This window comes from Cellulomonas sp., from assembly GCF_015234515.1.
Lineage (GTDB): Bacteria > Actinomycetota > Actinomycetes > Actinomycetales > Cellulomonadaceae > Cellulomonas.
The window spans coordinates 57,672-105,988 of record NZ_JADGMY010000031.1 but is presented as its reverse complement, the minus strand read 5'-3'; the positions used below and the strand labels follow the sequence as shown (position 1 = coordinate 105,988).

Sequence of the window (48,317 nt, the reverse complement as noted above, 5' to 3'; positions counted from 1 at the left end):
AATCCAGTCACCCCTGTGAGGCGTGAGAGTGCAATCCAGTCACCTCTGTGAGGCGTGAGAGCGCGATCCGGTCACCGCCGCGGAGACTGGATTGCTCTCTCACGCCCTGGGGAGGTGACTGGATCGCGCTCTCGCGCGCGGGGGGGGCCTGGATTGCTCTCTCACGCCCTGCGGGGGGGTGACTGGATCGCGCTCTCGCGCGCGCGGGGGGTGGCCGGATTGCTCTCTCACGCCCTGGGGGGGTGGCTGGATTGCGCTCTCGCGCGCGAGGGGTGGCTGGATTGCGCTCTCGCGCCCTGGGGGCTGGGCCGCCCTCTCTCCAGTCGGTGAGAGGGCGATCCAGTGACGCGTCAGCGGAGGTGCGGGGCGACCTCGCGGGCGAAGAGCTCGATGCCCGTGCGGTCGTAGGCGGCCTCGGCGAAGTACGTGATCGCGTACGTCATGCCCAGCGCCTGCAGCTCGCGCAGCTTCTCGACGATCTGCTCGGGCGTGCCGACCAGCGGCCCGCGGCGGAACTCCTCGGCGACGCCCGGCGCCTTGTCCGGCACCGTGTTCGCGTAGTGCTCCTCGACCCAGGCGATGCGGTCGTCGACCTCGTCCTGCGTCGCACCGATGACCACGTTGTAGTTGGCGGAACGCGTGATCTCGTCGAAGTTGCGTCCGATCGCCTCGCAGTGCCCGCGCAGGATCTCCGACTTGTGCGCGAAGCCCTCGGGGGAGCCGTCGAAGTTGGTGTACTGCGCGTGCTCGGCGGCGATGCGCAGCGTCTTCTTCTCGCCGCCGCCCGCGATCCACAGCGGCGGGCCGTCGACCTGCAGCGGCAGCGGGGAGAGCTGTGCGCCGTCGACCTGGTAGTGCTTGCCCTGCAGCGTCGCGGTGCCGTTGGTCCACATCTGCTTGAAGATCTGCACGCCCTCGTCGAGCATGGCGATGCGCTCGCCGGCGCGGGGGAAGCCGTAGCCGTAGGCGAGCCACTCGTGCTCGTACCAGCCGGCACCGATGCCCATCTCGACCCGGCCGCCGGAGATCACGTCGGCCGTCGTGGCGACCTTCGCGAGGTAGGCGGGGTTGCGGTACGCCATGCAGGTGCACATCTGACCGAGGCGCACGCGCGACGTCGAGGCGGCGAAGGCGTTGATGAGGCTCCACGCCTCGTGCGTCGCCTCGCCGTTGGGCTCGGGCACGGCGTGGAAGTGGTCGTACACCCAGATGGACTCGAAGACGTCGCCGTCGTCGGCCCATCGCGCGAGGCCGTGCATGACCTTCCAGTGGTCCCGGGCATCGATGCCCGTGAGGTCCTGCCGCCAGCCCTGGGGGATGAAGAGTCCGAATCGCATGCGCGTAACGCTACCGGCGCTCGCCCTCCGGCGGCGCGCGGGCGAGGATGGGCGCGTGCTGCACTCCTGGGACGCCGCCGCCGTGCGAGAGGCAGAGGAGCCCCTGCTGGCCGCGGGGGCGCCGCTCATGGCGCGCGCCTCGTTCGGGCTGGCCGCGCACGTCGCCCGGGCGCTGCGTGACCTGCGGGGCCGCGTCGGCGGTGCGCGGGCGGTGCTGCTCGTCGGGTCGGGCAACAACGGTGGTGACACCCTGCACGCCGGTGCCCTGCTGGCGCGCAGGGGGGTCGCGGTGACGGCGGTGCTGACGTCGGTGCGCGTGCACGCCGGTGGGCTGGAGGCCCTGCGGCAGGCGCACGGACGGGTGCTGGCGCTCGACGACGAGGTCGGCCCGCTGCCGGGCCTCGTCGTGGACGCGGTCGCGACGGCCGACGTCGTGCTCGACGGGTTGCTCGGCATCGGTGGCCGCGGCGGAGTGCGGGGCTCCGGGGCGCGGCTGGTCGAGCTCGTCGCGGCGCTCGACCCGCGCCCGCTGGTCGTGGCCGTCGACGTGCCGTCGGGCGTCGGCGTCGACGACGGGACCCGCTCCGGCGCGGTGCTGGACGCGGACCGCACCGTGACGTTCGGCGCGTACAAGCCTGCGCTGCTGCTGCCGCCCGCGGCGGGCGCCGCGGGTCACGTCGAGCTGGTCGACATCGGTCTGCGGCTGCACGGCCCGCCGACGGCCGTCCGGCTCGAGGAGCGCGACGTGGGCGCGCTGTGGCCCGTGCCCGGTGCGGACGCGCACAAGTACCAGCGCGGCGTCCTCGGCGTCGTCGCGGGCTCCGCCCGGTACCCCGGTGCGGCGGTCCTGGCGGTCGCCGGGGCGGTGCGGGCGGGCGTCGGCATGGTCCGCTACCTCGGGGCCGCGGGTCCGCAGGTGCTCGCGGCGCATCCCGAGGTCGTCGTGGGCGAGGGGCGCGTGCAGGCGTGGGTGGTCGGGTCGGGTGTGACTCCCGACGACCGGGCCCAGGGTGCGCGGGCCCGCGCCGCCCTCGCGCGCGCGGTGCGGCACGACGAGCCGGTCGTCGTCGACGCCGGAGCGCTGGACCTGCTGCCGGACCGGGTGCCGCCGCACGTGGTCCTCACGCCGCACGCGGGTGAGCTCGCGACGCTGCTCGCCGCCCGCGGTGAGCCCGTCGAGCGCGCCGACGTCGAGGCGGCGCCTCTCGCGCACGCCCGGCGCGCGCACGAGCTCACGGGGGCGACGGTGCTGCTCAAGGGCGGGACGACCGTGGTGGTCGGGCCGCACGGCGCTGCCTACGCGCAGGCCGACGGGCCTGCGTGGCTCGCCACGGCAGGGGCCGGGGACGTGCTGGGGGGCGTCCTGGGCGCGCTGCTGGCGGGCTGGGCGGCCGACGCCGTGGCCGACCCGACGCTGCCCGCGGCCCTCGCGGCTGCTGCGGCGCTGGTGCACGGGCGGGCTGCGCACCGGGCCAACCCGGGCGGGCCCGTCGTGGCGACGGCCGTCGCCGACGCGGTGCCGGCCGTGGTCGGCGGGCTGGTGCGCGGGTGAGCGGGCGTCCCGTCGAGCCGGCCCCGACGGCGTCCGTGGTGCCGCACGTGCGCGCGACGACCCTCGCACCCGCGCTCGCCGAGCGCGTGCGCGCCCTGCTGGCGGGCGGCCGGCGCCGGGTCCTCGGCATCGCCGGTGCTCCCGGCGCGGGCAAGTCGACGCTCGCCGCCCAGGTCGTGGCCACATTCGGCGAGGCGTGCGTCGTGGTCCCCATGGACGGGTTCCACCTCGCGCAGTCCGAGCTCGAGCGCATCGGCCGCGCCGACCGCAAGGGAGCCCCCGACACGTTCGACGCCGACGGGTACGTCGCGCTGCTGCGCCGGCTGCGCGAGCCGCGCCCCGGGCACGTCGTGTACGCGCCCGAGTACCGCCGCGACCTGCGGAACCCCGTCGCCGGAGCCGTCGCCGTGCCGCCCGACGTGCCGCTGGTCGTCACCGAGGGCAACTACCTGCTGCTCGACGAGCACGGCTTCGGCCCCGTCGCCGACCTGCTCGACGAGGCGTGGTACGTCGCGCCCGACGACGACGTGCGGCTCGCCCGCCTGGTGGCCCGGCACGAGCAGTTCGGCAAGCCGCCCGCGGCGGCGCTCGCGTGGTCGACCGGCCCGGACGCCGCCAACGCGCGGCTCGTCGCGCCGACCGCCCGGCGCGCGGACGTCGTCGTCGGCCCCGGGCTGCTGGGGTGACGCCCGACCGACCGTGCTGGGCACGGACGCCGACGACCGCGGCGCGCGCGGGCGCAGGCGCCCGGTGGTGAGAGACTGGCGGGCGTGAACGACTTCCCGGCGCGCGCGGTGGTCGACCTCGCTGCCGTGCGCGGCAACGTCCGCACGCTCGCCGCCCACGCACCCACCGCGCAGGTCATGGCCGTCGTCAAGGCTGACGCGTACGGTCACGGCCTCGTGCCCAGCGCGCTCGCGGCGCTCGAGGGCGGCGCCGCGTGGCTCGGCACGGCCCAGGTGGGCGAGGCCCTGCACCTGCGCCGCGCAGGCGTCACGGGTGCCCGGATCCTGACGTGGCTGTACGCGCCCGGGGCGCCGCTGCGCGAGGCCGTCGAGGCGGACGTGGACCTGTCGGTCGCGTCCCGCTGGGCGCTCGACGACGTGGTCGCGGCCGCGCGCCAGGCCGGCCTCACGGCCCGCGTGCACCTCAAGGTCGACACGGGCCTGGGCCGCAACGGCCTCGTCCCCGAGCAGCTGCCCGACGTCCTCGCGGCCGCGCTCGCGGCCGAGGCCGAGGGCCTGGTGCGTGTCGTCGGCGTGTGGTCGCACCTGGCCTTCGCGGACGCGCCCGACCACCCCGTCGTCGCGCGGCAGGCTGCGGTGTTCGCCGACGCGGTCGCCGTCGTGGAGGCCGCGGGTGCCCGCCTCGAGGTGCGGCACCTCGCCAACTCGGCCGCGACGCTGACGTCGCCCGCGCTGCACTGGGACCTGGTGCGGCCGGGCATCGCGGTGTACGGCCTGACGCCTGTGCCGCAGCTCGGCGGTCCCGAGCGGTTCGGCCTGGTGCCCGCGATGACGTTCGAGGCGCAGCTCGCCACGGTCAAGCGCGTGCCCGCCGGGTCCGGCGTGTCGTACGGGCACGAGTACGTCGTGCCGCAGGACACCGTCCTCGGCGTCGTGCCGCTCGGCTACGCCGACGGCATCCCGCGGCACGCGTCGGGGACGGCCGACCGGTGGGGCGGTCCCGTGCAGGTCGGCGGACGCCGTCTCGGCATCGCGGGACGGGTCTGCATGGACCAGGTCGTGCTCGACCTCGGGCCGGGCGCGACGGAGGTCGCCGGGGACCGGGTCGTGCTGTGGGGCGACGGCAGCGACGGCGTGCCGACCGCCCAGGACTGGGCCGACGTGGCCGGCACCATCTCCTACGAGCTGGTGGCCCGGCTGGGTGCGCGCGTGCCCCGCACGTACGTCGACAGCGAGCGGGGCGAAGCCGGTGCGGGACAGGACGCCACCGCTGCCACGGCAGCCGTGACCGGAGGCGTCCGGTGACCGCGCAGGTACGGCTGCCCGACGCCGCCGCGACCCGGGCCTGGGGGCGGGCGCTCGCGTCGCTGCTGCGGGCCGGCGACCTCGTCGTCCTCACCGGCGACCTCGGTGCGGGCAAGACGACGCTCACGCAGGGCATCGGCGACGGGCTCGACGTCCGCGGGCAGGTCGCGTCGCCGACGTTCGTCATCGCACGCGAGCACCCGCCGTTGCCGCGCGCCGACGGGACGCGCGGACCCGCCCTCGTGCACGTCGACGCGTACCGGTTGGGCTCGCTCGACGAGGTCGAGGCCCTCGACCTGGAGTCGGCACTCGACGAGGCGGTCACGGTCGTGGAGTGGGGCGCGGGCTGGGTCGAGGGACTGACCGACGACCGGCTCGAGCTGCGGCTCGAGCGCCCGCACGGCGGCGTCGGCGACGACGTCGAGGACGCCGCGGCGGGTGAGCGCGTGCTGACTGCGCGCGGTGTGGGGGAGCGCTGGCAGGGAGTCGCGCTGCCGGACCCGACCGACGCCGTGCCGGTCGCGACGCCCGCGGAGAACCACGAGGAGGCGGGGACCTGATGCACCTGGGGATCGACACGTCGGGCGCGGTCGCCGCGTCCCTGGTGCTCGACGCGGACACGGCCGACACCCTCGTCGACGACGAGCCGCGCCGGCACGCCGAGATGCTGACGCCGCTGGTGACCGAGCTGCTCGCGCGGCGCGGGCGCAGCGTGCGTGACGTCGAGAGCGTCGTGGTCGGCACCGGGCCGGCGCCGTTCACCGGCCTGCGCGTCGGGCTCGTGACGGCGCGCGTCCTGGGCCTGGCGCTCGGGGTGCCCGTCCACGGCGTGCCGAGCCTGGACGCCCTGGCCGAGGCCGCGGCGCGGTTCGCCGGTCTCGACGAGGGGACGCCGCTGCTCGTCGTGACGGACGCACGGCGGCGCGAGGTCTACTGGTCACGCTACGAGGTCCGCGACGGCGTGGCGCTGCCCACGGGGGGACCGGACGTCGCCGCGCCCGCGGACGTGCCCCGGACCCCCGAGGACGTCGTGCTGGGCGCGGGCCGCGACCTGTACCCCCAGGTCTTCGGCGACGCCGACCCCCGGCTCCCGCAGGGCACGCCGGCGCTGCGGAGCCCGGACCCCTCGCTCCTCGTGCGCATCGCGCAGCGGCGGCTCGCGGCCGGCCAGGAGCTGCCCGCCGACCCGCTGTACCTGCGTCGCCCGGACGCCGTGCCGCCCGCGGGTGCCAAGCGGGTCCTGGCGTGAGCGCTGCGGCACCCGACGTCGTCGTCCGCCCGCTGGTCGCCGGCGACCTCGCGGCGCTCGACCGGATGGAGCGCACGCTGTTCGGCGTCAGCGCGTGGTCGCGGCAGATGCTCGCCGACGAGCTCGTCGGGCCCGGGCGTACCTACGTCGGGGCGGAGCTTCCGGGCGGGTCGCTCGTGGGGTACGCCGGGATCTGGTTCGACGGTCGGGACGTGCAGGTGATGACGGTGGCGACGGATCCCGGCTACCAGGGGCGCGGCATCGCGCGTCGGATGCTGGTCACGCTGCTGGAGCGGGCGCGCGCGCTCGGGGCGGAGTCCGTGCTCCTGGAGGTGCGTGTCGACAACGCGCCGGCGATCCACCTGTACGAGAGCCTGGGGTTCACCCAGCTGGGGCGTCGCCGCGGCTACTACCAGCCGGAGAACGTCGACGCCTGGACCATGCAGCTGCTGCTGCCACGTGCGGCCGAGGTGCGGCAGGAGGCACGGTGAACAGCCGTGACGAGACGCGCCGACGGGTCCTCGTCGACGCGGACGAGCTCGCACGGCTGCTCGCCGAGGACGAGACGCCCGTGCTCCTCGACGTGCGCTGGGCGCTGGGTCGGACCGACGGCCACGAGCGCTACCTCGCGGCGCACCTGCCGGGTGCGGTGTACGTCGACCTCGACACCGAGCTCGCCGCACCCCCGTCCCCGCGCGCCGGACGGCACCCCCTGCCGACGGTCGCGGACCTCGAGCACGCCGCGCGGCGCTGGGGCGTGCGCGAGGGCGGCGCGGTGGTCGCGTACGACGACTCCGGGGGCATGTCCGCCGCCCGGGCGTGGTGGCTGCTGCGGTGGGCGGGCGTGCGCGACGTGCGGCTGCTCGACGGCGGTCTGGACGCGTGGGTCGCCGCCGGGTACGGCGTCGAGGCGGGTGACGTGGCGCCCGAGCCCGGGGACGTCGTGCTGGTGCCGGGCGCGCTGCCGACGGTCGACGCCGACGGTGCCGCCGCGCTCGCGCACGACGGCGTCCTGCTCGACGCGCGCGCCGCCGAGCGGTACGCGGGGCGCGTCGAGCCGGTCGACCCGCGTGCCGGGCACGTCCCGGGAGCCCGTAGCGCACCGACGACCGAGAACGTCGGGCCGGACGGGCGCTTCCGGGACGCCGGCGCGCTGGCCGACCGGTTCGCGGCCCTCGGCGTGCCGGTGGACGGCGGCGACGTGCCGGTCGGCGTGTACTGCGGGTCGGGCGTCACTGCGGCGCACGAGATCGCCGCGCTCGCCTCGATCGGCGTCGACGCCGCGCTGTACCCCGGCTCGTGGTCGCAGTGGTCCAACGACCCGGCCCGGCCCGCCGCCACCGGCTGAGTCAGACGTCGCGCGCGACCTCGTCCCACGCCAGCCGCGGCGCGCGGGGCCGGTCGGTGCCCTCGCCGTCGGGCCACCCGACGTTGAGGACGGCCAGCGACCGCCAGCCCGTGCCGGCGAAGAACTCGGCGTCGACACCGGCGGCGTCCATGCCCGTCATCGGGCCGACGCCCAGGCCGACGGCGCGCAGCCCCACCACGAGGTACCCGGTCTGCAGCCACGCGTTGTCGCGGGCCATGGCGGCACGCACCTCCGGGACGGCTGCGAGGCGGTCGCCCATGGTCGGTGCGTGCGGAGCGAGCGTCGGCAGGTGCAGGTGGAAGTCGGTGTCGGCGGCGACGACCAGGGTCACGGGGGCCGCGAGGACGCGCTCGCGGTTGTTCTCGTCCATGTGCGCGGCGAGGCGCTCGCGGGCCTCGCGGGTGCGGACGACGAGCAGACGCAGCGGCCCGGAGTTGGCGGCGGTGGGCCCCCAGCGCACCGTGTCGTGCACGGCGCGGAGCAGGGCGTCCGGCACGGAGTCGTCGACGAACCGCCCCACGGTGCGCGCGCCCTGGAACACCGTGTCCGCGAGGGGGGCGTCGCCGGTCGGCAGCGGCGTGGCGATGTCGTCGATCAGGTCGGAGAGGGTCACCTCCGGTACAACATCGTTGCGTTCGCATCGATACCCTCAGGCAACCGTGAGGCCGGTCACGGCGGTCGCCACGCCTATCCTGAGGGGCGTGAGCGAACCACTGGTCCTCGGGATCGAGACCTCCTGCGACGAGACCGGCGTCGGCATCGTGCGGGGGTACGACCTGCTGGTCGACGCCGTCGCCAGCTCGGTGGACGAGCACGCGCGGTTCGGCGGGATCATCCCCGAGATCGCGGCGCGCGCCCACCTCGAGGCCATGGTGCCGACGATCGAGCGCGCGCTCGCGACCGCCGAGGTGACGCTCGACCAGGTAGACGCGATCGCCGTGACCGCCGGGCCAGGGCTCGTCGGGCCGCTGACGATCGGGGCCGCCGCCGCCAAGGCGCTCGCGGTCGGCCTGGGCAAGCCGCTGTACGGCGTCAACCACGTCATCGGGCACGCGGTCGTCGACGAGCTCGTCGACGGACCGTTCCCCGAGCGGGTCATGGCGCTCGTCGTGTCGGGCGGGCACTCCTCGCTGCTGCGGATCGACGACACGGTGAACGTCACCGAGCTCGGCTCGACGCTCGACGACGCGGCGGGGGAGGCGTTCGACAAGGTCGGCCGGCTGCTCGGCCTGCCGTACCCCGGTGGTCCCCACATCGACCGGCTCGCGCGCGACGGCGACCCCGCGGCGATCCGGTTCCCCCGCGGCCTGACCGCGCCCAAGGACCAGGCCGAGCACGCGACGGACTTCTCGTTCTCGGGCCTGAAGACCGCCGTGGCGCGGTGGGTCGAGTCGCGGCAGGACGCCGGCGAGCCCATCCCGCTGGCGGACGTGTCCGCGTCGTTCGCCGCCGCCGTCGCGGACGTGCTGACCGCCAAGACGATCGCGGCCTGCCGCCGCGAGGGCATCTCCACGCTCGTCGTCGGCGGAGGCTTCTCCGCCAACTCCCAGCTGCGGGACATGGCCGCCGCCCGCTGCGCCGAGGCGGGCATCGACCTGCGCATCCCCCCGATCCGCTACTGCACGGACAACGGCGCGATGATCGCGGCGCTCGGTGCGGCCGTGGTGCGACGCGGCCTGCCGCCGTCGCCGCTCGACCTGCCCGTGGACTCGACGATGCCGCTCACGCAGGTCCTCGTCTGAGCCGTTCGCGCGCCCGGCGGGACCGGTGGGTGCCGGCGTCCGTCAGCTGACCGGCGCCCGCCGCCACAGCCGCCAGGTGCGCGCGCCGAGCGCGAAGCCGAGCGCGCCCAGGCCGAGCGAGACCGCGACGGGCTGCCAGCCCAGCATGAACTGGATCCCGACCATCGCGTCGCTGTTCTCGGCCGTCATGGGGACGCCCAGCCAGGACAGCTCCGCGCGGCCGCCGCCCATGGCTCCCACGGCGTCGACCGCTCCCGCCGCCCAGGCGGCCCACATGTACAGCGGCAGGCCGAACCCGAGGAGGGCGGCCACCACCGCGCCGTCGTTCCAGCGCGGTCCGGCGCCCCCGAGCGCGTCGAGGTGGTCGGCGGCGACGCGCCACGGGCTGCCGATCTCGCGCAGCGCGTCGTCGACGCCGATCCGGGCGGCGTCGTCGAGGAGCGCGGCACGCAGGTCCCGGCGGATGCGCCGCGCCTCGCGCGACGGGTGGTAGTCCTGCATGGCGAGCGCGAACCGCCACATCCAGCGGCGCACGCGGGTGCGGTCACGGAACCCGAGGGCGGCGCGAGCGGTGGTGCCGGGCGTCGTGGTCATCGTGCCTCCTGGGTCCGTCGAGCGGTCGGGGAACGGTCCGTGGCAGTCACGCGGCACCGCCCCACAGCCGCCAGCTGCGCGACCCGAGGGCGAACGCCACGAGGCACAGCGCACCGGACAGCGCGACCGGACCCCAGCCCGCGGTCGTGTGCATCGAGATCGTGTCGTCGGTGCGCGTCAACGTCGCGGGGACGCCCAGCCGGCTGAGGTCGACGGTCCCGCCGCCCATCTCGGCGACGGCGCTGAAGGCCCCCATCTGCCAGGCGATCCACATGTACCCGGGCGGCAGGATGGCGATGAGGCCCGCGAGCACCGCGCCGCCGGTCCACCGGGGGCGGCGGGACACCCGCGCGGGGTGGTCCTGCATCGCGACGTCGAACCGCAGCAGCCACCAGGTCAGGCGGACCCGGTCGCGCAGCCGCGGGCGGTCAGCGGTGGCGGGGTCGTGCGTCGTGGTCATCGTGGGCTCCCCGTGGGGGCGGGCACGGGCGCGGCTGCGTCCGGCGGGTCGGTCGGGGGCCCGGCTGCGCCGAGCACGCGCTCGGCGGTCGCGACCAGGTCCACCCAGGCGTCGCGCTGGGCCGCGAGGGCGGCGAGGCCAGGCGCGCTGAGCCGGTAGTACTTGCGCGCCGGCCCGGAGGCGGATGCGACGAGCCGGGAGATCAGCAGGCCGTCCCGCTCGAGGCGGGTGAGGACCGGGTAGAGCGTCCCGGTGGAGAGGTCGTCGAGGCCGGCCCCCCGCAGGACCGTGACCAGCTCGTACCCGTAGGTCTCCTCGCGGGTCAGCGCCGCGAGCGTGAGCATCGGCAGCACGCCCTTGAGGAGCTGGGAGTCGCGGGAGTCGGCCACGACACAAAGGTAACGCCAACTACCTGGTATTGCCTAGTAGCAGACGGCGGACGGTCCACGGACGACCGTGCCTGGCTCGGGTGGCCCTGCCTAGAGCGGGCGGCCCGCGGCGAGCTCGGCCACCAGCGCACGCACCACGGGCTCCAGCTCACCCGCGTTGCGTCGCGCGACCGCGCGCTGCCGCTGGTACGACGCCCCTCGCCGCAGGATCGTGCGGACCTGGTCCAGCTCGGCCTCGCAGCCCAGGCGCTCGGCCACCGGGGCGAGCACGCCGAGCCACCGGCTCACGGAGTCGGTGACGAGCTCCTCGTCACCTGCGTCGTTCGTGATGACGATCGCGTCCATGCCGTAGCGCGCCGAGCGCCACTTGTTCTCCTGGACGAACCACGGAGGCATCGTCGGCAGCGGTTCGTCCGCGTCGATCATGGAGGAGAAGTGCTCGACGAGACAGTGCGTGAACGCGCTGATGGCGGTGACCTCGAGCAGGTTCGCCGCGCCGTCCGCGATGCGCATCTCGAGGGTGCCGAAGCGCGGCGACGGCCGGATGTCCCAGCGGACCTCGTTGACCTGGTCGATCACCCCGGTGTGCATCATGTCGCCCACGTACTGCTCGAGCTCCTCCCACCGCTCGAACTGGGGGGGCAGGCCTGCGGTCGGCAGCTGCTGGAACAGCAGCGCGCGGTTCGACGCGTAGCCGGTGTCCTTGCCGCCCCAGAACGGTGACGACGCCGACAGGGACTGGATGTGCGGGAAGACCGTGAGCATCGCGCGGCTCAGCGGCAGCACCTTGTCCCGGTCCTCGACGCCCACGTGGACGTGCACGCCGTAGATGAGCATCTGACGCCCCCACCACTGGGTGCGGTCGATCAGCGTCGCGTAGCGCTGCTTGTCGGTGACGCGCTGCGTCGCCCAGTTGGCGAACGGGTGCGTGCCCGCGCCCATGAGCTCGATGCGCAGCGGTCGGGCCGCGGCCGCGACCTCGTCGAGCGCGCGCTGCAGGTCGGCACCGGCCTCGCCGACCGTCCGGCACTTGCCGGAGGAGAGCTCGACCGTGTTGAGCAGCAGCTCGGGGGTGATGTGGGGGTGGTCGGTGCCGTCGGCGGGCTGCACGGCCTCGAAGATCGCCTGCGCCGCCTGCCGCAGGTCGCCGGAGTCGGCGTCGACGAGCGCCACCTCCCACTCGATGCCCACGGTCGAGCGCTCGGAGCGGGCGAAGGGCAGCGCGACGGGGGCTGCCATCAGACGGGCTCCACGACGAGCACCCGCTGCTGCCCGGCGACACGCGTGAGCACGACCGTGCCCTCGGCGCTGCCGCGCAGGTCGAGCTGCCGGCGCAGCGTCTCCGGCACGACCGCCGTGCCGCGCTTCTTGATGGTGAGCCGCCCGACGTCCCGCTCGCGCAGGTACGTGCGCAGCCGCTTGAGCCCGAACGGCAGGTCGTCCAGGACGCGGTACGCGGTCGCGAGCGGCTGCCAGGCGGCGCGGTCGGCCAGGGCGTCGGAGGTCACGTAGGCGATCGTGGGGTCGATGAGCCGGCCGCGCACGCGGTACGCGATCGTCCCGACGAGACCGGCGCGGATGACGGCCCCGTCGGGCTCGTACAGGTACCCGCCGACGGGGCCGACGGGCGGCGCGTCGTCGTCACCGTCGGGGTCGGCGCGCAGGGCGTGCGCACGGCCGTCACGCAGGACCAGGGCCGAGCGGCCGGGCCCGTCGGGTGCCAGCGGCCCGAACCACAGGCCGAGCTCCACGACCTCGCCCGCGGACGACACCCACTGCGCCTCGGCGTCGTGCGGCAGGTCGCGGTGCGCGATGCCGGGTCCCAGCTTCAGCCCGAGGGCGGGGACCGTCCCGCGCACGGCGAGGACCGCGTCGAGCGGCGGGGAGTAGGCCCGGGGGTCGAACACGCGTCGGCCGGTGCCCGTGCGGCGCGCCGGGTCGGCGTACACGCCGTCGACGCCCTCGGCCGCCAGGTCGAGCGCGAGCCCGTCTCCCATGCGGACCTCGACCTCGGGGAACGCGCGCAGGTTGACCGTCGCCAGCGCGGCGGTCGTCTCGTCGACGTCGGTGGCGAGCACGCGGATGCCGATGCCGGCCATCGCGAGCGCGTCGGCTCCCAGCCCGCACGTCAGGTCGGCCACGTAGGTGCACCCGGCGTCGCGGTAGCGCCGTGCGTGGTGCGCGGCGACCTCGAGGCGCGTCGCCTGCTCGAGGCCCGCGACCGTGAACAGCATGCCCTCGGCGAAGTCACCGAGCTTGCCGCGCGCCTTGGCGCGCAACCGGGACTGGGTGAGCGCGGCGGACACCAGGGCAGGGTCGAGCCCGTCCTTCTGCAGCCGTTCGGCGAGCGGCAGCGCGAGCCGCTCGTCGTACGGAGGTAGTGCCTGGAGCAGTGCCCAGCCGTCGGGACTGAGCAGCTTGACCAGTGCGGCGTCGTCCACACGCCAACCTTCGCACGTCACCGGCCGTCGGTCCCACCCGCGGCGTCCAGGAGGTGGGCGCTCATGAGGGCGGATTCTGGCACTCGGGTTGACCGAGTGCTAACGCCTTCCTAGAGTGAGGAACTGGCACTCTCCTGGTGAGGGTGCCAACCGCTCCCGTGGCCCCGGCTCCCGCGACGACGGTGCGACGGTGCGGCGCAGACTCCTGAACTACTCACACATGCGAAGGGGAGGTCCGCTGTGTCGGTCTCCATCAAGCCCCTCGAGGACCGCATCGTCGTCAAGGCCCTCGAGGCCGAGACGACGACCGCGTCGGGTCTCGTCATCCCGGACAGCGCCAAGGAGAAGCCCCAGGAGGGCGAGGTCCTGGCGGTGGGCCCGGGTCGGATCGACGACAAGGGCAACCGCGTGCCGCTGGACGTGGCCGTGGGCGACAAGGTCATCTACTCGAAGTACGGCGGCACCGAGGTGAAGTACGCGGGTGAGGAGTACCTCATCCTCTCGGCCCGCGACATCCTCGCGGTCGTCGCCTGACGACAGCTCGACCGACCGGGGACCCGTCCCCGGCACGACGAAGGCCCCCTCCCGCGGGAGGGGGCCTTCGTCGTTGCCGTCCAGGATCAGGCGGTGACGCGGCGGCCGGCGCGCTCGGCGAGGACCGCGGCGCGCTCCTCCTCCGACAACCCGCCCCACACGCCGTACGGCTCGCGCACGGCCAGCGACTGCTCGCGGCACTCCTTGAGCACCGGGCACGTCGCGCAGATGGCCTTCGCCGCCTCCGCGCGCCGGCGCCGGGCCGAGCCGCGCTCCCCCTCGGGGTGGAAGAAGAGGTCCTGGTCCGCATCGCGGCAGGCGCCGTCGAACTGCCACTCCCACAGGTCCATCACCGGTCCGGGGAGACGCGAGATCTCGGCCATGTGTTCCTCCTTGGCTCCTGCGCGGTCGTCCTGCGGCGCGGGGCCGGGACGAAAGTCGGTGGCCGACGCGGTTCCCCGTGTCGACGTGACGCCACGCTACAACCGCGTCAGAAGTTGTTCAAGGCCCACCTTGTGGCGCGATCGAGTGAAACGGTGCGTGGCGCGATTTGGACGCAGGTGCAGGACGCCCGTCCGCCTTGCAGGTCCCGGTCCGGCGCGGGCTCGGGGGATCGCGCCACGCGGCTGGCACAATCGCTTCATGGTCCCCGCAGCAGACGAGCCCCCGGCTGGTCCCGCGCTGACCGTCGCCGCCGTCGCGCGCCGCCTCGGTGTCGCGCCGGCGACGCTGCGGACCTGGGACCGGCGCTACGGGCTGGGGCCCTCCGAGCACTCCGCCGGTGCGCACCGTCGCTACACGGCCCAGGACGTCGAGCGGCTCATGGTGATGCGCCGGCTCACCATCGACGGTGTCGCGCCCGCCGAGGCCGCGCGGCTCGCGCTGTCCTCCGACGTGCACGGTGTCGCCACGCCGCCCGCGCCCACCGCCGGCAGCGACGACCTCACCGGCAGGCTCCCCGTCCCGGGCGGGGGCGCAGCGTCGCCGGGCGCGTCCGGCCCGTCCCTCCCGGGTGGTCCGGCCGGAGCCGCCGCCCGCGTCGCCGCGCTCGTCGACGCCGCGCTCACCGGCCGTGCCGACCGCTGCGCCGCGCTGCTCGACCCCGCGGGGCTCGACCTCACGCGGTGGTGGGTCGACCGCGTGCAGCCGGCGCTGGCGGCGCTCGCGCGGCGGACCGTCGTCGAGCGCCCGGGTGTCGACGCTCGCGAGACGCTCGTCGGCGCGGTGCTCGGTGCGCTGCGGGCGCGCACCGCGGCGCCCCCGCCCACCGGCGCTCCCGTGGTCCTGCTCCTGCCGGTGCCGGGGGAGCCGCGGTCCGTCGTCGCGCACGTGCTGGCGGCCGCGCTGGTGGACGGCGGCGTCGACGCGCGGCTCGTCGCCGGCCCCGTCTCCACGCGGCACGCGGGCGAGCTGGCGCTCATGACGCGCGCCCGGGCCGTCGTGACCCTGTCGGAGTCCGCGACCCCGGACCTGTCGGTCGTGGCGCGCCTCGCGCAGGAACGCACCGACCTCCCGCAGTTCGTCATGGTGCCCGATGCCGCCGAGGAGCGTGTCCCCCTCGACCGCTCGGTGCACCGGTCCCGCACGATCCCGGGGCTCGTCCACGAGGCGCTGGCGGCCGTCACGCAGTCTGCATCCCTGTGACCGCTGTCATCCCCTCACGGTTGCGTGACCCGTTCGCGTGACGCCATTGCACGCGCCAGCCCGCAACCGTGAGGAAACGGCGCGTTCGACACTCGACCGTCGGTGCGGAGGGCTAACGTGACGCACCGGTAACGCCGATGCAGGCATGGACCGTGCACGCATGTGGTGACGGGATCGGCGCGAGGAGGAACCCCATGGCTGGAGTCGTGGTTTGCCACGGCTCGGCGACCGTTCGTGAGCGGCTCGTCGTGACATCGATCGGTGTGCCGTCGCTGGCGCCCGTCCGCGCTGCAGCGACGGCCGACGAGCTGCTGGCGCTCGCGCGCCGCATCGCGCCCACCGTCGTCCTGCTCGACGCCCACCTACCGGGTGCGGGCCCCGCCGAGGCGATCCGACGGCTGCGTTCCGTCGCGCCGTCTGCCGCGATCGTGCTGCTCGCCGGTCCCGACGACGGGGAGGCCCTCGATCGCGCGCTCGCGCTCGGTGCGCGTGGCTTCCTGGCCCCCGACGTGGGCCGCGCCGAGCTCGCCGCCGTGGCCGCGCACGTGCAGGCCAGTCCCGTCTCGTCCGGGCCGCCGGGGGTGCCGGCGGTGCCGCACCCGGCCTCGCCGCTGCAGGAGACGCACGTGTCGCGCGCCGACGCCGGTGTCGCACCGCGCCAGGGCGAGCCCAACCCCGTGCTGACCAAGCGCGAGATCGAGGTGCTCGTCGGCATGAGCCACGGGCGCTCCAACGCGCAGATCGGGCAGGAGCTGTTCCTCTCGGAGGACACGGTCAAGACGCACGCCCGCCGCCTGTTCCGCAAGCTCGGGGCGTCGGACCGGGCCCAGGCCGTCGCCATCGGGCTGCGGCGCGGGATCATCGACTGAGCGGGAGTCCCGGCGCCGCCGTCCGCCCCGTATCCTGAGGTGATGACGGCGCCCGATTCCTCCACGTCACCCGCGGACCCGTTCGCCCGGGTCGGTCTCACCTACGACGACGTCCTGCTGCTGCCGGGCGAGACGGACGTGATCCCGTCCGAGGTCGACACGACCTCGCAGCTGACGCGCGAGATCACCGTGCGCGTCCCCCTGGTCTCGGCGGCCATGGACACGGTCACCGAGTCCCGCATGGCCGTCGCCATGGCGCGTCAGGGCGGCGTCGGCATCCTGCACCGCAACCTGTCGATCGCCGACCAGGCGCACCAGGTCGACGTGGTCAAGCGCTCCGAGTCCGGCATGGTCTCCGACCCCGTGACCGTCGGACCCGACGCGACGCTGGCGGAGCTCGACGCGCTGTGCGGCACGTACCGCGTGTCGGGCCTGCCCGTCGTCGACGACGACCGCCGGCTCGTGGGCATCATCACCAACCGCGACCTGCGCTTCGTGCCCGCCGCGGAGTTCGCCACGCGGCGCGTGCGCGACGAGATGACCTCGATGCCGCTCATCACCGCTCCGGTCGGCATCGCACGCGCCGACGCGGCGGCGCTGCTCGCCAAGCACAAGGTCGAGAAGCTCCCGCTCGTCGACGACCAGGGCAGGCTCGCCGGCCTCATCACCGTCAAGGACTTCGTCAAGACCGAGCAGTACCCGCAGTCCACCAAGGACGCCGACGGGCGCCTGGTCGTCGGTGCCGCGATCGGGTTCTTCGGCGACGCGTGGGAGCGTGCGACCGCGCTCGTCGAGGCGGGTGTCGACGTGCTCGTCGTCGACACCGCCAACGGGCACGCCCGCCTCATGCTGGACATGGTCCGGCGCCTGAAGTCGGACCCGGCGACGCGTCACGTCCAGGTCATCGGCGGGAACGTCGCGACGCGCGCCGGCGCCCAGGCGCTGGTCGACTCCGGCGTCGACGCCGTCAAGGTCGGGGTCGGGCCCGGGTCGATCTGCACGACGCGGGTCGTGGCCGGCGTCGGTGTGCCGCAGGTGACCGCGATCCACGACGCGTCGCAGGTGTGCCGCCCGGCCGGTGTGCCGGTCATCGGTGACGGCGGCCTGCAGTACTCGGGCGACATCGCCAAGGCGCTCGTCGCGGGTGCCGACACCGTCATGCTGGGGTCGCTGCTCGCGGGCTGCGACGAGTCGCCCGGCGACCTGGTGTTCGTCAACGGCAAGCAGTTCAAGCACTACCGCGGCATGGGCTCCCTCGGGGCGATGGCGTCGCGCGGGCGGGTGTCGTACTCCAAGGACCGGTACTTCCAGGCCGACGTGACGACCGACGAGAAGATCGTCCCCGAGGGCATCGAGGGGCAGGTGCCGTACCGCGGGCCGTTGTCGGCAGTGGCGCACCAGCTGGTCGGCGGGCTGCACCAGTCGATGTTCTACGTCGGCGCGCACACGATCCCCCAGCTGCAGGAGCGCGGCCAGTTCATCCGGATCACGCCGGCGGGCCTCAAGGAGTCCCACCCGCACGACATCCAGATGACGGTCGAGGCGCCCAACTACACGGGCCGCTGAGACGCGCGGCACACGGCGCGCGCAGGGCCACCCTGCGCACGCCGGTAGGCTCGTCGGGTGACCAGCGACATCGAGATCGGTAGGGGCAAGCGAGGACGCCGGGCGTACTCCTTCGACGACATCGCGGTGGTGCCGTCGCGCCGCACGCGTGACCCGGAGGAGGTCTCGGTCGGCTGGCAGATCGACGCCTACCACTTCGACCTGCCCGTGCTCGCGGCACCCATGGACTCGGTGATGAGCCCCGCGTCCGCCGTCGCGCTGGGACGCGCCGGTGGTCTCGGTGTCCTCGACCTCGAGGGTCTGTGGACGCGCTACGACGACCCCACCGGGCTGCTCGAGGAGATCGCCGCGCTCGACGCGCCGCGCGCGACCGCCCGCATGCAGGAGATCTACGCCGCCCCGATCCGCCCCGAGCTGATCCGTGCCCGGCTGCAGGAGATCCGCGACGCGGGGGTCGTCGTCGCGGGGGCCCTGAGCCCGCAGCGCACGCAGGAGCACTGGCGCACGGTCGTCGACGCGGGCGTCGACGTGTTCCTCATCCGCGGCACCACCGTGTCGGCCGAGCACGTGTCCGGGCGCGCCGAGCCGCTGAACCTCAAGCGCTTCATCTACGAGCTCGACGTCCCCGTGATCGTCGGCGGCGCGTCGACGTACACCGCGGCGCTGCACCTCATGCGCACGGGTGCAGCCGGCGTCCTCGTCGGGTTCGGCGGGGGAGCGGCGCACACCACGCGCGTGTCCCTCGGCATCCACGCGCCCATGGCGACGGCCGTCGCCGACGTGGCCGCAGCCCGCCGCGACTACCTCGACGAGTCGGGCGGCCGGTACGTGCACGTCATCGCCGACGGCGGCGTCGGGCGCTCGGGCGACCTGGTCAAGGCGGTCGCGTGCGGCGCGGACGCGGTCATGCTGGGTGCGGCGCTGGCGCGCGCGACCGACGCCCCGGGCCGGGGGTTCCACTGGGGCCCCGAGGCGCACCACCCCCAGCTGCCGCGCGGTGAGCGCGTCGAGGTGGGCACGGTCGGCACCCTCGAGCAGATCCTGTTCGGGCCGGGTCACACGGCCGACGGCACGCTCAACCTCATCGGTGCGCTGCGCCGGGCGATGGCCACCACGGGGTACTCGGACCTCAAGGAGTTCCAGCGGATCGAGGTCGTCGTCTCGCCGTACCAGCCGCACTGACGGCGAGGGTCGACGCCCGCGCCGTGGTGGTCACGGTGCGGGCACGGCCACCGGCAGCTCGGTGGGCGCGGCCGACGGGCCGTGCCCGAACCTGCGGACGGTCGCCGCAGACGCGTGGTGCCGGCCCAGGGGCAGCACCAGCGGAGAGCCCGTGACGGGGTCCGGCACGACGCGCGAGGCCATGCCGAAGACGTCCTGCACCATCTGCTCGGTCACGATGTCCGAGGGGTCACCCTGCGCGTAGAGCCGTCCGTCGGTGAGTGCGACGAGGTGGTCGGCGTACCGCGCGGCGAGGTTGAGGTCGTGCAGGACCATGACGATCGTCGTGCCGCGGTCGCGGTTGAGGTCGACGAGGAGGTCGAGCACGTCGACCTGGTGGGCGACGTCGAGGAACGTCGTCGGCTCGTCGAGGAGCAGCACGTCGGTCTGCTGCGCGAGGGCCATCGCGATCCACACGCGCTGGCGCTGACCGCCGGACAGCTCGTCGACCGACCGGTCCGCGAGGTCGAGGATGTCCGTGGCGACGAGCGCCTGCTCGACGACCTCGTCGTCCTGCGTCGTCCAGCGCCGGAACCAGCCCTGGTGCGGGTACCGGCCGCGCCCGACGAGGTCGGCCACGGCGATGCCCTCGGGACACACGGGCGCCTGCGGCAGCAGCCCGAGCACCGTCGCGACGTCGCGCGACCTCATGGTGTCGATCGGTGTGCCGTCGAGCAGGACGGCACCGGTGCGCGCGGGCAGCAGGCGCGCCATCGCCCGCAGCAGCGTGGACTTGCCGCAGCCGTTGGCGCCGACGATCGCGGTGACCGCGCCGGGCTCGATCTCGAGGGTCATGTCGTGCACGACCACCCGGTCGTCGTACCCGACGGTGATTCCCTCGACCGCGAGGGTGTGCACGGGGTCCGTCACAGGGAGCCTCCGGATCGGTTGGTCCTGGCCAGCAGCCAGAGCAGGTAGGGCGCGCCCAGGACGCCGGTGACGACGCCGACGGGGAAGCGGTGCACGAGCAGGTGCTGCCCGACGAGGTCGGCCACCAGGACGAGGAGGGCGCCGACCAGCGCGGCGGGCACGAGGAGGGCACCCGTGCCACGCACCAGGCGGTGGGCGATCGGCCCCGACAGGAAGGCGACGAAGGCGATGGGCCCGGTCGCCGCGGTCGCGACGGCGATCACGGCGACGGCGACGAGCAGCAGCGCGAGCCGTGAGCGGTCCGGTGACACCCCGAGCCCGGCGGCGGCGTCGTCGCCGAGCTCCAGCGCGGGCAGCCGCCGTGCCAGGACCAGCAGGACCGGGACCAGGATCGCGAGGGCGACGGCGAGGGGGCCGACCCCGGGCCAGAACGCGGAGTTGAGGGAGCCGGTCAGCCACCGCAGCGCCTCGTTCGCGTCGTAGATGCCCGCCCGGGTCATCGCGTAGCCGATGACGGAGTCGAGCATCGCGCCGACGGCGATGCCGATGAGGACGAGCCGGGCCCCCTGCACGCCGCTGCGCCACGACAGCGCGTAGATCGTGGCGGCGACGGCGAGCCCGGCGACGACGGCCACGACGGACAGGGCCGCGCCGGACAGGCCGAACATCGTGATCGCCACGACGGCGGCCGCGCTGGACCCGGCGCTCACGCCGATGATGTCGGGGCTCGCCAGGGGGTTGCGCAGCATCGTCTGGAACACGACGCCGCCCATGCCGAACGCGACGCCGACGAGGATCCCGGTCAGCACGCGCGGTGCACGCAGCACCCCGACGTTGAACGACGCGCCGGGCACCTGCTCGCCGAGCAGCACGCGCAGCACCTCGGACGGTGCGTACGACCGCTGGCCGACGCACAGCGCGACGACGGCGACGGCGACGACCGCCAGGACGAGCACGACCAGCACGGTGCGGTGCCGGCGCGCACGGACGCGGCGACCGTGGGCGACGACGCTGCCGGCGGGGCGGTCCGCCGCCAGGACGGCGGTCACAGCGCCGCCACCTTGTGCCGTCGGATGATGGCGATGAAGACGGGGGCGCCGAGCACGGCGGTGACGATGCCGACCTCGATCTCCTGCGGTCGGGCCACGACGCGCCCGACGACGTCGGCGGCCAGCAGGAGCGCCGCACCGAGCGCGGCGGAGGCGGGCAGCAGCCAGCGGTGGCTCGGGCCGGTGAACGTGCGGGCCAGGTGCGGGATGACCAGGCCGACGAACCCGATGGGTCCGGCGACGGCCACCGCGGTGCCGCACAGCAGCACGGCGGCGGCACCACCGACGGCGCGGATCGCGCCCACGCGCTGACCCAGCCCGACGGCGACGTCGTCGCCCAGCGCGATGGCGTCCATGCCGCGCGCGCACCCCACGGCGAGGACGGCACCCACGGCGAGGAACGGCAGGACCTGCGCGATCTCGGCGAACGAGGCCCGCCCCAGGGAACCGACCTGCCAGAAGCGGAAGGTGTCGAGCACGTCGGTGCGCGAGAGCAGCACCATGGACACGCCCGAGCCGAGCGCGGCCGTCGTCGCGGCCCCGGCGAGCGCGAGCTTGAGCGGGGTCGCGCCCTCACGTCCGAGGGACCCGATCGCGTACACGACGACGGAGGCGAGCGCGGCCCCGAGGAACGCCATCCACACGTACTGCGTGAGCGTGGACATGCCCAGCAGCATGATCCCCAGGACCACGGCGAGCGACGCCCCGGAGCTGATGCCCAGGAGTGCGGGGTCGGCCAGCGGGTTGCGCGTCAGCCCCTGCAGCACCGCACCGCCGACGCCGAGCGCGGCACCGACGAGCAGCCCGAGGAGCGTGCGGGCGACGCGGGACCGCACGGCGGCCTGCGCGATGTCGTTGGTGTCGGGGTGCAGCACGCCGGCGAGGACGTCGGACCAGCCCACGACGCGGGCCCCGAACGCGAGGGACGCCACGGCGGCCAGCAGGACCGCGAGGCCGCACGCGGCCATGCCCAGCACGCGCCGACGGCGCAGGGACGCCGGGCGCACCGCGAGGGGTGTGCCCGGCGTCCCTGCCGTGGCGGTGAGTGTCATCCGACCTGGGCGGCCGCGGCCTGGAACAGGTCGAGGTACGCGTCGAGCGCCCACGGCACCGACAGGATGGTCGGGCCGGACGTGGCCGAGGCCAGCGGGTCGGCGTCCGGGACCACGACGACCGAGCCGCGCGCGACGGCCGGGATCTTGTTGAGCAGCGGGTCGGCCTGCATCGTCGCCAGGGTGGTGTCGTCGCCGTAGGTGACGAGCACGTCGGCGTCCGCGAGGGTGTCGGCCTGCTCGGCGGCCAGGTTCACGAAGAACTGGTCCGTGTCGCCGGCGAGCTCGACCACCGAGGGCGCGGTCGTCATGCCCAGGTCGTCGAGGAGCTGCACGCGCGCGTCGAGCGGCGTGTACACCCCGATCGTGCTCGGGTCGGCCGGGTCGACCCACGTGTACGCGACGGTCTTGCCCTCGATGTCGGGGCGCTCCGCGAGCGCGTCGTCGATCTGTGCCAGGACGTCGTCGACGAGCTGCTGCGCCTCGGCCTTGCGCCCGAGCGCCTCGCCGTTGATGAGCGCCATGTCCTTCCAGTTGGTGCCCCAGGCGTACTCGGGGAACGACACGGTCGGCGCGATCTGCGACAGCGTCGAGAAGTCGTCCTCGGTGAGCCCGGAGTACGCCGCGAGCACCACGTCGGGCGCCGTGTTGTTGACGTCCTCGAACGGGATCCCGTCGGTCTCGTCGAACAGCACCGGCAGGTCGTCACCCGTCGCGTCGAGCGCCTCGAGCGCCTCGTACGTCCAGGGGTGCACGCCGTCGTCGTCGTTGTCGCCGTAGGTCGCCTTCGGGAACCCGACCGGCACGATGCCCAGCGCGAGCGGCACGTCGTGGTTGCCCCAGTTGACGGTGGCGACCGCCGTGGGCTCCTCGTCGATCGTGGTCTCGCCGAACGTGCTCGTGATCGTCACGGGGAAGGCGGCCGAGGCGGTGTCGGACGTCGCGTCGTCGGTCGGCTCGGTGCCACCGTCGGCGGCGCAGGCGGCGAGCAGGAGCGAGGCGGCCGTCGCGGCGACCAGCGGTCGCCAGACACGGCGGGAGGGCGCAGTGCGCATGATGTCCTTCGCAGAGGTTCGCTGTCGTCGTGGGGCGAGACGGCCCCGACGGGCCCGCGGATGCAGGCTCTGTAGGCAAGGCTTACCTTACGGCATCGTCGCACGGCGGTCGGAGTGACGTGGGCAACATCCGTCAGCGGCGCTCCCGGCGGTAGAGGACGTGGGACCACGCGTACCCGACGGCGGCGATCGCGACGCACCAGCCGACGGAGAGGAGCGTCGTCGAGACCTCGGGAGCGGTGCCCGCGAGCAGGGAGCGCACCGTCTCGACGACGGGCGTGAACGGCTGGTGCTCGGCGAAGGCGCGCACCGGCGTCGGCAGCGTCTCCAGGGGGACGAACCCGGTGCCGAGGAACGGCAGCGCGGTCAGCAGCATCGGCGTGTTGGACGCGGTCTCCACCGACGGCGCGGCGAGCCCCATCGCGACGCACAGCCAGCTCGTCGCGAACGTGGCCAGCGCGACGAGGCCGAGGAGCGCGAGCCAGTCCAGCGCACCGGCTCCCGGGCGGAACCCGAGCGCGACGGCCAGCGCCAGCACGACGGCCACGGCGAGCACGCCCTGGACCACGGTGCCGAGGACCGGTCCGCCCAGCACCGAGCCCGGTGCGATCGCCATGGTCCGGAACCGCGCCATGATCCCGCTGTGCGCGTCCATCGCGGCGGTGATCGCGACGCTCTGCGCCGCGCCGAGGACCGCGAACAGCAGGATCGCCGGCGTGATGTAGTCGAGGTACACCGCCCGTCCGGCGGCGCCCGCCGTGACCCCCGGAGCGACGCCCGCGCCGATCGCGCCGCCGAAGACGAACACGAACAGCAGGAGCAGCAGGACGGGGATCATCACGGTGAAGCTGGTCAGGCCGGGGTAGCGCACCGCGCGCAGCAGGTTGCGTCGCAGCATCGTCAGCATGTCCGTCAGCGGGCGGGCGCCGCTGGTGGGGACGAGCGTCGCGGTGGTCATCAGGCCACCTCCTTCGAGGTCGGGGGAGCGGGGGGAGGCTCGGTCAGGCGCAGGAAGACGTCGTCGAGCGACCCGGCGTCGTGCGCCGACTTCAGCTCGTCAGGCGTGCCCTCGGCGACGATGCGGCCGCGGTCGAGCACGGCGACGCGGTCGGCCAGGTGGTCGGCCTCCTCGAGATATTGCGTGGTGAGCAGCACCGTGGTGCCGCCCGCCACCAGCGCGCGCACCTCGTCCCACAGCGTCCGTCGGCTGCGCGGGTCGAGACCCGTGGTCGGCTCGTCGAGGAACACGACCGAGGGGGACCCCACGAGCGTCATCGCGAGGTCGAGCTTGCGCCGCATGCCGCCCGACCACGTGGACACGGGCTTGCGCGCGGCATCGGTGAGGCCGAACTGCGCGAGCAGCTCGGCGACCCGCTCGCGTCCGGCGCGGCGGCCGAGGTGGTGCAGCGAGGTCATCAGCCGCAGGTTCTCGACCCCGGTGAGCAGGTCGTCGACGGCCGACACCTGCCCTGTGACGCCGATCCTGGCGCGGACCGCGTCCGCCTGGGTCACCACGTCGGCGCCGGCGACCCGGGCGGTGCCGCCGTCGAGCGCGAGCAGCGTGGACAGGATGCCCACGACCGTGGTCTTGCCGGCGCCGTTGGGGCCGAGGAGGGCCGTCACGGTGCCGGGAGCGACCGTCAGGTCGACGCCGTCGAGGACCGTCAGGTCGCCGTACGACTTGCGCAGGCCGCGGACGTCCACGGCAGGTTCGCTGGTCATGAGGTCCTCCGGGCGGGTCGGGTGCGGGCGGGACGGTGTGGCTCAGGGGCGGCGGACGAGCACGTCGCCGTACCCGGTGCCGGCGTGGACCTCGACGGTGGCGTCGCCGTCGGCCGGGCGGTCGCTCGCGGTCAGGTCGTTGCGGACGGTGCCGTGCTTCGAGGCCACGTCGAGCCAGGCGGCCGTGCCCTGCGGGACGCCGACCTCGATCGAGCCGTACGACGTCGTGAGGGTGAGCGCGCCCGACTCCACGCGCTCGATGCGGATGCCGCCGGCGGCCGCCTTGGCGGTGACGGTGCCGCGTACCGTGCCGACGACGACGTCGCCGTGCACGCCGGCGACCTGCAGCGACCCGGTGACCGCGCCGACGGAGGTGCCGCCGTTGCGGGCGTGGACCTCGCCGTCGCCCGTCAGCGCGGCGATGCGGACGCTCCCGGCGCCGGCCCGCACCCTGGCGCGGTCGGTCACGTGCCCCACGACGACCGAGCCCGCGCTCACGTCGAGGTCCAGGCGAGCGACGTCGTCGAGCCGGGCGTCGCCGCCGTTGAGCCGCAGGTCGACGGTGCCGAGCCGGCCCTCGGCGTACAGCGAGCCGGCCTTGCCGCTGAGGTCCGACCCGGTGGGGACCTCGATGGTCACGCGGGCGCCACCGGCGCTGAACGGCATCACGTACTGCCGCCACGCGGCCGGGTAGACGATCGCCACCGCGTCGCCCTGGCGCTCGACGCGCGTCTCCTCGGCGGCGCGCACGGATCCGGCCTTGGTGGCGTCGGCGGGCAGGACGGTCACGACGACGTCGTCACGGTCGCTCGCGACGACGTGCAGGTTGCCGAACGGCACGTCGACGACGACCGGGACGGGCGCGGTGGCGGGGAACGTGGGCATGCGGGGCTCCAGGAGGTCGCGGGCGGTGGTGTCGGGCGGCGGGGTGTCGGACGCTGCTCAGCGCACCCAGCCGGTGAGTCGGTTCGCGGCGCGCGGGTCGGTGCGCGGCTGCGGGGACGCGCGTCCTGCGGGGTGGTCGAGCGCGCACGCGACCGCGCGGACGAGCCAGGAGTTCACGGAGAGGCCCTCGCGCGAGGCGGCGACCTCGACCTGGGCCTTGAGGTGGTCCGGCAGGCGCAGCGTCGTGCGCGTCGTGGTGCCCTCGTCGGTCTCGGGGGCGGCGGCGTCGGCCGGTGCGGGCGCGGTGGGCGCCGGGGTCCCGGTCCGGTCCGTCGGGGTGCCGGCGTCGACCACGAACTCCGGGGCGCCGGCGCGCAGCCGCACGTCGACGGACCCGGGTGCCAGCTCGGCGGAGATCTCCCCGGCGGCAGCGGTCAGGGCGTCGAGCAGGACGAGCCGCACCGCCGCGTCCAGCGGGGCGGTGAGGCGCTGGGCGAGCCGCCGCGCGTCGTCGCCGCCGATGTCGGCCGCCGTGGCGAGCCGGTCCTGCAGGTCGTCGACATAGCGGGTCAGGTCCATGACGTCAGCATGACACCATTGTGACGTCACCACAATGTCAACGTGGCGTCAATCTCGTCGCCCGATGGTCCCGGGTCTGCCCGGCCCGGGCACCCCACGCGGCGCGCCGGGCGCCCGCCTCGCAGGCCCGGCGTAGCCTGACGCGATGGCGCACGAGCATGCCGACCTGCAGGACCCGGAGACCGACCCGCTCGCCACGTACGTGCTGGAGCCGGACGACATCCGCCCGCTCCTGGCCCGCGTCGTCGCGAGCCCTGGGCACGCGACGTCCGCGTCCATCGCCCCGTTCACCGGCGCGCCCATCGCGGCCGTCCCCCTGACCGGCGTCGACGACCTGCCGGACGCGGCCCGCCGGGCCCGCGCCGCGCAGCGTCTGTGGGCCGCGCGCCCCGTCGCCGAGCGCGCCGCGGTGCTGCTGCGGGTGCACGACCTGCTCCTCGAGCGCCAGTCCGACGTCCTCGACCTGCTGCAGGTCGAGACCGGCAAGGCGCGCACCCACGCGTGGGAGGAGCTCGGCGAGGCCGCGAACACGGCGCGCTACTACGCGCTGCGCGCGCGCCGGCTCCTGGCGCCGCGCAGCGTGCGCGCGCTGACCGGCCCGTTCGCGTCGGCGCGCGTCCTGCGTCACCCCGTCGGCGTCGTCGGCATCGTCACCCCCTGGAACTACCCGCTCTCGCTCGGGCTGGGGGACTCGCTGACCGCGCTCGTCGCCGGCAACGCGGTGCTGCTGCGTGCGGACCCGCAGACCGCCCTCACGCTCCTGTGGTGCGCCGAGCTGCTCGAGGACGCCGGCCTGCCGGAGGACCTCCTGCAGGTCGTGGTCGGCGGACCGGACGTCGGGATGGCCCTGCTGGAGCACGTCGCCCACGCCGGGTTCACCGGTTCGACCCGGTCGGGCCGGGTGTTCGCGGGGCGCGCGGGTGAGCTCGGGGTCCCGGTCACCCTCGAGCTCGGCGGCAAGAACGCGATGTACGTCGCGGCGGACGTCGACGTCGAGGCCGCCGCCGAGGGCGCGGTGCGCGCCTGCTTCGGGTCGGCGGGCCAGCTGTGCGCGAGCATCGAGCGGATCTACGTGCACGAGCAGGTGCGGGAGGCCTTCCTGGCCGCGCTCGTGCGCCGCACGGCCGCGCTGCGCCTGGGCCCGGGCCTCGACTACCGCTCCGACATGGGCTCGCTCGTCGGTCCCGCGCAGCTCGCGCGCGTCGTCGAGCACGTGGAGGACGCCGTGGGGCACGGCGCGACCGTCCTCGTGGGTGGCGAGCAGCGGCCCGACCTGGGCCCGTACTTCTACGAGCCGACGGTGCTGGCCGACGTGCCGCCACCGGCCCGGGCCTACCGCGAGGAGACGTTCGGGCCCGTCGTCGCCGTGTACCCGGTGGCGTCCGACGACGAGGCGGTCGCCGCCATGAACGACTCCGAGCTGGGCCTCGTGGCCGGCGTGTGGACGCGCTCGTCGGCGCGGGGGGCGGTGCTCGCGGCGCGGGTGCGGGCCGGTGCGGTGGTCGTCAACGACACGCACCATCTGCTGTGGGGGAGCGTCGGCGCGCCGATCGGCGGTGTCGGCGCGTCGGGGTACGGGCGCCGCCACGGGCGCGAGGGCCTGTGGGAGACGACGTGGACGCAGGCGGTGGTGGCCCAGCACGGTGTCCACACCGGGCGCGGGCTCGGCATGCGCCAGGTCCACGAGCTCGGCACCGAGGTCTGGCCGCGCGTGCTCACCCGCCTCCTGCAGCTCGAGCGCAGCCTCCGCCTGCCCTGACCGGCGACGACAGCAGATCGCCCTGTCACCCCCGGGGTGCCGGGGGTGACAGGGCGATCCGTCGCGTCGTGCGGCTCAGGCGCCGACGACCTCCAGTGCCTGGCGTGCGATCGCCAGCTCCTCGTTGGTCGGCACCACCATCACCGTGACCCGCGCGCCGTCGGGCGAGATGACCGTCGGCTCCGACTTGCGGCCTGCGTTGCGCTCGAGGTCGACCTCGATCCCGAGGCCCTCGAGCCCGGTGAGCACGCCCGCACGGACGATGTCGTCGTTCTCGCCGACGCCCGCCGTGAAGGCGATGACGTCCACACGGCCGAGCACCGCGTAGTACGCGCCGATGTACTTGCGCAGGCGGTGCAGGTACACGTCGAGCGCGAGGCGCGCCCCGGCGTCACCCTGCTCGACGAGGTCGTGCAGCGCGCGGAAGTCGTTCACCCCCGACAGGCCCTTGATGCCCGAGCGGCGGTTGAGCAGGTCGTCGATCTCGTCGATGCTCATGCCCGCGTTGCGGTGCAGGTGGACGACGACGGCGGGGTCGATGTCGCCCGACCGCGTCCCCATGACCAGGCCCTCCAGCGGCGTCAGGCCCATCGACGTCTCGGCTGCGACCCCGCCGCGCACGGCGGACGCCGACGCGCCGTTGCCGAGGTGCAGCACGATCTGGTTGAGGTCCGCCAGCGGGCGGCCCACGAGCTCGGCGACCTGTCGCGAGACGTACTGGTGCGACGTGCCGTGGGCGCCGTACCGACGCACCCGGTGCGTCGCCGCCACGTCGGCGTCGATCGCGTACGTCGCCGCTGCCTCGGGCAGGTGACGGAAGAACGCGGTGTCGAAGACCACGACGTGCGGGACGTCCGGCAGCAGGGCCTGTGCGACGCGGATGCCCGTGAGGTTCGCCGGGTTGTGCAGGGGGGCCAGGGGCGCCAGCTCCTCGATGAGGCGCTCGACCTCGGCGTCGACCAGCACGGGGCCGTCGAAGAGCGCACCACCCTGCACCACGCGGTGACCGACGGCGACGACGTGCGCCGCCTCGAGGTCCGGACCGATCTCGTCGAACAGCCCGAGCACGACCCGGAGCCCCTCGGCGTGGTCCGGCACCGGCAGCTCACGACGGGTCGTCGAGCCGAGCGCGACGTGCTTGACCGACCCGACGCCCTCGCCGATCTGCTCGACGATGCCCGACGCGATGGCCTGCCCGCTGTCCGGGTCGACGAGCTGGTACTTGATGGACGACGAACCGGAGTTGATGACCAGCACGCTCGCGGCGTGCTGCTCGGACGGGGTGGACGTGCTCATCGTGCGGATTCCTCCGGTGTCGTGACGGTGCCGGTCGTGCCGGCGGTGGCGGCGTCGAGCGCCTGCGCCTGGATCGCGGTGATCGCGACGGTGTTGACGATGTCCTGCACGAGCGCGCCGCGCGACAGGTCGTTGACGGGCTTGCGCAGACCCTGCAGGACCGGGCCGATGGCCACGGCGCCCGCCGAGCGCTGCACGGCCTTGTACGTGTTGTTGCCCGTGTTGAGGTCCGGGAACACGAAGACGGTGGCGCGGCCCGCGACCGCGGAGTCCGGCATCTTCGTCTTGGCGACCGACGCGTCGACGGCGGCGTCGTACTGGATCGGGCCCTCGACGGACAGGTCGGGACGGCGCTCGCGCACCAGCCGCGTCGCCTCGCGGACCTTCTCGACGTCGGCGCCGGAACCGGACTCGCCCGTGGAGTACGAGAGCATCGCGATGAGCGGGTCGATCCCGAACTGCACGGCCGTCTCGGCCGACGAGATCGCGATGTCCGCGAGCTGCTCGGCCGTCGGGTCGGGGATCACCGCGCAGTCGGCGTACACGAGGACGCGGTCCTCGAGGCACATGAGGAAGCAGCTCGACACGCTACCCACACCAGGCGTCGTCTTGATGATCTCGAACGCCGGCTTGATGGTGTGCGCGGTCGTGTGGACCGCGCCCGACACCATGCCGTCGGCCATGCCGAGCTGCACCATGAGCGTGCCGAAGTACGACACGGACGACACGATCTCCCGCGCGCGCTCGACCGTCATGCCCTTGTGGCGGCGCAGCTCGGTGTAGACCTCCGCGAACCGCTCCAGGGTCTGGCCGTTCTTCGGGTCGATGACCTGGGCGCCGTCGAGGTCGAGGCCGAGCTCGGTCGCGCGTGCGCGGATCGCGGCCTCCTCCCCGAGGATCGTGAGGTCGGCGACCTGACGCTGCAGCAGCGTCGAGGCGGCGCGCAGGATGCGGTCGTCGTTGCCCTCCGGCAGCACGACGTGCTTGCGGTCCGAGCGCGCCCGGTCGAGCAGCGTGTACTCGAACATCAGCGGCGTGACGACGCCAGGACGCGGCACGTCGAGCGTCGCGAGCAGCTCGGCACCGTCGACGTGCTGCTCGAACAGGGCGAGCGCCGTGTCGACCTTGCGCTGCGCGTCGTGGGTCAGGCGGCCGCGCGTGGCAGCCGCGGCGCTCGCGGAGCGGAAGGTGCCGAGCGACGTGGTGATGAGGGGCAGACGCGAGCCGAGGCCCGCGACGAGGCGCTCGATCGTCGGCGCGGGCGTGAGGCCACCGTTGAGGATCAGGCCGGCGAGCGACGGGAACCCCTCGGCCTGGTGGGCCATGAGCAGGCCGAGCAGCACGTCCGCGCGGTCGCCGGGGGTGATGACGACGGCACCGTCCTGCAGCCGGTCGAGCAGGTGCTCGATCGACATGGCGCCCACCAGCACGTCGAGCACCTCGCGGCCGAGCAGCTCCTCGTCCCCGCCGGTCAGCGTGCCGCCGACCGCGTGCATGAGCTGGCGCAGCGTGGGCGCGTACAGCAGCGGCGAGTCCGGCAGCGCCCACACCGGTGCGTCACCGGCCAGCGCCTCGCGGACCGCGTCCAGCGCCGAGGGGTCGCACCGGTTGGCGATGACGGAGACGACCTGCGCGTGGTTGGCGACGATCTCAGTGCTCGCGACGTCGACCGCGTGGTGGACGTCCTCGGGCGAGCGCTTGGCGCCGTTGACGACGAGGACCACGGGGGCCGCGAGGTTCGCGGCGATGCGCGCGTTGTACGCGAGCTCCGTCGGTCCCGCGACGTCGGTGTAGTCCGTACCGACCACGACGACCGCGTCGCAGCGTCGCTCGACGTCGTGGAACCGCGACACGATGCGGGACAGCGCGGCGTCGGGATCCTCGATGACCTCGTCGTACGTCGCGCCGACGGCCTCCTCGTACGCGATGTCGACACCGTCGTGCTCGAGCAGCAGCTCGAGGACGTAGTCCCGCTCCTCCGTCGACCGTGCGACGGGTCGGAAGACGCCGACGCGCTGCACGGTGCGCGTCAGCAGGTCGACGAGACCCAGTGCGACGACGGACTTGCCCGTGTCACCCTCGGCCGACATGACATAGATCGTCCTGGCCACAGTGCTGCTCACTTCTCTGGCCCCGGTGGGGGCTCGTGGTTCTTCGGTCGCGTCCGGGCCGGTGGGCCCGGACGCGACCGCTGGCAAGGGTGCTACTCGTTGTCACCGCCGGTGTCCGCTGCCGCGGGCGACTGCCGGGGCTGCGGGCCGCCCTCCTCGGTCGCCGTCTCACCGACGTCGGGCCACACCCAGTCGCGCACCTCGGGGATGTCCTCACCGTGCTCGCGCGTGTACTGCCGGGCTCGGATGCGGGCGTCCTCCATGCGCTGCCGGAGCCCCGCGTGCGAGGCCCGCAGCCAGTGGACGTGGTCGATGACGTCGATGACCAGGTGGTACCGGTCGAGGTCGTTGAGCATCACCATGTCGAAAGGCGTCGTGGTGGTGCCCTCCTCCTTGTACCCGCGGACGTGCAGGTTGGCGTGCCCGTTGCGGCGGTACGTGAGGCGGTGGATGAGCCAAGGGTAACCGTGGTAGGCGAACACGATCGGGCGGTCGGCCGTGAAGATGGTGTCGAACTCCCGGTCCGACAGGCCGTGCGGGTGCTCCCGCGCGTCCTGCAGGCGCATGAGGTCGACGACGTTGACGACACGCACCTTGAGCTGCGGAAGCTCACGTCGCAGGATGTCCGCCGCGGCCAGGACCTCGAGCGTCGGCACGTCGCCGGCGCACGCGAGGACCACGTCGGGCTCCTCGTCCCTGGCCTCCGAACCGGCCCACTCCCAGATGCCCAGACCGCGTGTGCAGTGCGCGACGGCCTGCTCCATGGTGAGGAAGTTGGGCGCGGGCTGCTTGCCCGACACGACGACGTTGACGTACTGCCGGCTGCGCAGGCAGTGGTCGTACGTGCTCAGGAGCGTGTTGGCGTCCGGCGGCAGGTAGACCCGCACCACCTCGGCCTTCTTGTTGACCACGTGGTCGATGAACCCGGGGTCCTGGTGGCTGAAGCCGTTGTGGTCCTGCCGCCACACGTGGCTCGAGAGCAGGTAGTTCAGGCTCGCGATCGGCCGGCGCCACGGGATGTCGTTCGTGACCTTGAGCCACTTCGCGTGCTGGTTGAACATCGAGTCGACGATGTGGATGAACGCCTCGTACGACGTGAACAGGCCGTGGCGCCCGGTCAGCAGGTAGCCCTCGAGCCAGCCCTGGCACTGGTGCTCCGACAGCATCTCCATGACGCGGCCGGCCCGCTCGAGGTGGTCGTCCACCTCCGGGCCCTCGAACTCGGCGTTCCACTGCTTCGCCGTGACCTCGTACACCGCCTGCAGGCGGTTGGACGCGGTCTCGTCCGGGCCGAAGATCCGGAAGTTGTCCGGGTTGCGGCGGATGACCTCGGTGAGGTACTCGCCGAGCACGCGGGGCGCCTCCGCGAACGTCGCACCGGGTGCCGGCACGTCCTGCGCGAAGTCGCGGAAGTTCGGCAGGCGCAGGTCGCGCAGCAGCTGACCACCGTTGGCGTGCGGGTTCGCGCTCATGCGCAGGTCGCCCGCCGGTGCGAGTGCCGAGATGTCGTCGTCCACGCGGCCCGTGGCGTCGAACAGCTCGGCCGGCCGGTACGACTGCAGCCACTCCTCCAGCACTGCGAGGTGCTCGGGGGTGTCCCGGGCGTTCGCGAGCGGCACCTGGTGCGCGCGCCAGGAACCCGTCGTCTTCTTGCCGTCGATCTCCGCCGGGCCGGTCCAGCCCTTGGGCGTGCGGAAGACGATCATCGGGTACATCGGACGGGTCAGGTCACCGGTCGCGGCACGCGCCTTGATGTCGGCGATCTCGTCGAGGACCTCGTCGAGCAGGAGCGCGAACCGCCGGTGGATCGACAGCTCGTCCTCGTCGTCGAAGCCCGCGACGAACGCGTGCGGCTTGTGGCCGTACCCGCGCATGAGGTCGGCCAGCTCGTCGTCGGGGATGCGCGCCAGGATCGTCGGGTTGGCGATCTTGTAGCCGTTGAGGTGCAGGATCGGCAGGACGATGCCGTCCTGCTGCGGGTTGACGAACTTGTTCGAGTGCCAGCTCGTCGCCAGCGGGCCCGTCTCCGCCTCGCCGTCGCCGACGACGGCCGCGACGAGCAGGTGCGGGTTGTCGAACGCGGCGCCGTACGCGTGGCTCAGGGCGTAGCCGAGCTCACCGCCCTCGTGGATCGACCCGGGGGTCTCGGGCGCGACGTGCGACGGGATGCCGCCGGGGAACGAGAACTGGCGGAACAGCCGGCGCAGCCCCTCCTCGTCCTCGGTGACGTCGGAGTACACCTCCGAGTACGTGCCGTCGAGGTACGCGCTGGCCACCAGGCCGGGGCCACCGTGACCCGGACCCGTGATGTAGATCGTCGACTGCTCGCGCTCGGCAATGGCGCGGTTGAGGTGCGCGTAGAGGAAGTTCAGCCCGGGCGTGGTGCCCCAGTGGCCGAGCAGCCGCGGCTTGACGTCGTCGCGGCTCAGCGGACGGCGCAGCAGTGGGTTGTCGAGCAGGTAGATCTGGCCGACCGACAGGTAGTTGGCCGCGCGCCAGAACTTCTCGATCCGCTGGAGGGTCGCGTCGTCGACCTCGCCCCTGCCCTTGCGCCAGGCCGTGCGTGCCTCCGCCGCGGCGAAGTGCCCGGGGGCGATGGGACCGGCGCCCGGAGGGCGATCCTGGTCCGAGGTGGTGGAAGTCATGTGTCCCCTCCCGTGGGAAAGAGCTGTTCCGCTGGGTCGGCCCCCAGCCTTGCCTGAGGTCGTCGCGAGACATGGGACGTCTGGCCCACATCGCCTGTGCTCCTGACCACAGCCATACAAGCGCACATGCCACCCGGGCGCAGGGGCATGGGACAGGGCCCAGGGGTGAACCTCACGTCCCGCGCCGGCCGGGCGGGCCGGTCACGCCGGGTACCGTGAGGTGTGGTCGACACCCCCACCTCCCTGTGGCGCGCAGCGCTGCGGCCGCGCATGCTCGGCCTCCTCCTGGTCTTCCTCGCGGCCGCTGCCGTCTGCGGTCGGCTCGGCGCGTGGCAGCTCGAACGTGCGGACGTCCGGGGGGCGGCGGCGGCGGAGCGCGAGGCGGAGCGCGTGGTCTCGGCGGACCCGGAGCCGCTCGCGGAGCTGCTCGCGCCGGGCGAGACCTTCGTCGGCGACCTCGTCGCCCGCAAGGCGGTCGTGACGGGCACCTACGACGACGACGCGACGCTCCTCGTGACGGGCCGGGGTCACGACGGGCAGACCGACGGCTACCTGGTGCTGACCCCCCTGCGTGTGCCCACCTCCGACGGGACCGCGGTCCTGCCCGTGGTGCGTGGCTGGTCGTCCACCGCCGACGTCGCCGCCGCGCCTGCGGGTGACGTCGAGGTCGTCGGCTGGCTGCAGGTGGGGGAGGAGGCGGGGCGCCCCATCTCCGACGGGCGCACCGACGCGATCAGCGCGGCGCAGCTGCTGGCCGCATGGGGCGGGCCCGTCTACACCGGGTACCTCGTGGTCCAGACGAGCGACCCGGGCGACCCGGCGTCCGCGGACGGGCTCGAGCCGCTCGGTCCGCCGACGCGCGCGGGATCCGGCCTCAACATCCAGAACCTCGCCTACGCGGCGCAGTGGTGGATCTTCGGGCTGTTCGCCGTCGGGCTGTGGTGGCGGCTGGTGCGTGACGAGGCGGCGGGACGGCCGCCGCTGCCCGGCGGCCCGGAGGGGCCGCAGGACCTGGCTGCGGCGCCCGCCGACGCGCGGCACGCCGCCTGACCGGAGGGCGCCGGTCAGGCGGACTCGTGCTGCCAGGACCGCCAGAGCGCCGCGTACTCGCCGCCCGCCGCGACGAGCTCGTCGTGGGGCCCGATCTCGCTGATCCGTCCGGCGTCGACCACGGCGACCCGGTCGGCGTCGTGCGCCGTGTGCAGCCGGTGGGCGATCGCGACGACGGTCCGGCCGGCGAGCACCGCGGACAGCGACCGCTCGAGGTGCCGGGCGGCGCGGGGGTCGAGCAGCGACGTGGCCTCGTCCAGCACGAGCGTGTGCGGGTCGAGCAGCACCAGCCGGGCGAGCGCGAGCTGCTGCGCCTGCGCCGGTGTCAGCGGCGTCCCGCCGGAGCCGACCTCGGTCGCCAGGCCGTCGGGCAGGCCCTGGACCCACTCCCACGCGTCGACCGCGCGCAGCGCGTGCTCGATCTCGGTGTCGTCCGCCTCGACCTTGGCCAGACGCAGGTTGTCCGCGACGGTGCCGACGAAGACGTGGTGCTCCTGCGTGACGAGCGCGACATGACCACGCAGCTCCTCCAGCGGCAGGTCGACCAGCGGCACACCGCCGACCGTCGCGGTCCCGCCCGTGGGCGGGTGGATCCCGGCGAGCATGCGGCCCAGCGTCGACTTGCCCGCACCCGACGGCCCGACGACGGCGAGCCGCTCACCCGGAGCGAGGTCGAGGTCGATGCCGTGCAGCACGTCGTGGCCCTCGCGGTAGGCGTACCGCAGGGCGTGGGTCGAGACGCGCTCGTCCGCGGGGCGCGCGTCGGTCGCCACGCGGTCCGTCTCGACGAGCCGCACGCCGACGATGCGCGCGAGCGCCGTCGTGGCGACCTGGATCTCGTCCACCCAGTAGATGAGCTCCCAGACCGGGCCCGTCACCTGGAAGGCGTACAGCACGATGGTGGTCACCGCGCCGAGCGTCACGTGACCGGTCGAGGCCAGGTACCCGCCCCACACCAGCACGGCGACGGGCGCGAGGACGAACGCGAGGTCGACCCCCGGGAAGAGGATCGTGCGCAGCCGCAGCGTCGCGCGCTCGGCGTCGAACGCCTCGCGCAGGTCGTCGTGGAGGCGGCGCTCGCGCGCGTCGGCGAGGCTCAGCGCGTCGACCGTGCGGGCGCCCTCGACGGTCTCGGTGATCGTGCCGTTGAGCACCGCGTACGCCGCCGACTCGCGCACGTAGGCGGGCGTGGCTCGCTTGAGGTACCAGCGCACCATCAGGACCATCGTCGGGACCCCGACGAACAGCGCGACGGCCACCAGCGGGGCGATGAGCAGGCACGCGACGACGGTGAGCGTGATCGTGACGACCGCGACGATGACGCGCGGCACGCCGAAGCGGACGGCGTGCTGCAGCTTGTTGACGTCGTTGGTGGTGCGCGCCACGAGGTCGCCCGTGCCGGCTCGTTCGACGACCGACAGCGGCAGCGACGTCACCGTCTCGAGGAACTCCTCCCGCAGCTCGGCGAAGACCTTCTCGCCGAACAGCATCGACGCACGCTGCGCGTACCGGATGAGCCCGGTCTGCGTGAGCACCGCGACCGCGCCGACCACGACGAGCGTGTTGACGTACCTCGCGTCGGTGCCCCGGGCGACGGCGTCGACGAGGCGTCCGAGCAGGAGCGGCCCGGCGAGACCCGCGACGGCCGCGAGCGTGTGGAGCACCGCGAGACCACCGAGCGGTCGGCGGTGCCGGCGCAGCAGGTCGCCGGCGTAGGCGCGCACGGTCGCCGCGTCGGCGATGGGGAGCTTCACGCGGCACCTCCGGTGGTCAGGTCGGCGGGGGACAGGTGGTCGTCGTGCGTGTCGTCGTACGTCGGCTCGACCGGCAGGTCGTCGTCCAGCTGCCGGCCGACGACCGCGCGGTACCTCGCCGCCACCTCCGGTCCGGCTGCGCCGTCGAGGAGTGCGGCGTGCGTGCCGCGGGCGACCAGCACGCCGTCCTGGACGAGCTGGACCTCGTCGACGTGGTCCAGCACCAGCGGGCTGGCGGTGACGACGAGGGTCGTGCGGCCCCGTCGGGCGTCGGCGAGCCGCGCCGCGATGCGGGCCTCGGTGTGGGCGTCGACCGCGCTCGTCGGCTCGACGAGCACGAGGATCTCGGGGTCGGTGAGCAGCGCACGTGCCAGGGCGACGCGCTGGCGCTGACCGCCCGACAGGGAGCGGCCCTTCTCGGGCAGCTCGCCGTCGAGCCCGTCGGGCACCGAGTCGAGCACGTCGTGCGCGTCGGCGAGGTCGAGGGCGGCGAGCAGGTCCTCGCGGCTCGCGCCGCCGCGCACGTCGAGACCGGCCGCGAGCGTCCCGGAGAACAGCTGCGGCATGGCCTCGGCGACGACGACACGGCGCCGCACCTCGGCGAGCGGGAGGTCACGCAGCGGGACGCCGCCGAGCAGCACCGGCGTGGCGGCCTCGTCGCCGTCGTCGAACCGTCCCAGCCGCGTGGCGATGTGCGCGGACTCGTCGGGGTCGGCGGACACCAGCGCGACGACACGGCCGGTCGTGAGCGTGACACCGCTGACCTCGTCGACCAGCGGCGATCCCGCCGGCGGCATGGCGGACGCGGCGCCGGGAACCGCGCCGGCGGCAGGCACGACGCGCAGCACGGCGAGCACCTTGCGCGTCCCGACGAGCGCGCGCGTGGTCGCCTGCAGGAACTCCGTCGCGTTCTGCACCGGCCAGCCGAGGAACGCGGCGTAGCCGTAGGTCGTCACGAGCTGACCGGGCGTGATCGTCCCGGCCAGGGCCATGTGCGCGCCCATCCACACGAGCGCGATGACGAACGAGCCCGGCAGGAGCACCTGCAGCGCGTCGAGCCACGACTGCGTGACGGCGACGTGCTCGCCACGCTCGCGCACGAGCTGCGACTGGCTGCGGTAGCGACCCGTGAAGACCGACTCGCCACCGATGCCCCGCAGCACCCGCAGACCCGAGACGGTGTCGGCCCCGAGCGTCGTCAGGCGCCCCGAGGCCTCGCGCTGCTCCGACTGCCGACGCTGCAGCGGCTTGACCAGCAGCCCGAGGGCGGCCGCGACGGTCGGCAGCCCGAGCAGCACGACGAGCCCGAGCGGCACGGACACCCGCAGCATGAGGACGGCCACGGCACCGTACGCGGTCAGCGAGCCGACGAACCGCGCCATGACGGCGAAGACCTCGCCCACCCGCAGCGCGTCGTTCGCCACCGCGGACACGACCTCACCGGTCGGCAGCTCCGCGGTGATCGCGTGACCGGCGCGCGCCGACGTGCGGCCGACGAGCTGCGACGTCGTGAACGCGGCCCGCAGCCAGTTGGCGACGTCGAAGCGGTGACCGACCGCCGACGCGCCGGCGCTCAGCAGCCCGAGCGCGAGCAACGACCCCGCCGCCCGCAGCAGGTCGGGCCCGAAGCCCTGCTCCAGCCCGTCGTCGATCGCCCGGCCCGTCAGGTACGGCAGGAAGGCCTGGCAGGCGAACTGCACCACGCCGCACGCGACGGCGGCGAGCAGGATGCCCCACTGCCGGCGGGCGAGCCAGCCCAGGTACGTGAGCGGACCGCGCAGCGGCGGGGTGCCGGGATCGGCGAGAGGGAGGGAACGCACGTCGCAGAACGTTACGGGGCGGTACTGACATCGCTGAAAGGCTTTACCGCGGCGCGAGGCGCCCGACGGGGCCCTGGCGGGAGCCCTCCGGCGCACCTCTGGGTCGCTGGGCCCACGACGGGCCCAGCGGGCACCCGGGCGAATCGGCCCGTGGGCCCTACGTCCCGGGACGCGGGGCGCCGAGGATGACGGTGTGCCTCACGTCCCGCCGGTCACCGCCGCGCTCCCGCCTCGTCGCGCCAGCGTGCTGCCGACCGCCAGTCCCCAGCGGGCGAAGCTGCCGCACGGTGCCTCGAGGACGTCCGCGACGCCCCGGCGGGGCCGCGTCATGCCGAACGGGCGCAGGACCGTCGTGGCGACCACGCGGCCGGCGTCGTCGAGCAGGGCGACGTCGAGGGACCGTGTCATGCCCACACCGTGCACGCCGCTCTCACCCACGAACCACATGGACGCGGGGAGCGGGCTGCGCGCCAGCATCCCGCGGGCGCGGCGCGCCCAGGTGTCCGCGACGACGACGTCCGCCACGTCGCGGCCGTCCACGATCAGCCGAGTGCCGGAATTGCCCATCTGCCGTTCCCCACTATCATCCGCTGGTCCGGTCGATCTGGGTCATACTGTCCACCGCATGCCCGAATCGTGCCGGGATGCCCTGTTCCCATGACTGGGACCGCACGTCGTCACAGTGCCCACGATGGCCCCGGCACCGAGGAGAGCACGGTATCCATGCAGCGCATCGTCGTGTCGGCGCTCGTGCCGCCCACCCCGGAGGCGCGGGAGCTCGTCGAGAGCGACGCCCTGCTGCTGACGGCCCCGGACGACCTGCCGGGCGTCCTCGAGCGGCTCCAGGGTCGTGGCGCGCACCTCCTTCTTCTGGGTGAAAGGCGGCACGCGTCGCTCGTCCGGCGGCACGCCGCCCTGGCCACGGACGCCGGGCACCCGGTCGCCTGGCGGACCACGCACCACGGGCCCGCCGCGCTGCTGCTCGTCGCCAGCCAGGTCGCCGCGGCGGGGGTGGACGCGGGCATCGCTGTCGTCATCGCGGACCGGCTCCTCGAGCAGACCTGGAGCGGTGCGTGGACCCCGAGCGTCGCCCGGCTCGAGCAGCCCCAGGTCGCGGTCGGCCAGCACCTGCGGTCCTGGATGCCCGGAGGGAACGGCTTCGTCGTGACGTTCTCGGGCCCTCTTCCCGAGGTCCGGGCCGTCGGTCGCGCCTCGGCCGCCGAGCCGGTCGTCGCGCGCGGTGAGGTCTACGGCGCGGGCATCGGGCGCCTGCCCGACGCGGCCCGGCAGGACGTCCTGACGACCGCCGGCTCCGCCACGACGACGGACCTGCCCGCGCTCGCGCTCGACACCCGTGCCCGCGTCGGGGTCGAGGGTGCTGTCGAGCTCGTGGCCCTGCCGGTCGAGCAGCGCATGGAGCTTCCCCCCGCCGGCGGCAGGTGCGGGGTCTGCGATGCGCTCCTCTTCTCCGAGACCTGTCCCTTCTGCCACGTGCGGCCCGCCGCCGTCGATCCCCGAGGAGCCCTCTCGTGAATCCCCGCCAGCGCCGCGGTGTCCTGTTCATCCTGCTGTCCGTCGTCTTCGCCGTGGTCGTGTTCTTCGTGATCGCCTCGTACGTCGGCAACGTCGCCAGCCAGGTGGGCGCGGTTCGTACCGTGTACCGGCTCGCCGAGGACACGCCCGCGTTCGCGGAGCTCCAGGAGGGCGACCTCGTGGCCGACGAGGTCCCGGCGCGGTGGCTGGCGCCGAGCGCGGAGGTCGCGCTCGACGAGCTCGTCGGGCGCAGGATCGCCACGAACCTGCTCGCCGGCACCATGGTCTCGTCGGACCTGCTCGTCCCGCCGTCCGACCTCAGCACCACCGAGCGTGAGATCGCCATCGCGGTGAACCAGGTCACGGGCGTGGCGGACCGGGTCCGGCCCGGTGACCGCGTCGACATCTACGCCGTGTTCGCCGACGTGCCCGGCCTGGCCAAGCAGGTCCGCGTGCTCGTCCGCGACGTCCGCGTCGTGTCCGTGCGCGGCAGCCAGGTCGTGCTCGACGAGACGGCCGCCTCGGGGACGCAGGCCGTGGTCCCGGTGACGCTCGCGCTGGAGCCCAACGACGCCCTCGCCGTGACCTACGCCGCCGCGTTCGCCCAGGAGGTCCGCCTCGTCGGGCTCCCCGCGGGCCTGAGCAACCGGACCGGCGAGGAGGACGACTTCGACGCCGAGAACCTCGGCGGCCAGTCCGTCCCGGAAGGAGTGGGCAACTGATGGCCGCGCACGTCGTCATCGGGTGCGCCGACCAGTCGCTCGCGTACGAGCTGCGGGCCCAGCTCGCCGAGGCGTCCGACGTCGAGATCGTCGGTGTCGGCGAGACCACGAGCGAGCTGACCGACCTCGTGCTCACCCGGGACCCCGCACTCGTGCTCGTGCACGACACGCTCGGCCCGGACCAGGTGCACCAGGTGATCCGCGACCTGTCGATCCGCCGTCCGGCGAGCGTCGTGGTGGTCCTCACCTCGGAGACGGACCCGGCGGCCCTGGCCGACGCGATGGACGCGGGCGCACGCGGTGTGCTGGCCTACCCGCTGTCCTTCACCGACGTCCAGCAGCGGGTGCAGAACGCGCTGGAGTGGTCGCGGCACATGCAGGGCTTCGTCCAGTCCGTGGCCGACGGCGCCACGAACCGGGGCCGTGCGCTGGTCGTCGCGTTCTCCGGGACCAAGGGGGGCGTCGGGACGACCACGTTCACCACGCACCTCGCCTGGGACGTGCGGCGCGAGCTGCCGTCGCTCAAGGTGCTCGTCATCGACCTCGACCTCGAGAAGGGCGACGTCACGAGCTTCATCGAGGCGCGCTACCGCACGTCGGTCGCCGACCTGGCGAAGGTGTCGGACGACCTGTCGCTGCGGACGGTCGCGGACGCCGTGTTCGTGCACGAGTCCGGCATGCACCTGCTGCTCCCGCCGGGTGACGTGCGCGAGACCGAGTTCGTGACGCCGAGCGCGATCCGGCAGATCGTGGCCCTGGTCCGCCAGCAGTACGACCTCGTCCTCGTCGACGTCGGCGCGCGCGTGACCCCGGTGCAGGCCGCCGTCGTGGAGATCGCGGACGAGGTCGTCGCCGTCGCCACCCCCGACCTGCTGAGCCTGCGGGCGCTGCGCCGGAACGTCACGGCGTGGGAGAGCCTGCAGGTCCGGCGCCCGGAGCACGTCTCGGTGCTGCTGAACCGGTCGAGCCGCGCGGACGAGGTCCAGCCCGACGTCGCCCGGCGCCTGTCGCCGTCCCCTCTGCTCGACGTGATCGTGCCGGAGATGGGCAAGAAGCTCGAGGCCTCCGCCAACTCGCGCAGCCCCGAGCTGGTCACCGACGTCGGGTGGTGGCGGGCCGTGCGCGGGCTCGGTCGAGCGGTCGGCGTCGGCGGGCTGCTGGTGGAACCGGGCGCGCCGCCCGGGGAGAGCCAGCAGCGGACGCGCGGGCGGCGCGCCGCCGCCGCGGACGACGGCAGCGTCTCGGTCGAGTTCCTGGGTGTGCTGCCGGCGCTCCTGCTGGTGTGCGTCGTCATGTGGCAGCTCGGCTGGGCCGGGATGACCGCGGTGTGGACCGGGTACGCGGCGCAGCAGGCCGCACGCTCGGTCGCTCTGCACGAGGCGGACTGGCAGGTCCGCGACGCGGCGCGCGACGTGTTCCCGTCCGGGATGCGCTCGGGCGTGTCCGTGCGGTTCGACGCCGGGCGCCCCGACCTCGTCGAGGTCGAGGCCCGCGTGCCGCTGGTCGCACCGGGCGTCTCCGACCTGCCGTGGTCCGTGACCATTCAGCGAGAGGTGGTGCGTGAGTCGTGAGACGTCGTCGTGACGAGGGGTCGGCCTCCCTCGAGCTCGTGGGGCTGATCCCCACCGTCGTCGCCCTCCTGGGCCTCATGCTGTACGCCGCGTCCTTCGTCTACACGGTGCACGCCGCGAACCAGGCGGTCCGGGACGGGGCCCGCGCCCTGAGCCTGGGGTCGCCCGCCGCGCCCGCGATCCGGCAGTCGCTGCCGGGCGCCGTCGAGGTGTCGGCCATCAGCTACCCCTCCACGGGTGGGGTCCGCCTCGAGGTGCGCACCGTCGACGTGGGCTACCTGCCGCAGATGACCGTGACCCGGTTCGCCGTCATGCCGCGGACGGCACCCTGATGAGCGCGGGATTCGGTGACTGGGGCGCGTCGCGGGCCGCCGACGCGGCGCTGCCGCTGACCGGGCGCAACGAGCTGGACGAGGGGCTGGTCTCGACCTTCAAGGCGAAGCTGCTGGACGAGGTCGACCTCCACGAGCTCGGCAAGCTCGACGCCGCCCAGCGCCGCATCCGCCTCGAGCGCGTCGTCGCGCACCTCGTGTCCTCCGAGGGCGTCATCCTCAGCACGCGGGAGCGCAACGCGCTCGTGCGTCGCGTCGTCGACGAGTCCATCGGGCTCGGCGTCCTGGAGCCGTTGCTCGCGGACGAGACGGTGTCGGAGATCATGATCAACGGCCCGTCGACGATCTACGTCGAGCGCTACGGCCAGGTCGAGCGGGTCCGGACCGCCTTCGCCTCCGAGGAGCAGCTGCTCCAGACGATCGACCGCATCGTGTCGACCGTGAACCGGCGCGTGGACGAGTCGAGCCCGATGGTCGACGCGCGGCTGCCCGCCGACGAGCGCATGCCGCGCGGCGCCCGTGTGCACGTCATCCTGCCGCCGCTCGTGCTCAACGGGCCCACGGTCACGATCCGGCTCTTCCCGAAGTCGTACGGTCTCGAGGAGCTGCTGAACCGCGGGAGCCTCGACGGCCCGACGTCCGAGCTGCTCGCGGCCTGCGTGCGCGCGCGCATGAACATCATCGTCTCGGGCGGCACGTCCTCCGGGAAGACGACGATGCTCAACGCGCTGTCGGCGTTCATCCAGGGCCGGCAGCGCATCATCACGATCGAGGACGCAGCCGAGCTGTCGCTCTCGCAGGAGCACGTGGTGCGCCTCGAGACCCGGCCGGCGAACGTCGAGGGCCACGGGCAGGTGACGATCCGCGACCTCGTCCGCAACGCGCTGCGCATGCGGCCCGACCGGATCATCGTCGGCGAGGTCCGCGGGGGCGAGGCGCTCGACATGCTCCAGGCCATGAACACCGGCCACGAGGGGTCGCTCGCCACGGTGCACGCCAACAGCACCGTCGACGCGCTGATCCGGCTCGAGACGCTGGCGTCGATGAGCGAGGTGGACGTCCCGTTCCACGCGCTGCGCGACCAGGTGAACAACGCGGTCGACATCGTCGTGCAGCTGCTGCGCGGGTCCGACGGCACGCGCCGCGTCACCGAGGTCGGCTGGGTCGCGTCCCGGCACCGGGAGGACTTCGTCGTCGAGCCGATCATGCGCTGGGACCCGGAGGTCCCGAACGGCTCGGGACCGCCCGGTCAGTTCGTCCGGCACCCGATCCCGCGCCCGCTGCTGGACAAGCTGCGCATCGCGGGCGAGGTGATCGGCAAGCAGGCGGTCCGTCCCCACGTCGTCCCCGGCACCGGGGCGCTCGAACGCCCCGTCGACACGGCCGAGGAGTCCGCATGATCGTCCTGGCCATCCTCGTCCTGGTGCTGCTCACGTGCCTCACGCTGGTGCTGGGCGTCGGCAACCTCGTGGCGGTCAGCTCGCGTCGCCGCGAGCTCGTCGCGGGCGTCGAGGACAGCGCGGTGCAGGGTGGTGCGCGCTACGCCGGGTGGGACCGCGACTTCCGGCGGACCCGGTGGGGGCGCTGGACCGAGGAGCAGCTGCTCCTCGCGGGCGAGGAGCGCGCACCGCTGACGGTCGCGTCGACCGCCGTGATCGGTGGCGTCGCGGTGGCCTGGCTGCTGGCCGTGGGGCTGGCGCCCGTCTTCGGGCTGCTGGGTGTGGTGGCGGTCGTCGTCGGTCTGCGGTTCTACCTGTCGCGTGCCCAGCAGCGTCGCAACGAGGCGTTCATCGGGCAGATGCCGGAGCTGGCGCGCCTGCTCTCGAACGCCACGAGCGCCGGGCTGTCCATCGCCTCCGCGCTCGCGCTCGCGGCGAACGAGCTCGACGCGCCGGCGGGTCCCGAGATGGCCCGCGTCGCCTCGCGGATGCGGTTCGGGGAGGACCTCGACACCGCGATCGGGGAGCTCACCACCCGGCTGCCGTCCCGTGAGGTCGCGGTGCTCGCCTCCACGCTGCTCGTGAGCGCCCGCAGCGGCGGCTCGCTCGTCACGGCCCTGCGCGACATCGCGGACACCCTCGAGGAGCGCAAGGAGATCCGCCGCGAGGTCCGCACCGTGCTCGCCCAGTCGACCTCCACGGGATACCTCGTGATCGGCATGGGCTTCGCACTGCTGTTCCTGCTCAACGTGATCCGGCCGGGCACGGTCGAGGCGATGACGGAGGACTGGTTGGGCCGTGGCGCGCTCATCGTCGGCTCGTCGCTGTTCGTCGGGGGATTCGTCCTCATCCGCAGGATGACGAGGTTCGACGGATGATCGCGCTGCTCGCAGGGATCGCCGCTGCCGCCGCCGCCGCCCTGTTCCTCGTCGGGTGGCGGGCCATGCGCGCCGACGCGCTCGACGGCCTGGCAGTCGAGGACCTCGCGCTGCTGCGGGACGAGCAGCGTCGTCGCGCCGAGGGCCAGTCGCCGCTCGAGAAGCTCGCCGCACGCCAGGTGCCGTGGATCCGGCGCCGGCTCGGGCCGCGACGCATCGCGTCGATCCAGCGCCGGATCGACGAGGCCGGCCGGCCCGACGGGATGACGGTCGACGGACTGCTCACCCGGATCGCGTGGTGGTGCCTGCTGTGCCTGCCCCTGATCCTCGTGCTCCTGCTCATCCGGGCCTTCCCGCTCGCGCTGCTGACCCTGGTGCTGCCGGTGATCATGCCGCTGGGGCGGATCGCGGGTGCGCAGCGACGCCGCCGTGAGCGCATGGACCGGGACCTGCCGGACTTCCTCGACGTCCTGGCGGTGACGGTCATGGCGGGGGTCAACTTCCGCGCGGCCCTGTCGCGGGTCTCGCAGCACTTCGAGGGTCCGCTCGCCGAGGAGATCGACCTCACGCTCCACCAGATCGCGAACGGCGCGTCGGTGCGGCAGGCGTTCCAGGACCTGCGACGGCGCAGCGCGTCGGAGGCGGTCGGCCAGTTCGTCTCGGCACTCCTGCAGTCGCAGGAGCTCGGGGCGCCGCTCGCGGAGTCGTTGCAGCGCATCGCGGAGGACATGCGCAAGGCGAGCGGGCAGCGCCAGCGGCAGGCCGCAGCGAAGGCCTCGCCGCGCGTGACCCTGGTGACCTCCATGGTCCTCGTCCCGGGCGCGTTGATCTTCATCTTCGTGGGCATGTGGCTCGGCCTCGACGTCGACCTCGGCTCGATCTTCGGGGAGTCCTGATGCGGACCGAGGGTCGCGACCTGCCGCAGCGGGTGGTCGCGGCGGCGCTGCTCGTGCGGCTCGGCGCCATCGCGGTCGCGCTCGTGGGGCTGACCGGGCACGAGCTCAGCGGCAACGTCCTGATCTGCATCCTCGTCCTGTCGTTCACCAGCTTCGTGCAGCTGTACTCGCCGAGCGTGGAGGCCTTCGTCGCACGCCACCCGCTCACGGTGATCCTCGACATCCTCCTGTCCCTGGGGACCGTGGCGGTGGTCGGGGTCGAGAGCCCGCTCGTGCTCGCGACCTTCTCGACGGCCCTCGTCGTCGGGCTCATCTTCGACCGACGCGTCGCCGTGGCCGGCGCCGTCGTCCTGGTGGCGGGGTACGGCCTCGTCCTCGCCGCCGACGTCACCGCGTCTTCCGGGTTCATGACGACGCTCGGGGTGCCCACGCTGTACGTCGCGCTCGTCGCGATCGGCGGTGTCGTCCGGGAGGCGCATCTGCGCGACACCGCGGCGCACCGGCTGCTGTCCGAGACCAAGCGCGCCGCGGCGGCCGCGGACGAGCGCGCCCGCCTGGCCCGGGAGATGCACGACTCCCTCGGCAAGACGCTGCACGGCGTCGCCCTCGCGGCACAGACGCTGCCGTCGTGGGTGGACAGCGACCCGGCCGCGGCCCGGCAGCACGCCCAGCTGCTCGCCGACGGCGCCCACCGGGCCGCCGTCGAGGCTCGGGGCCTGCTGACGCGGATGCGGGCCGACCAGCCCGACCGCCCGCTGGCGCAGGTGCTCGCGGACCTGTGCGCCACCTGGCAGGACGAGACGGGCACGCCGTGCCACTTCCGCGCCGACGGTGCCGTGGACCTGTCCACGGGCGCGAGGTACGAGGTGCTCGCCGTCGTGGCCGAGGCGCTGGAGAACGTCCGCCGCCACGCGCGCGCGACCACGGTCGGTGTCGTGCTCGCCGCGATGCATGACGGGCGCATGCAGGTCGAGGTCCGGGACGACGGCGTCGGGTTCACCCCCGCGCCGGACGGTGCGGGGCCCCGGGGCCACTACGGCCTCGTCGGGATGCGGGAGCGGGCACAGGGTGTCGGTGCCGTCCTGACCATCTCGTCCGTCCCCGGCGAGGGGACGTCCGTGATCATCGACGTGGATCCAGAGGAGGCCGACAATGTCGCATGAGACGACGTCGCCCGCGCCGACGGCGCTGTCCGACCACCCGCCGCCGGCTCGCGTGAGCGTCGTCGTCGTCGACGACAACGCGGTCATCCGCATGGGGCTGCGGAGCATCGTCGAGGCGTCGTCGACGATGCGCTGGCTGGGGGAGGCGGCGGACGGCGTCGAGGCGGTCCGCGTCATCCGCGAGAAGGTGCCGGACGTCGTCCTGCTCGACGTCCGGATGCCACGGCGCGACGGCGTCCAGGTGGCGGCAGAGGTCCGTGCGTGGTCGCGCGTCCTCATGCTGACGTACTCCGACGCGCCCGAGGTCGTCCGTGCCGCGCTGGACGCGGGCGCGAACGGGTACCTCGTGCACGGGCAGTTCACCGGCATCGAGCTCGAGCGGGCCGTCCTGGCGGTGGCGTCGGGGGCGATGCTGCTCTCGGCGCCGGCGGCCGAGGCGCTGCGCAGCGCCTCGGCGCCGCCGGCGCCTGGCCCCCGATCCGACCTCGGCCTGTCGGACCGGCAGGGGGAGATCATGGAGCTCGTCGCGGCGGGCCGCACCAACGGTGCGATCGCCCAGGAGCTCTACCTGTCCGAGAAGACGGTGAAGAACCACGTCAACCACATCTTCGCCCGGCTCGGCGTCGCGTCCCGGGCCGAGGCCGTGTCGGTCTGGCTGAACAGGCCGTGAGCCCCACGGCGGGGCGTCGGACGTTGGGTCCCACGATGGGCCCGGGGGCCCGCCGTGACCGAAACGTCCATCCGTAGCGTTCCTCCCGTCAGCACGGCCCGCCACACGACGGGCGCCGGAACCGGCCGGATCACCGGCCAGCGAACGAGGAGTTCACATGACCCGCATGCTCGTCAACGCGAAGGTCCGCACGATGAAGGCGCAGGAGTCCCTGCAGGCCCGTCTCGGCCGGGGCGACGCCGGCCAGGGCACGCTGGAGTACCTCGGCATCGTCATCATCGCCGTCATCCTCGTCGGTGCCATCGTGTACGCCGTCGGCGAGTTCGACCTGGACGGCAAGATCGCCGAGGAGTTCGCGAACATCGGCGAGCCGAACGCCGGCTGATCAGCGCCGCAGCTCAGGACACGCGCCCCGGGGTGATCCCCGGGGCGCGTCGGCGCGTCCGCCGAGCGTCCGTGACCGACCACCGACCGACCCGAGGAGTGCACGTGAGGGACGACAGCCGAC

The 48,317-nt window shown here is 74.1% G+C and carries 48 protein-coding genes (1 of these 48 only partly in view); 26 read left to right on the top strand and 22 right to left on the bottom strand.

Features of this window, described 5'->3' with window-relative positions:
- Window positions 1-350: 350 nt before the first annotated feature.
- On the bottom strand, window positions 351-1,337 hold the full coding sequence (locus IR158_RS17550) for an LLM class F420-dependent oxidoreductase (RefSeq protein WP_291815241.1): 987 nt from the start codon (window positions 1,335-1,337) through the stop codon (window positions 351-353).
- A 55-nt stretch (window positions 1,338-1,392) separates the two neighbouring features.
- On the opposite strand from IR158_RS17550, the gene IR158_RS17545 reads away from it, so the two are divergent.
- From IR158_RS17545 to IR158_RS17515, 7 genes are all read left to right on the top strand, one after another.
- Window positions 1,393-2,889 carry a bifunctional ADP-dependent NAD(P)H-hydrate dehydratase/NAD(P)H-hydrate epimerase gene (locus IR158_RS17545; protein WP_291815239.1) on the top strand — a complete coding sequence of 499 codons (1,497 nt, stop codon included), beginning with the start codon at window positions 1,393-1,395 and terminating at the stop codon, window positions 2,887-2,889.
- Between the two features lie 47 nt (window positions 2,890-2,936).
- Window positions 2,937-3,575 carry a nucleoside/nucleotide kinase family protein gene (locus IR158_RS17540; protein ID WP_291815248.1) on the top strand — a complete coding sequence of 213 codons (639 nt, stop codon included), beginning with the start codon at window positions 2,937-2,939 and terminating at the stop codon, window positions 3,573-3,575.
- 84 nt (window positions 3,576-3,659) lie between these two features.
- Window positions 3,660-4,880: an alanine racemase gene (gene alr / locus IR158_RS17535; protein WP_291815237.1), complete on the top strand. Its 1,221-nt coding sequence runs from the start codon at window positions 3,660-3,662 to the stop codon at window positions 4,878-4,880.
- Window positions 4,877-5,440 carry a tRNA (adenosine(37)-N6)-threonylcarbamoyltransferase complex ATPase subunit type 1 TsaE gene (gene tsaE, locus IR158_RS17530; RefSeq protein ID WP_291815234.1) on the top strand — a complete coding sequence of 188 codons (564 nt, stop codon included), beginning with the start codon at window positions 4,877-4,879 and terminating at the stop codon, window positions 5,438-5,440. Before alr ends, tsaE begins: the two co-directional genes overlap by 4 nt.
- Window positions 5,440-6,129 carry a tRNA (adenosine(37)-N6)-threonylcarbamoyltransferase complex dimerization subunit type 1 TsaB gene (gene tsaB / locus IR158_RS17525; protein ID WP_291815232.1) on the top strand — a complete coding sequence of 230 codons (690 nt, stop codon included), beginning with the start codon at window positions 5,440-5,442 and terminating at the stop codon, window positions 6,127-6,129. Before tsaE ends, tsaB begins: the two co-directional genes overlap by 1 nt.
- The gene (rimI, locus tag IR158_RS17520; RefSeq protein WP_291815230.1) at window positions 6,126-6,620 is read left to right on the top strand and encodes a ribosomal protein S18-alanine N-acetyltransferase; all 495 of its coding nucleotides are present in this window, start codon (window positions 6,126-6,128) and stop codon (window positions 6,618-6,620) included. Before tsaB ends, rimI begins: the two co-directional genes overlap by 4 nt.
- The gene (locus IR158_RS17515) at window positions 6,617-7,477 is read left to right on the top strand and encodes a sulfurtransferase (protein ID WP_291815228.1); all 861 of its coding nucleotides are present in this window, start codon (window positions 6,617-6,619) and stop codon (window positions 7,475-7,477) included. Before rimI ends, IR158_RS17515 begins: the two co-directional genes overlap by 4 nt.
- A gap of 1 nt (window position 7,478) precedes the next feature.
- On the opposite strand, the gene IR158_RS17510 is transcribed toward IR158_RS17515, so the two are convergent.
- Complete coding sequence (locus IR158_RS17510; protein ID WP_291815226.1) at window positions 7,479-8,111, bottom strand: malonic semialdehyde reductase; 633 nt, start codon at window positions 8,109-8,111, stop codon at window positions 7,479-7,481.
- A gap of 88 nt (window positions 8,112-8,199) precedes the next feature.
- Between IR158_RS17510 and tsaD the strand changes: the two genes are divergently transcribed.
- Window positions 8,200-9,240, top strand: a complete 1,041-nt coding sequence (gene tsaD, locus IR158_RS17505; RefSeq protein ID WP_291815225.1) for a tRNA (adenosine(37)-N6)-threonylcarbamoyltransferase complex transferase subunit TsaD — start codon at window positions 8,200-8,202, stop codon at window positions 9,238-9,240.
- 42 nt (window positions 9,241-9,282) lie between these two features.
- Here tsaD and IR158_RS17500 read toward each other — a convergent pair whose 3' ends face one another.
- From IR158_RS17500 to IR158_RS17480, 5 genes are all read right to left on the bottom strand, one after another.
- Entirely contained in the window at window positions 9,283-9,834 is a 552-nt protein-coding gene (locus IR158_RS17500) for a hypothetical protein (protein WP_291815222.1), read from the bottom strand.
- A gap of 46 nt (window positions 9,835-9,880) precedes the next feature.
- On the bottom strand, window positions 9,881-10,294 hold the full coding sequence (locus IR158_RS17495) for a hypothetical protein (RefSeq protein ID WP_291815219.1): 414 nt from the start codon (window positions 10,292-10,294) through the stop codon (window positions 9,881-9,883).
- Complete coding sequence (locus IR158_RS17490; RefSeq protein ID WP_291815216.1) at window positions 10,291-10,683, bottom strand: PadR family transcriptional regulator; 393 nt, start codon at window positions 10,681-10,683, stop codon at window positions 10,291-10,293. The genes IR158_RS17495 and IR158_RS17490 overlap by 4 nt, the downstream gene beginning before the upstream one ends.
- A gap of 90 nt (window positions 10,684-10,773) precedes the next feature.
- Window positions 10,774-11,922 carry a glutamate--cysteine ligase gene (locus tag IR158_RS17485; RefSeq protein ID WP_291815214.1) on the bottom strand — a complete coding sequence of 383 codons (1,149 nt, stop codon included), beginning with the start codon at window positions 11,920-11,922 and terminating at the stop codon, window positions 10,774-10,776.
- Window positions 11,922-13,124, bottom strand: a complete 1,203-nt coding sequence (locus IR158_RS17480) for a class I SAM-dependent methyltransferase (RefSeq protein ID WP_291815211.1) — start codon at window positions 13,122-13,124, stop codon at window positions 11,922-11,924. Before IR158_RS17480 ends, IR158_RS17485 begins: the two co-directional genes overlap by 1 nt.
- A gap of 240 nt (window positions 13,125-13,364) precedes the next feature.
- Here IR158_RS17480 and groES point away from each other — a divergent pair, with 240 nt between their 5' ends.
- Entirely contained in the window at window positions 13,365-13,658 is a 294-nt protein-coding gene (gene groES / locus IR158_RS17475) for a co-chaperone GroES (RefSeq protein WP_227576084.1), read from the top strand.
- Window positions 13,659-13,744: 86 nt separating this feature from the next.
- Here groES and IR158_RS17470 read toward each other — a convergent pair whose 3' ends face one another.
- Window positions 13,745-14,041, bottom strand: coding sequence for a WhiB family transcriptional regulator (locus IR158_RS17470; RefSeq protein WP_191782459.1), 297 nt, complete (start codon window positions 14,039-14,041; stop codon window positions 13,745-13,747).
- Window positions 14,042-14,300: 259 nt separating this feature from the next.
- Between IR158_RS17470 and IR158_RS17465 the strand changes: the two genes are divergently transcribed.
- From IR158_RS17465 to IR158_RS17450, 4 genes are all read left to right on the top strand, one after another.
- Window positions 14,301-15,302, top strand: a complete 1,002-nt coding sequence (locus IR158_RS17465; protein ID WP_291815206.1) for a MerR family transcriptional regulator — start codon at window positions 14,301-14,303, stop codon at window positions 15,300-15,302.
- A 194-nt stretch (window positions 15,303-15,496) separates the two neighbouring features.
- Complete coding sequence (locus IR158_RS17460) at window positions 15,497-16,171, top strand: response regulator transcription factor (protein ID WP_291815204.1); 675 nt, start codon at window positions 15,497-15,499, stop codon at window positions 16,169-16,171.
- A 42-nt stretch (window positions 16,172-16,213) separates the two neighbouring features.
- Window positions 16,214-17,737: an IMP dehydrogenase gene (guaB, locus tag IR158_RS17455; protein WP_291815202.1), complete on the top strand. Its 1,524-nt coding sequence runs from the start codon at window positions 16,214-16,216 to the stop codon at window positions 17,735-17,737.
- 57 nt (window positions 17,738-17,794) lie between these two features.
- Complete coding sequence (locus tag IR158_RS17450) at window positions 17,795-18,919, top strand: GuaB3 family IMP dehydrogenase-related protein (protein WP_291815199.1); 1,125 nt, start codon at window positions 17,795-17,797, stop codon at window positions 18,917-18,919.
- Between the two features lie 30 nt (window positions 18,920-18,949).
- Here IR158_RS17450 and IR158_RS17445 read toward each other — a convergent pair whose 3' ends face one another.
- From IR158_RS17445 to IR158_RS17410, 8 genes are all read right to left on the bottom strand, one after another.
- Entirely contained in the window at window positions 18,950-19,753 is an 804-nt protein-coding gene (locus IR158_RS17445; protein WP_291815246.1) for an ABC transporter ATP-binding protein, read from the bottom strand.
- Window positions 19,754-19,824: 71 nt separating this feature from the next.
- Entirely contained in the window at window positions 19,825-20,877 is a 1,053-nt protein-coding gene (locus IR158_RS17440; protein WP_291815196.1) for an iron chelate uptake ABC transporter family permease subunit, read from the bottom strand.
- Window positions 20,874-21,929, bottom strand: coding sequence for an iron ABC transporter permease (locus IR158_RS17435; protein ID WP_291815193.1), 1,056 nt, complete (start codon window positions 21,927-21,929; stop codon window positions 20,874-20,876). The genes IR158_RS17440 and IR158_RS17435 overlap by 4 nt, the downstream gene beginning before the upstream one ends.
- Window positions 21,926-22,984 (bottom strand): iron-siderophore ABC transporter substrate-binding protein, encoded by a 1,059-nt coding sequence (locus IR158_RS17430; protein WP_291815192.1) that lies wholly within the window; start codon window positions 22,982-22,984, stop codon window positions 21,926-21,928. Before IR158_RS17430 ends, IR158_RS17435 begins: the two co-directional genes overlap by 4 nt.
- Window positions 22,985-23,117: 133 nt before the next feature.
- A complete protein-coding gene (locus IR158_RS17425) occupies window positions 23,118-23,942 on the bottom strand; it encodes an ABC transporter permease (RefSeq protein WP_291815191.1) in 825 nt (274 codons plus the stop codon).
- The gene (locus IR158_RS17420) at window positions 23,942-24,706 is read right to left on the bottom strand and encodes an ATP-binding cassette domain-containing protein (RefSeq protein ID WP_291815188.1); all 765 of its coding nucleotides are present in this window, start codon (window positions 24,704-24,706) and stop codon (window positions 23,942-23,944) included. The genes IR158_RS17425 and IR158_RS17420 overlap by 1 nt, the downstream gene beginning before the upstream one ends.
- A gap of 42 nt (window positions 24,707-24,748) precedes the next feature.
- Complete coding sequence (locus tag IR158_RS17415) at window positions 24,749-25,591, bottom strand: DUF4097 family beta strand repeat-containing protein (protein WP_291815185.1); 843 nt, start codon at window positions 25,589-25,591, stop codon at window positions 24,749-24,751.
- 57 nt (window positions 25,592-25,648) lie between these two features.
- On the bottom strand, window positions 25,649-26,170 hold the full coding sequence (locus tag IR158_RS17410; protein WP_291815183.1) for a histidine kinase: 522 nt from the start codon (window positions 26,168-26,170) through the stop codon (window positions 25,649-25,651).
- 145 nt (window positions 26,171-26,315) lie between these two features.
- Here IR158_RS17410 and IR158_RS17405 point away from each other — a divergent pair, with 145 nt between their 5' ends.
- Window positions 26,316-27,929 (top strand): succinic semialdehyde dehydrogenase, encoded by a 1,614-nt coding sequence (locus IR158_RS17405; protein WP_291815180.1) that lies wholly within the window; start codon window positions 26,316-26,318, stop codon window positions 27,927-27,929.
- A gap of 75 nt (window positions 27,930-28,004) precedes the next feature.
- Here IR158_RS17405 and IR158_RS17400 read toward each other — a convergent pair whose 3' ends face one another.
- From IR158_RS17400 to IR158_RS17390, 3 genes are all read right to left on the bottom strand, one after another.
- Window positions 28,005-29,225: an acetate kinase gene (locus IR158_RS17400; protein ID WP_291815178.1), complete on the bottom strand. Its 1,221-nt coding sequence runs from the start codon at window positions 29,223-29,225 to the stop codon at window positions 28,005-28,007.
- Window positions 29,222-31,336, bottom strand: a complete 2,115-nt coding sequence (pta, locus tag IR158_RS17395; protein WP_291815177.1) for a phosphate acetyltransferase — start codon at window positions 31,334-31,336, stop codon at window positions 29,222-29,224. Before pta ends, IR158_RS17400 begins: the two co-directional genes overlap by 4 nt.
- Before the next feature lie 92 nt (window positions 31,337-31,428).
- Window positions 31,429-33,981: a phosphoketolase gene (locus tag IR158_RS17390; protein ID WP_291815174.1), complete on the bottom strand. Its 2,553-nt coding sequence runs from the start codon at window positions 33,979-33,981 to the stop codon at window positions 31,429-31,431.
- Between the two features lie 222 nt (window positions 33,982-34,203).
- Between IR158_RS17390 and IR158_RS17385 the strand changes: the two genes are divergently transcribed.
- The gene (locus IR158_RS17385) at window positions 34,204-35,031 is read left to right on the top strand and encodes an SURF1 family protein (protein WP_291815171.1); all 828 of its coding nucleotides are present in this window, start codon (window positions 34,204-34,206) and stop codon (window positions 35,029-35,031) included.
- Window positions 35,032-35,045: 14 nt separating this feature from the next.
- Here IR158_RS17385 and IR158_RS17380 read toward each other — a convergent pair whose 3' ends face one another.
- The 3 genes from IR158_RS17380 to IR158_RS17370 all read right to left on the bottom strand — a co-directional run bounded on the left by IR158_RS17380 (window position 35,046) and on the right by IR158_RS17370 (window position 39,172).
- A complete protein-coding gene (locus IR158_RS17380) occupies window positions 35,046-36,785 on the bottom strand; it encodes an ABC transporter ATP-binding protein (RefSeq protein ID WP_291815169.1) in 1,740 nt (579 codons plus the stop codon).
- On the bottom strand, window positions 36,782-38,605 hold the full coding sequence (locus IR158_RS17375; protein ID WP_291815166.1) for an ABC transporter ATP-binding protein: 1,824 nt from the start codon (window positions 38,603-38,605) through the stop codon (window positions 36,782-36,784). Before IR158_RS17375 ends, IR158_RS17380 begins: the two co-directional genes overlap by 4 nt.
- A gap of 198 nt (window positions 38,606-38,803) precedes the next feature.
- A complete protein-coding gene (locus IR158_RS17370) occupies window positions 38,804-39,172 on the bottom strand; it encodes a DUF192 domain-containing protein (protein ID WP_291815163.1) in 369 nt (122 codons plus the stop codon).
- A 156-nt stretch (window positions 39,173-39,328) separates the two neighbouring features.
- Here IR158_RS17370 and IR158_RS17365 point away from each other — a divergent pair, with 156 nt between their 5' ends.
- From IR158_RS17365 to IR158_RS17315, 11 genes are all read left to right on the top strand, one after another.
- Window positions 39,329-40,138: a hypothetical protein gene (locus IR158_RS17365; protein WP_291815160.1), complete on the top strand. Its 810-nt coding sequence runs from the start codon at window positions 39,329-39,331 to the stop codon at window positions 40,136-40,138.
- Window positions 40,135-40,860 (top strand): Flp pilus assembly protein CpaB, encoded by a 726-nt coding sequence (cpaB, locus tag IR158_RS17360; RefSeq protein ID WP_291815156.1) that lies wholly within the window; start codon window positions 40,135-40,137, stop codon window positions 40,858-40,860. The genes IR158_RS17365 and cpaB overlap by 4 nt, the downstream gene beginning before the upstream one ends.
- Window positions 40,860-42,431, top strand: a complete 1,572-nt coding sequence (locus IR158_RS17355) for an AAA family ATPase (protein ID WP_291815154.1) — start codon at window positions 40,860-40,862, stop codon at window positions 42,429-42,431. The genes cpaB and IR158_RS17355 overlap by 1 nt, the downstream gene beginning before the upstream one ends.
- Window positions 42,428-42,763 (top strand): TadE family protein, encoded by a 336-nt coding sequence (locus IR158_RS17350; protein ID WP_291815151.1) that lies wholly within the window; start codon window positions 42,428-42,430, stop codon window positions 42,761-42,763. Before IR158_RS17355 ends, IR158_RS17350 begins: the two co-directional genes overlap by 4 nt.
- Window positions 42,763-44,163: a CpaF family protein gene (locus IR158_RS17345; protein WP_291815147.1), complete on the top strand. Its 1,401-nt coding sequence runs from the start codon at window positions 42,763-42,765 to the stop codon at window positions 44,161-44,163. The genes IR158_RS17350 and IR158_RS17345 overlap by 1 nt, the downstream gene beginning before the upstream one ends.
- Window positions 44,160-45,080 carry a type II secretion system F family protein gene (locus IR158_RS17340; protein WP_291815144.1) on the top strand — a complete coding sequence of 307 codons (921 nt, stop codon included), beginning with the start codon at window positions 44,160-44,162 and terminating at the stop codon, window positions 45,078-45,080. Before IR158_RS17345 ends, IR158_RS17340 begins: the two co-directional genes overlap by 4 nt.
- Window positions 45,077-45,976 (top strand): type II secretion system F family protein, encoded by a 900-nt coding sequence (locus IR158_RS17335; protein ID WP_291815142.1) that lies wholly within the window; start codon window positions 45,077-45,079, stop codon window positions 45,974-45,976. Before IR158_RS17340 ends, IR158_RS17335 begins: the two co-directional genes overlap by 4 nt.
- A complete protein-coding gene (locus IR158_RS17330) occupies window positions 45,976-47,139 on the top strand; it encodes a histidine kinase (protein WP_291815140.1) in 1,164 nt (387 codons plus the stop codon). Before IR158_RS17335 ends, IR158_RS17330 begins: the two co-directional genes overlap by 1 nt.
- The gene (locus IR158_RS17325) at window positions 47,129-47,809 is read left to right on the top strand and encodes a response regulator transcription factor (protein ID WP_291815137.1); all 681 of its coding nucleotides are present in this window, start codon (window positions 47,129-47,131) and stop codon (window positions 47,807-47,809) included. The genes IR158_RS17330 and IR158_RS17325 overlap by 11 nt, the downstream gene beginning before the upstream one ends.
- A gap of 157 nt (window positions 47,810-47,966) precedes the next feature.
- Window positions 47,967-48,194, top strand: a complete 228-nt coding sequence (locus tag IR158_RS17320; protein WP_291815134.1) for a hypothetical protein — start codon at window positions 47,967-47,969, stop codon at window positions 48,192-48,194.
- A gap of 104 nt (window positions 48,195-48,298) precedes the next feature.
- On the top strand, window positions 48,299-48,317 hold the beginning of the coding sequence (locus tag IR158_RS17315) for a pilus assembly protein TadG-related protein (RefSeq protein WP_291815132.1). Its footprint extends 743 nt past the window's final position; only the first 19 of its 762 coding nucleotides appear in the window; it begins with the start codon at window positions 48,299-48,301; the stop codon falls past the right edge of the window.

What these genes read in the sequence shown, in the direction of transcription:
- IR158_RS17550 (WP_291815241.1), bottom strand. Translation starts at nt 1,337, where the DNA reads ATGCGATTCGGACTCTTCATCCCCCAGGGCTGGCGGCAGGACCTCACG.
- tsaB (WP_291815232.1), top strand. Translation starts at nt 5,440, where the DNA reads ATGCACCTGGGGATCGACACGTCGGGCGCGGTCGCCGCGTCCCTGGTG.
- IR158_RS17500 (WP_291815222.1), bottom strand. Translation starts at nt 9,834, where the DNA reads ATGACCACGACGCCCGGCACCACCGCTCGCGCCGCCCTCGGGTTCCGT.
- IR158_RS17495 (WP_291815219.1), bottom strand. Translation starts at nt 10,294, where the DNA reads ATGACCACGACGCACGACCCCGCCACCGCTGACCGCCCGCGGCTGCGC.
- IR158_RS17485 (WP_291815214.1), bottom strand. Translation starts at nt 11,922, where the DNA reads ATGGCAGCCCCCGTCGCGCTGCCCTTCGCCCGCTCCGAGCGCTCGACC.
- IR158_RS17470 (WP_191782459.1), bottom strand. Translation starts at nt 14,041, where the DNA reads ATGGCCGAGATCTCGCGTCTCCCCGGACCGGTGATGGACCTGTGGGAG.
- IR158_RS17465 (WP_291815206.1), top strand. Translation starts at nt 14,301, where the DNA reads ATGGTCCCCGCAGCAGACGAGCCCCCGGCTGGTCCCGCGCTGACCGTC.
- IR158_RS17460 (WP_291815204.1), top strand. Translation starts at nt 15,497, where the DNA reads ATGGCTGGAGTCGTGGTTTGCCACGGCTCGGCGACCGTTCGTGAGCGG.
- guaB (WP_291815202.1), top strand. Translation starts at nt 16,214, where the DNA reads ATGACGGCGCCCGATTCCTCCACGTCACCCGCGGACCCGTTCGCCCGG.
- IR158_RS17445 (WP_291815246.1), bottom strand. Translation starts at nt 19,753, where the DNA reads ATGACCCTCGAGATCGAGCCCGGCGCGGTCACCGCGATCGTCGGCGCC.
- IR158_RS17435 (WP_291815193.1), bottom strand. Translation starts at nt 21,929, where the DNA reads ATGACACTCACCGCCACGGCAGGGACGCCGGGCACACCCCTCGCGGTG.
- IR158_RS17430 (WP_291815192.1), bottom strand. Translation starts at nt 22,984, where the DNA reads ATGCGCACTGCGCCCTCCCGCCGTGTCTGGCGACCGCTGGTCGCCGCG.
- IR158_RS17425 (WP_291815191.1), bottom strand. Translation starts at nt 23,942, where the DNA reads ATGACCACCGCGACGCTCGTCCCCACCAGCGGCGCCCGCCCGCTGACG.
- IR158_RS17420 (WP_291815188.1), bottom strand. Translation starts at nt 24,706, where the DNA reads ATGACCAGCGAACCTGCCGTGGACGTCCGCGGCCTGCGCAAGTCGTAC.
- IR158_RS17415 (WP_291815185.1), bottom strand. Translation starts at nt 25,591, where the DNA reads ATGCCCACGTTCCCCGCCACCGCGCCCGTCCCGGTCGTCGTCGACGTG.
- IR158_RS17410 (WP_291815183.1), bottom strand. Translation starts at nt 26,170, where the DNA reads ATGGACCTGACCCGCTATGTCGACGACCTGCAGGACCGGCTCGCCACG.
- IR158_RS17405 (WP_291815180.1), top strand. Translation starts at nt 26,316, where the DNA reads ATGGCGCACGAGCATGCCGACCTGCAGGACCCGGAGACCGACCCGCTC.
- IR158_RS17400 (WP_291815178.1), bottom strand. Translation starts at nt 29,225, where the DNA reads ATGAGCACGTCCACCCCGTCCGAGCAGCACGCCGCGAGCGTGCTGGTC.
- IR158_RS17390 (WP_291815174.1), bottom strand. Translation starts at nt 33,981, where the DNA reads ATGACTTCCACCACCTCGGACCAGGATCGCCCTCCGGGCGCCGGTCCC.
- IR158_RS17370 (WP_291815163.1), bottom strand. Translation starts at nt 39,172, where the DNA reads ATGGGCAATTCCGGCACTCGGCTGATCGTGGACGGCCGCGACGTGGCG.
- IR158_RS17365 (WP_291815160.1), top strand. Translation starts at nt 39,329, where the DNA reads ATGCAGCGCATCGTCGTGTCGGCGCTCGTGCCGCCCACCCCGGAGGCG.
- IR158_RS17355 (WP_291815154.1), top strand. Translation starts at nt 40,860, where the DNA reads ATGGCCGCGCACGTCGTCATCGGGTGCGCCGACCAGTCGCTCGCGTAC.
- IR158_RS17345 (WP_291815147.1), top strand. Translation starts at nt 42,763, where the DNA reads ATGAGCGCGGGATTCGGTGACTGGGGCGCGTCGCGGGCCGCCGACGCG.
- IR158_RS17340 (WP_291815144.1), top strand. Translation starts at nt 44,160, where the DNA reads ATGATCGTCCTGGCCATCCTCGTCCTGGTGCTGCTCACGTGCCTCACG.
- IR158_RS17335 (WP_291815142.1), top strand. Translation starts at nt 45,077, where the DNA reads ATGATCGCGCTGCTCGCAGGGATCGCCGCTGCCGCCGCCGCCGCCCTG.
- IR158_RS17330 (WP_291815140.1), top strand. Translation starts at nt 45,976, where the DNA reads ATGCGGACCGAGGGTCGCGACCTGCCGCAGCGGGTGGTCGCGGCGGCG.
- IR158_RS17325 (WP_291815137.1), top strand. Translation starts at nt 47,129, where the DNA reads ATGTCGCATGAGACGACGTCGCCCGCGCCGACGGCGCTGTCCGACCAC.
- IR158_RS17320 (WP_291815134.1), top strand. Translation starts at nt 47,967, where the DNA reads ATGACCCGCATGCTCGTCAACGCGAAGGTCCGCACGATGAAGGCGCAG.